At 48.1% G+C, this 57671-nt stretch carries 48 protein-coding genes (2 of these 48 cut by a window edge); 11 read left to right on the forward strand and 37 right to left on the reverse strand.

All coding sequences use genetic code 11. The annotated features are described in order from the left end of the window. From AC0YNS_RS17750 to AC0YNS_RS17765, 4 genes are all read right to left on the reverse strand, one after another. A protein-coding gene (locus tag AC0YNS_RS17750; RefSeq protein WP_475782294.1) for a GntR family transcriptional regulator crosses the window boundary here: on the reverse strand, nt 1–1120 show its 5' portion. It extends 11 nt beyond the left edge of the window; 1120 of the gene's 1131 nt are visible here — the first part of the coding sequence; it begins with the start codon at nt 1118–1120; its stop codon lies beyond the left edge, outside the window. Nucleotides 1121–1676: 556 nt separating this feature from the next. Next, nucleotides 1677–3896 carry a hypothetical protein gene (locus AC0YNS_RS17755; protein ID WP_475782295.1) on the reverse strand — a complete coding sequence of 740 codons (2220 nt, stop codon included), beginning with the start codon at nt 3894–3896 and terminating at the stop codon, nt 1677–1679. Between the two features lie 259 nt (nt 3897–4155). Continuing rightward, nucleotides 4156–5148, reverse strand: coding sequence for a 3'-5' exonuclease (locus tag AC0YNS_RS17760; RefSeq protein WP_475782296.1), 993 nt, complete (start codon nt 5146–5148; stop codon nt 4156–4158). A 118-nt stretch (nt 5149–5266) separates the two neighbouring features. After that, nucleotides 5267–6763 carry a DHA2 family efflux MFS transporter permease subunit gene (locus AC0YNS_RS17765; RefSeq protein ID WP_475782297.1) on the reverse strand — a complete coding sequence of 499 codons (1497 nt, stop codon included), beginning with the start codon at nt 6761–6763 and terminating at the stop codon, nt 5267–5269. Between the two features lie 232 nt (nt 6764–6995). Between AC0YNS_RS17765 and AC0YNS_RS17770 the strand changes: the two genes are divergently transcribed. Next, nucleotides 6996–7592 (forward strand): TetR/AcrR family transcriptional regulator, encoded by a 597-nt coding sequence (locus tag AC0YNS_RS17770; RefSeq protein ID WP_475782298.1) that lies wholly within the window; start codon nt 6996–6998, stop codon nt 7590–7592. Between the two features lie 113 nt (nt 7593–7705). Here AC0YNS_RS17770 and AC0YNS_RS17775 read toward each other — a convergent pair whose 3' ends face one another. Both AC0YNS_RS17775 and AC0YNS_RS17780 read right to left on the reverse strand, forming a co-directional pair. Next, nucleotides 7706–9037 (reverse strand): MFS transporter, encoded by a 1332-nt coding sequence (locus AC0YNS_RS17775; RefSeq protein WP_475782299.1) that lies wholly within the window; start codon nt 9035–9037, stop codon nt 7706–7708. Between the two features lie 40 nt (nt 9038–9077). Beyond that, nucleotides 9078–9698, reverse strand: a complete 621-nt coding sequence (locus AC0YNS_RS17780; protein ID WP_475782300.1) for a cysteine hydrolase family protein — start codon at nt 9696–9698, stop codon at nt 9078–9080. Nucleotides 9699–9892: 194 nt separating this feature from the next. Here AC0YNS_RS17780 and AC0YNS_RS17785 point away from each other — a divergent pair, with 194 nt between their 5' ends. Then, nucleotides 9893–10510, forward strand: a complete 618-nt coding sequence (locus AC0YNS_RS17785; protein ID WP_475782301.1) for a YjgB family protein — start codon at nt 9893–9895, stop codon at nt 10508–10510. 118 nt (nt 10511–10628) lie between these two features. Here AC0YNS_RS17785 and AC0YNS_RS17790 read toward each other — a convergent pair whose 3' ends face one another. The 3 genes from AC0YNS_RS17790 to AC0YNS_RS17800 form a co-directional block, all read right to left on the reverse strand. Then, nucleotides 10629–11684 (reverse strand): alpha/beta fold hydrolase, encoded by a 1056-nt coding sequence (locus AC0YNS_RS17790; protein WP_475782302.1) that lies wholly within the window; start codon nt 11682–11684, stop codon nt 10629–10631. Nucleotides 11685–11795: 111 nt separating this feature from the next. Further along, nucleotides 11796–12974 carry an MFS transporter gene (locus AC0YNS_RS17795; RefSeq protein WP_475782303.1) on the reverse strand — a complete coding sequence of 393 codons (1179 nt, stop codon included), beginning with the start codon at nt 12972–12974 and terminating at the stop codon, nt 11796–11798. A gap of 175 nt (nt 12975–13149) precedes the next feature. Further along, entirely contained in the window at nt 13150–13587 is a 438-nt protein-coding gene (locus tag AC0YNS_RS17800) for a MarR family winged helix-turn-helix transcriptional regulator (protein ID WP_475782304.1), read from the reverse strand. A 177-nt stretch (nt 13588–13764) separates the two neighbouring features. On the opposite strand from AC0YNS_RS17800, the gene AC0YNS_RS17805 reads away from it, so the two are divergent. From AC0YNS_RS17805 to AC0YNS_RS17815, 3 genes are read left to right on the forward strand one after another with little or no spacing between them, the layout of a single operon-like run. Beyond that, nucleotides 13765–15249 (forward strand): spore germination protein, encoded by a 1485-nt coding sequence (locus AC0YNS_RS17805; RefSeq protein ID WP_475782305.1) that lies wholly within the window; start codon nt 13765–13767, stop codon nt 15247–15249. Next, a complete protein-coding gene (locus AC0YNS_RS17810; RefSeq protein WP_475782306.1) occupies nt 15242–16330 on the forward strand; it encodes a Ger(x)C family spore germination protein in 1089 nt (362 codons plus the stop codon). Before AC0YNS_RS17805 ends, AC0YNS_RS17810 begins: the two co-directional genes overlap by 8 nt. A 20-nt stretch (nt 16331–16350) precedes the next feature. Then, nucleotides 16351–17460 carry a GerAB/ArcD/ProY family transporter gene (locus AC0YNS_RS17815; protein WP_475782307.1) on the forward strand — a complete coding sequence of 370 codons (1110 nt, stop codon included), beginning with the start codon at nt 16351–16353 and terminating at the stop codon, nt 17458–17460. A gap of 16 nt (nt 17461–17476) precedes the next feature. Here the strand turns inward: AC0YNS_RS17815 and AC0YNS_RS17820 are convergent, their stop codons facing one another. The 7 genes from AC0YNS_RS17820 to AC0YNS_RS17850 form a co-directional block, all read right to left on the reverse strand. Then, the gene (locus AC0YNS_RS17820) at nt 17477–18511 is read right to left on the reverse strand and encodes a FecCD family ABC transporter permease (protein ID WP_475782308.1); all 1035 of its coding nucleotides are present in this window, start codon (nt 18509–18511) and stop codon (nt 17477–17479) included. 2 nt (nt 18512–18513) lie between these two features. Then, on the reverse strand, nt 18514–19572 hold the full coding sequence (locus AC0YNS_RS17825; RefSeq protein ID WP_475782309.1) for a FecCD family ABC transporter permease: 1059 nt from the start codon (nt 19570–19572) through the stop codon (nt 18514–18516). A gap of 247 nt (nt 19573–19819) precedes the next feature. Then, nucleotides 19820–20299 (reverse strand): GAF domain-containing protein, encoded by a 480-nt coding sequence (locus AC0YNS_RS17830; RefSeq protein WP_475782310.1) that lies wholly within the window; start codon nt 20297–20299, stop codon nt 19820–19822. 520 nt (nt 20300–20819) lie between these two features. After that, a complete protein-coding gene (locus AC0YNS_RS17835) occupies nt 20820–22484 on the reverse strand; it encodes an extracellular solute-binding protein (RefSeq protein ID WP_475782474.1) in 1665 nt (554 codons plus the stop codon). 112 nt (nt 22485–22596) lie between these two features. Further along, nucleotides 22597–23496, reverse strand: coding sequence for a carbohydrate ABC transporter permease (locus tag AC0YNS_RS17840; RefSeq protein ID WP_475782311.1), 900 nt, complete (start codon nt 23494–23496; stop codon nt 22597–22599). A 13-nt stretch (nt 23497–23509) separates the two neighbouring features. Continuing rightward, nucleotides 23510–24484, reverse strand: a complete 975-nt coding sequence (locus tag AC0YNS_RS17845) for an ABC transporter permease (protein WP_475782312.1) — start codon at nt 24482–24484, stop codon at nt 23510–23512. A gap of 246 nt (nt 24485–24730) precedes the next feature. Further along, nucleotides 24731–26929 carry a helix-turn-helix domain-containing protein gene (locus AC0YNS_RS17850; protein ID WP_475782313.1) on the reverse strand — a complete coding sequence of 733 codons (2199 nt, stop codon included), beginning with the start codon at nt 26927–26929 and terminating at the stop codon, nt 24731–24733. Nucleotides 26930–27159: 230 nt separating this feature from the next. On the opposite strand from AC0YNS_RS17850, the gene AC0YNS_RS17855 reads away from it, so the two are divergent. Continuing rightward, on the forward strand, nt 27160–27630 hold the full coding sequence (locus AC0YNS_RS17855) for a GNAT family N-acetyltransferase (RefSeq protein ID WP_475782314.1): 471 nt from the start codon (nt 27160–27162) through the stop codon (nt 27628–27630). Between the two features lie 378 nt (nt 27631–28008). On the opposite strand, the gene AC0YNS_RS17860 is transcribed toward AC0YNS_RS17855, so the two are convergent. The 3 genes from AC0YNS_RS17860 to AC0YNS_RS17870 form a co-directional block, all read right to left on the reverse strand. Further along, nucleotides 28009–28143 carry a hypothetical protein gene (locus tag AC0YNS_RS17860; RefSeq protein ID WP_475782315.1) on the reverse strand — a complete coding sequence of 45 codons (135 nt, stop codon included), beginning with the start codon at nt 28141–28143 and terminating at the stop codon, nt 28009–28011. 343 nt (nt 28144–28486) lie between these two features. Beyond that, a complete protein-coding gene (locus AC0YNS_RS17865) occupies nt 28487–28666 on the reverse strand; it encodes a hypothetical protein (RefSeq protein ID WP_475782316.1) in 180 nt (59 codons plus the stop codon). Beyond that, nucleotides 28650–29774, reverse strand: a complete 1125-nt coding sequence (locus AC0YNS_RS17870; protein ID WP_475782317.1) for a hypothetical protein — start codon at nt 29772–29774, stop codon at nt 28650–28652. Before AC0YNS_RS17870 ends, AC0YNS_RS17865 begins: the two co-directional genes overlap by 17 nt. A gap of 231 nt (nt 29775–30005) precedes the next feature. On the opposite strand from AC0YNS_RS17870, the gene AC0YNS_RS17875 reads away from it, so the two are divergent. Beyond that, nucleotides 30006–31271, forward strand: coding sequence for a DNA polymerase IV (locus AC0YNS_RS17875; RefSeq protein ID WP_475782318.1), 1266 nt, complete (start codon nt 30006–30008; stop codon nt 31269–31271). Continuing rightward, nucleotides 31268–31732 carry a YhjD family protein gene (locus AC0YNS_RS17880; RefSeq protein WP_475782319.1) on the forward strand — a complete coding sequence of 155 codons (465 nt, stop codon included), beginning with the start codon at nt 31268–31270 and terminating at the stop codon, nt 31730–31732. Before AC0YNS_RS17875 ends, AC0YNS_RS17880 begins: the two co-directional genes overlap by 4 nt. 147 nt (nt 31733–31879) lie before the next feature. Here AC0YNS_RS17880 and AC0YNS_RS17885 read toward each other — a convergent pair whose 3' ends face one another. Beyond that, nucleotides 31880–32869 carry an SDR family NAD(P)-dependent oxidoreductase gene (locus tag AC0YNS_RS17885; protein ID WP_475782320.1) on the reverse strand — a complete coding sequence of 330 codons (990 nt, stop codon included), beginning with the start codon at nt 32867–32869 and terminating at the stop codon, nt 31880–31882. 105 nt (nt 32870–32974) lie between these two features. On the opposite strand from AC0YNS_RS17885, the gene AC0YNS_RS17890 reads away from it, so the two are divergent. After that, the gene (locus AC0YNS_RS17890) at nt 32975–33526 is read left to right on the forward strand and encodes a TetR/AcrR family transcriptional regulator (protein WP_475782321.1); all 552 of its coding nucleotides are present in this window, start codon (nt 32975–32977) and stop codon (nt 33524–33526) included. A gap of 153 nt (nt 33527–33679) precedes the next feature. Here the strand turns inward: AC0YNS_RS17890 and AC0YNS_RS17895 are convergent, their stop codons facing one another. The 6 genes from AC0YNS_RS17895 to AC0YNS_RS17920 form a co-directional block, all read right to left on the reverse strand. Further along, the gene (locus AC0YNS_RS17895; protein ID WP_475782322.1) at nt 33680–35314 is read right to left on the reverse strand and encodes an extracellular solute-binding protein; all 1635 of its coding nucleotides are present in this window, start codon (nt 35312–35314) and stop codon (nt 33680–33682) included. Between the two features lie 115 nt (nt 35315–35429). Then, nucleotides 35430–36314 carry a carbohydrate ABC transporter permease gene (locus AC0YNS_RS17900; protein WP_475782323.1) on the reverse strand — a complete coding sequence of 295 codons (885 nt, stop codon included), beginning with the start codon at nt 36312–36314 and terminating at the stop codon, nt 35430–35432. A gap of 25 nt (nt 36315–36339) precedes the next feature. Then, a complete protein-coding gene (locus AC0YNS_RS17905; protein WP_475782324.1) occupies nt 36340–37251 on the reverse strand; it encodes an ABC transporter permease in 912 nt (303 codons plus the stop codon). A 19-nt stretch (nt 37252–37270) separates the two neighbouring features. Then, nucleotides 37271–39145, reverse strand: a complete 1875-nt coding sequence (locus AC0YNS_RS17910; protein WP_475782325.1) for a glycosyl hydrolase — start codon at nt 39143–39145, stop codon at nt 37271–37273. Next, nucleotides 39142–40662, reverse strand: a complete 1521-nt coding sequence (gene xylB, locus AC0YNS_RS17915; protein WP_475782326.1) for a xylulokinase — start codon at nt 40660–40662, stop codon at nt 39142–39144. The genes AC0YNS_RS17910 and xylB overlap by 4 nt, the downstream gene beginning before the upstream one ends. A gap of 168 nt (nt 40663–40830) precedes the next feature. Beyond that, on the reverse strand, nt 40831–42024 hold the full coding sequence (locus AC0YNS_RS17920) for an ROK family protein (protein ID WP_475782327.1): 1194 nt from the start codon (nt 42022–42024) through the stop codon (nt 40831–40833). Between the two features lie 254 nt (nt 42025–42278). On the opposite strand from AC0YNS_RS17920, the gene AC0YNS_RS17925 reads away from it, so the two are divergent. Continuing rightward, nucleotides 42279–44669, forward strand: a complete 2391-nt coding sequence (locus tag AC0YNS_RS17925) for a DUF6242 domain-containing protein (RefSeq protein ID WP_475782328.1) — start codon at nt 42279–42281, stop codon at nt 44667–44669. A gap of 65 nt (nt 44670–44734) precedes the next feature. Here the strand turns inward: AC0YNS_RS17925 and AC0YNS_RS17930 are convergent, their stop codons facing one another. The 10 genes from AC0YNS_RS17930 to AC0YNS_RS17975 all read right to left on the reverse strand — a co-directional run bounded on the left by AC0YNS_RS17930 (nt 44735) and on the right by AC0YNS_RS17975 (nt 54774). Next, on the reverse strand, nt 44735–45535 hold the full coding sequence (locus AC0YNS_RS17930) for a hypothetical protein (protein ID WP_475782329.1): 801 nt from the start codon (nt 45533–45535) through the stop codon (nt 44735–44737). 16 nt (nt 45536–45551) lie between these two features. Beyond that, nucleotides 45552–46571 (reverse strand): ABC transporter substrate-binding protein, encoded by a 1020-nt coding sequence (locus tag AC0YNS_RS17935; RefSeq protein ID WP_475782330.1) that lies wholly within the window; start codon nt 46569–46571, stop codon nt 45552–45554. 129 nt (nt 46572–46700) lie between these two features. Beyond that, nucleotides 46701–48377, reverse strand: coding sequence for an AraC family transcriptional regulator (locus AC0YNS_RS17940; protein ID WP_475782331.1), 1677 nt, complete (start codon nt 48375–48377; stop codon nt 46701–46703). A gap of 86 nt (nt 48378–48463) precedes the next feature. After that, complete coding sequence (locus AC0YNS_RS17945; protein ID WP_475782332.1) at nt 48464–50161, reverse strand: extracellular solute-binding protein; 1698 nt, start codon at nt 50159–50161, stop codon at nt 48464–48466. A 69-nt stretch (nt 50162–50230) separates the two neighbouring features. After that, complete coding sequence (locus AC0YNS_RS17950; protein WP_475782333.1) at nt 50231–51145, reverse strand: carbohydrate ABC transporter permease; 915 nt, start codon at nt 51143–51145, stop codon at nt 50231–50233. 39 nt (nt 51146–51184) lie between these two features. Beyond that, nucleotides 51185–52144: an ABC transporter permease gene (locus AC0YNS_RS17955; protein ID WP_475782334.1), complete on the reverse strand. Its 960-nt coding sequence runs from the start codon at nt 52142–52144 to the stop codon at nt 51185–51187. 416 nt (nt 52145–52560) lie between these two features. Then, complete coding sequence (locus tag AC0YNS_RS17960; RefSeq protein ID WP_475782335.1) at nt 52561–53214, reverse strand: FMN-dependent NADH-azoreductase; 654 nt, start codon at nt 53212–53214, stop codon at nt 52561–52563. Between the two features lie 44 nt (nt 53215–53258). Continuing rightward, complete coding sequence (locus tag AC0YNS_RS17965; protein WP_475782336.1) at nt 53259–53717, reverse strand: cupin domain-containing protein; 459 nt, start codon at nt 53715–53717, stop codon at nt 53259–53261. A 57-nt stretch (nt 53718–53774) separates the two neighbouring features. After that, nucleotides 53775–54263, reverse strand: a complete 489-nt coding sequence (locus AC0YNS_RS17970) for a cupin domain-containing protein (protein WP_475782337.1) — start codon at nt 54261–54263, stop codon at nt 53775–53777. A 16-nt stretch (nt 54264–54279) separates the two neighbouring features. Next, a complete protein-coding gene (locus AC0YNS_RS17975; protein WP_475782338.1) occupies nt 54280–54774 on the reverse strand; it encodes a cupin domain-containing protein in 495 nt (164 codons plus the stop codon). Nucleotides 54775–54997: 223 nt separating this feature from the next. On the opposite strand from AC0YNS_RS17975, the gene AC0YNS_RS17980 reads away from it, so the two are divergent. Then, nucleotides 54998–55504: an RrF2 family transcriptional regulator gene (locus tag AC0YNS_RS17980; RefSeq protein ID WP_475782339.1), complete on the forward strand. Its 507-nt coding sequence runs from the start codon at nt 54998–55000 to the stop codon at nt 55502–55504. A 96-nt stretch (nt 55505–55600) separates the two neighbouring features. Here the strand turns inward: AC0YNS_RS17980 and AC0YNS_RS17985 are convergent, their stop codons facing one another. Beyond that, a protein-coding gene (locus tag AC0YNS_RS17985; RefSeq protein WP_475782340.1) for a glycoside hydrolase family 43 protein crosses the window boundary here: on the reverse strand, nt 55601–57671 show its 3' portion. Its footprint extends 20 nt past the window's final position; only the last 2071 of its 2091 coding nucleotides appear in the window; the start codon falls outside the window, past its right edge; the stop codon is at nt 55601–55603.

Consider the following 57671-nt stretch of genomic DNA (forward strand, 5'->3'; position numbering starts at 1 on the left):
CGGAGTAATGCGTGGTACTGCTGCGAACCAGCAGCTTCGGTACGATCTCTTCTTTTACAAACGACTCTTCAATCGCCTTCTCGCTCCATGGCTTCAGCAGCAGTTCCACTGCACGCTTGCCCATACGCTCCGTATTCTGATTGACAGTTGTGAGTGCCGGCGACGTGTAGCGGCTTTGGATAACATCGTCATAGCCGACAATGCTGAGCTCAACCGGAATGCGCAGCCCAAGCTCTTTGCCCGCTCGAATCGCGCCGAAGGCCTTGTAATCGCTCGTTGCGAAGATAGCCGATGGCTTATTTTCCAGTGCCAGCAGCTGTTTGGCCCCTTCGTAACCCATCTCTTCCAGCTCTTCGTTGGCCTCCATCACCGATACAAGAGACTCATCGAATGCGATTCCGTGCTGGGAGAGCGCCAGCTTGTAGCCTTGCAGACGAAGGGAGAATTCTTGGTTGATATCCATTAGCGAGTGTCCCGTGACAATGATGCCGATCCGCTTATGACCAAGGGAGATCAGATGCTCCGTGGCCAGATATCCGCCCGTCAGATTATCGACGATGACATACGGAATTTGAAGCTGCGGGAAATAAAAGTGAGCCAGCACCATGCGCAGATCGGCTTCTTTCCACGCCTTTAGTTGGGCGATGAGAATATTCTGCGCACCGGGTGCACCTGGCAGCACGATGGCTCCGACCAGCGGATTCGACTCGATTCCATCGCTTTCGCTGACGTCCAGCAGTTGAAAACGAATGGCATGTTCCTCGCACGCCGCATGAATGCCGCTAATGAAATTGGCATAAAACGGATGGTTGAACAGATGCGGCGAGGCGGACGGATGGATCAGCACAATCTGTTCGAGCGCGATTTTGCCGCTTTCCGGTGAGTCGGCATGTTGCAGGTCGCGCAGCTGAATGAATGTCCCTTTGCCACGAATGCGGACAACGAGCCCTTCATTCACCAGCTCGCTGAGCGCGCGGCGCGACGTAATCTCGCTCGTCTCGTACAACTTGGCCAGCTCGATCTGCGTCGGTATCGAATCGCCGTCCTTCAGTTGACCGCTGCCGATCTTCGCTTTAATGTCTTCCACAATAAACTTGTAAAGCGGCATTGTCTCTCTCATCACCATACACCCCTTCTGCCGGTTCCTACCCGATGCGCGGACAGTTACATTATACTTATAAATCTATAACTTGATTATATAGTATACTTTATCAAAAAACCAACCAAAAGTTAGCGGTGATGCCTCGTGGACAACACAAGATAAGCTACCTTCTCCCATTCCCCCGAATTTCGGCTTATGTAGACACCTGGATAAGCTACTTGTCTATCGAGCCACATCGGCGGAGGATTGCTGCTTTAAATTTCGGCGGTACAGTGTAACTCCCAGCTCCCTTCAACTCAGCCAAAACAAAAAAAGTGGGCGAGCAGGACCAACTTCTCCTGCCCAGCCACCTTGGATAGATTTGCTACATCGCACTTCCACCTAAATTTGCTTCACCTTCAACGCCGTGCCACTAGCCCTGCTGCTGCTAGCCGTGCCACTTCTAACCACGCCACTGTCGCTTTGCCTATATCTCTCTGCCACTGTCCCTTTGCCTATATCTCTCTGCCACTGTCCCTTTGCCTATATCTCTCTGCCACTTCGCTTCGCCGACAAGCTCCTCGCCACATGTCCTCTACGGCGTGTTCGTCAGCCACATATAATCGACGTTCATCGTGCCTGTGGTCGAGAAGGGGTCGAAGCGCAAGGACTTAATCGTCCCGCTCCAGCCGGCAACGGTTCCCATATCGATTGTGTATTCGGTGTAGCTGCCCATATTCGCTGCTGTCGTGAATGTCTTGGATTTGGCTTCATTCCAGGTCGAATCCGCATTCGTGATGAAGAAGAATTTCGCTCCGGTATCGGACGTATTGTTCTTCAGTCGAATCTTTAGATAGCGATAAGAAGACGCGATGCCAAGGTTAGTCGGACCAACGGAATACGGGTCTCCGCCGCTTGAAGTGAGCGTCCAAATTCCGCCGGACACGCTGCTGCTCATTTGATTCGTATTCGCCCAGCCCTCCGTGCTTCCGGCCGTTGCAAAATCCCACTGCGCCGCAATACTTGAAGCCGTGTAAGCGACTGCCGGTGACCAGCTTACATTATCGTACTGGTTACTGCCCGCTGCGCCGCTCGTAATTTCGAAGCGAATCTCATCTCCCGCCGCGACCGTTACGCCATCAAGGTTGCTTTCATAGCCGAAGCGATCATTGTAAGCCACCGCTTGATCGGCGCCAGCCGGCCAAATCCGTGTCCCATTCTTCGTGATGCGAGCAACGACGCCGTCCCCGCCGGCAATGACGGATTTCAGCACGCGGCCGCGAATACTCACCGTACCGCTTGTCGGCGCCGTCCATGCGCGGGCAACGATTTTGCCAACTCCGGTGTCGGGGTGCATTTCAAATTGCGATACCTGCGGCACGTTCGACACCGAGGATGCCTGCCAAATGTTACTTGCTGTATCATAGTAGCCCAGGTTACTCCACGAGGAACCGTTAAACGCTTTATAAGACCAATTGCTGCTTCCTTGTGTGGAACTGAATTGCTTAGCCGCATGATAGATATTGCTGCCGTTCGTAATTTGAAGGTTGTTGGTGAGCGTAAATCCGCTGTAATTGGCGCCGTCTTGGTACAAGAAATTGTTTGGTTCCGCATACAGATTGTCGCGAATCGTTCCGCTCGGAGTATCCGAGTTGCCCGCACGGCGGAACGAGCCGCTGCCGTTGTTAATGAAGACATTGCCTCCTGCCACGCTGTTTGTCTCCAAACCGAGCCCCGGATGGATCGCCAAATACGAAATACCGGCGCCTGCGTTACCGGCAATGTAGTTATTGTTGATTTGCAGGTTATCCGTGCAGCACTCATAGTCGAAAGCAACCATATCCGGCGAGGACGTGTTCGGCACGTTCGTGAACATGCTGTTCAGAATATACGAGTCGCTTACAAAAGCAATATAGATCGCAGCCGTTCCCGTATCCGAGTGACAGCCTCCTTCACCGTCGAGCTTCGAGTTAATCATGGTCAAATACCGAACCGATGTCAGCCGCATCCCGTCATCGCAACCGGTGCCGCCGCCCGCATTATCGCCGTGCATATTGAGATTGTTCATCAATACATGCTCTGCTGCCTTGTGGCCCGTTGCATTCATGTAGCCGGAATTATACCAATCGATCGAAATCGTATCGAGGTTTCGTGTGCCTTCAATCGTATCGAAAGTGACGTTGTCTACAATATAGGTGCTTGCGGGGTTGGAGGCGTTGAAGGTTTTGGAGGTGAACTCAATCCCTGCCGAGTTCCAGATGGCATCCCCGGTTGAATCATTGCCGCTGCCTGATCCTTGATGAATGCCGTAAATATCATGAAAATATAAATTCGTGAAGGACAAATCATTATGGCCTGCTGTCGAGAACGTAACCAGAATGCCCGTTCCGGCGCTGCCTACCTCCAGATTGTTGATTTTCCAATAGCTAGGGTTGGTCAGCTTAATACCGCGATCTGCTTGATTGCCGTTGCGGATGATTTTCGCTTTAGGGGTGCCGCCGTAGGAATCAATCGTAATATAGTTTGTCGAGGTCCCTTGCCCGGTCACCGTCATTTGCTGATTACAGGTGACGCCGCTCTTGAGCAGAATACGATCCCCGGCGCTCATCGTACCGATGCTGTTAATCGTGTTAAAGCTGTTGTATGGCGATATCTGCGTGCCTGATCCATTGCTTCCGGCAGAGCAATCCACGTAATAATCCGCTGCATTCGCCTTCGCGTTCCATACAAAGAAGCAGCAGCCCACAACAAGTGCAAACAGCATCGCCTTCAGCCATTTCGATCCGAAAGTCATCCTTATCGACAGAGCCATCATTTCTCCCTCTTCCCTTTTCGAATAGTCGCCTCACATCTGTGGAGTAAACATTTCCAAAACAGAATCAGAATCACAACCGTGTATTAATGACCTCCTTTCATTAGTCAGTTATTTAAGTATACTAATTAATCCTTATTAACTGACTATTAATACCTTAACACGTCGATACCCAACAATAAATATACTTTAATCAGCGGAGGCAAAAAAAACCTCAGCGCCTTCATCTCGGCACCGAGGTTTCGCTGAAATATATTCCTCACTAAACGAGGTGAGATTGATAAATGCACTTCATGAGCTCAAATGTCGCTTTCGTATCGGCCCATGCGCGATGCGGTCGTTCATTAATGATGTCAAATCGTTCGCAAAGGGTGGATAAATCATAGCTCGCAATGGGCAGCTTTAATTGCCTCGCCTGCTTGATCGTACAGAGCAGCTTGCCTGTCCAGACTCGAATATTAGCTCGGTCACAGATCGCCTTCAACACGCGATAGTCATATTGCACGTTATGACCGACGAGCACCGGTGTGCCCGCAAGGAATTTGTTTAATTGTTTCACAGCTTGAAACGATGTCGGCATACCAGCTACATCTTGATCTGTAATGCCCGTGAGCTCTCTGATTTGTTTGGAAATCTTCAGTTTTGGATTAACCAGCGTTTGAAATTGATCAATGACTTGGCCGTTTCTAAATTTCAATGCGCTGATTTCAATAATCTTAGCGTACTCCACGATGGGGGAAGTGGTCTCAAAGTCCAGCACAACACCTTCACTCGGCATCTTTAGCTCACTGTAGTAGTCATACTTCTTGGCTTTCTCCTTCACAACGACAGGAGGATTCAACTGTGCAGCATTTACCGTTTCAAGCGGATAACCGTTGAGCACGCCTGGCTGTATCTGATCGACAATGCTAATGTCATTGAGCAGATCAAGCCGCTCCGTATAGGGATCGCAAGTTGTTTGCGCATACGAAACAAACTCGTTCAGCAGACCAGAGACCTGATCTTTATCCGCTAAGCCGTGCAGCGAAAGAGCAGACTTGGAAACGGCAAGCTGAATTCCGTAGCTTCGGTAGGTGCGATGCAGCAAACCGACGACCTTGCGCAGCCCGCTCCAGAATCCATAATCCGCCCTGCCTTGCCCTACGTTGAGCGCCATGTAGCCCTCTTTCACTTCGGGAATGCAGCAATAAAACATCAATCTTGTTTCGGATTGATGTTCATAGAGCTTCGCAGCCAGAATGATGGTCCTGTTCATCACAATCACCTGCCGATTCATATATTGGTTCCGCTGCCCTTATTATAAGGCAAAAAAGAAGCAGTCTCCTCCTTTTTTTGAGGAAACTGCTTCTTATCATCGATGATCGTCTTCTTTGTTATCTGTTTGTCAGACTAACCGGTTGGGGTTCTAATTTGATTCCCGCTGCTGCTTTCTCCTCGACCTGCCCCGTACGTTTGATGAAGAAAGAAAGCAACAGACCGACAACACCAATGCCAATAATGACTAGATAGGCATCATTAATCCCTTGAATCGTCGACTCCATGATCATATGCTCCTGTGTAGCATTACCACCGGATGCCATCATATCCTGAAGATGACTCTTCGTTCGGGTCGTCATAACCGTTACCAGCAAGGAGGTGCCAATTGCACCGGCCACTTGCTTAATCGTGTTGGAGATGGCTGTACCATGCGCATTGAGTCTCGCAGGCAGTTGATTCAACCCCGCTGTCGTAATTGGCATGAGGAACATCGCCATCCCGAAACGTCTTCCTGTGGACATCAGAACTAGGTACGTATAGCTGGTGGAATCCGTTAGATTCACGAAGCCGATTGTAGTTGCAATCGTAATGGCCATCCCAATAATGGACAACCACTTCGCGCCAAACTTATCGAACAGTCTGCCCGTGATCGGCATCATAACGCCCATCAGAAGCGCTCCGGGCAACATCAGTAAACCAGACTCCAGCGCCGTGTAGCCACGTGCATTTTGCAAGTATAGAGGCAGCAGCATCATATCCGCATACATCACCATCGTAACCGCAATATTAATAATGGTCGTCAGAGAGAACATACTATATTTGAACGTTCTAAGCTCCAGAAGCGGCTCTTTGGAAGCCAATTGCTTCCATGTGAAGAGGATCAAGGAAATCACACCGACAACGATGGAAATGATGACTTCCGCGCTTGACCACCCTTTACTACCGGCGCTGCTGAAACCGTAAAGTACGGCACCAAATCCAATCGTTGAGAGGAGTACACTCCATAGGTCAATTTTCGGGAATTGTCGTTCCGCTACATTTCTTAGGAAGACAAAAGCGACTCCAATAACGATGACGGCAATCGGAATCATGCCATAGAACATCGTCCGCCAAGCGTAGTGCTCCATTACATATCCGGCTAGAGCAGGTCCAATTGCAGGTGCGAAAATAATCGCGAATCCGACCATACCCATTGCTGCTCCTCGTTTGTCAGGAGGGAATACAGTTAGAATGACAGTCATTAGCAGCGGCATAATGATACCTGCTCCGGCAGCTTGGATCAGTCGACCGGCCAATAAAACATCAAAGTTAGGTGCTATTGCCGAAACAATCGTGCCCCCGAGAAAAATAATCATGGCGGTCTGGAACAGCTCACGTGTCGTAAACCGCTGCATGAGATAAGCTGTAATCGGAATTAATACACCGTTTACGAGCATATATCCGGTAGTCAGCCATTGGGCCGTAGATGCCACGATGTCAAAGTCAATCATAAGCTCCGGAAGCGCAACGCTCATAATCGTCTGATTCAAAACCGCGATGAACGCCCCCAGAATCATAACAAACATCAAAGGACCTTTCTTAATACTGCTGATTTCAAGGCCTGAAGTACTCATAGTATTGCTCAACCCCTTCTAAATTCTTCGATGAACTAATTTACACTATGTTGTATAATGTACCTAATGTAAGATTATAGTCACCGCACTACCCGATCACAAGCAACAGCTTTTCGCGATATGTAAATTAATTAACGCATCCGTCGATTGTGTCGTCTAAACGAAACATCTTTTACGAAGTGATTTAGAAGTGTCGTCCTGAAAGAGTGGTAAAGAAAGGGGCTTAGCTCTTATGTCGGTAAAATCACCACGGACCGATCCGCGTGTCCTTCGAACCCGTCAATTGATTCGAGATGCTTTCATCGATCTTCTGCAGGAACATGAGCTTGAGAAAATAACGGTTAATCGCATTGCCGAACGCTCCACAATCAGTCGCGTCACCTTCTATCTTCATTACCGGGATATTCCGGATCTAATGGAGCGGATGGCGGATGACATGATTAATGAAATTCACTCGATCTTGAAAGAAATGCCGGACCAGCCACAAACAGAGGTAGATTGGACCATTCTGCTCCGAATTCTCGAACATATCGCGGACAATTCGAAGTTTTACACGGTGCTTCTCGCTTCCAAACGAGTATCTGTTTTCACCGAACGCCTTATGAACCTAATGGTTGAACTCATTACCAAGCGAGCAGAGAGCCGAATCGCTTCCTCAACTACTCCGGCTGTGAACGTTCCACACGACATCGCCATCTGGTATGGCTCCTCCGCATTCATCGGTACGATCGTATGCTGGCTTCGTAATGATATGCCGTACACGCCGCTTTATCTGGCTAAGCAGCTTTCTCTGTTGTTCCGTCTACATCAAACTCCTCCCTCTACATAATGTCATTCCGTAGAAAAAGCGGCGGACAAGGTTGCAGCAACCTTGTCCGCCGCTTCTTTGCGGCATCGCTATACTAGAACTGTTTGATCCTGTTCACTGACCACATAGAACAACTACCCGCGGGAAGCCTGAGCTTGTCGCTTATCGGATAGCGAGTACCAGAACAGCATGCACAATGAGCATATGCTCACGGCAATCAATACACCGTATACATATTCGTACGCATGCATCAACGAATATTTCTTATGGAATTCAAGCAGCATACCGCACACCGCAACGGACAATGAGCCGCCGAAAAACTGGATGAGCTGCATAAATCCCATGCCTGAACCGATCAGCTCGGCTGGTAGAATCCGTGACGTTTCATTGTTTAACGATGCCAGTGTCGCGGAGGCAGCCGGTGAGAAGAACAAGTAACCGATCAAGATGACAAGCGGTGATGCGCCGAGCTCTAACCTAAAGAGGATCAGTACGGATGCTAGAAGACCGTGACCGAGAATGAGGAATCGCAAGTTGCCATATTGATCAATCCATCGTCCAAAGAAGCGTGTCAGAAAAGCAGATAACACCGCACCCGGTGCAATCATGAAGCCAATGACCAATGGTGTTTTGTCGAATAGATTCGCAAGGGCCAGCGGCATTAGGAACAGGTTGCCGAGATTCATGACCAAGATGCTGAAACCGACAAGAAGCAGCTTTAAGTACGTAGGTTTGGACAAGAGCTGCGGATTAATAAACGTTTCTTTCGCATGTTTGAGATGCCAGGCATGAACGATGATGGATAGTAAGCCGGCAATCAGCCAGATGACCGACCGATGCGTAACGGCAATCAGAAGTGCCGCGGCATTCACGACGGTAAGGATGGCACCGATTAAATCGAACCGAAACGGCTTTGGTTCTTCCTTAGGGAGCAGTCGCAGCAGAATCGGAAGCAGGATAAGCACAATGCAAGTAACGGCGAATAATCCGTTCCAGCCGATGTACTCGCTAATCAGCCCGCCGACAATCGGCCCAAGTCCGAATGCCATAGCTGAGCCCGCCGATATCATCGATATCGTTCTTCCGCGCCGTTCATAAGGGATATAACGGCTGGCGAGAACAAGACCAAGTCCAGCCATCGCACCGGAGCCCGCAGACTGTGCGATGCGAGCGAGCAGCAGCGTTTGGAAGTTGGTCGCCAGAATCCCGATAACAGAGGAAAGCCCTAGTATCAGGAGTCCGACTGCGACCAACCTTCGAATCGGCAGCACGTCGGAGAGTCTGCTGTAAATAACCGTCGATAGGGCGTACCCGATGGAGTAGCTTGAAACGATCCACGATCCAAGCACCGCCGATACGCCAATGTCTTGAATGATACTCGGAATGGATACGTTAAACATCGTCGTATTCATCACGACGATAAACAAGCCGAACGTCCAGACCGGCATTACGATTTTGTCATTCATGTGGATACCTTCCTAATCTTAAGCTTTCCGTGCATGCTGCTTACAAGTCTAATGAAGCAAGCAGTTCTTCCGTTGTTACAATGGCATGCGCGAAAGTCGGCCCGTTAATGACATGCGCCGCATGCATCGCTTCTTTACTGAAAGCCGATGTGGCGTCTTTCACAAGGGTCACATGGTAACCAAGCTCCATGCCGAAACGTCCGGTCGATTCAATGCACGTGTTGGCTATCATACCGATTAGAATGATCTTTTGTAAACCGTGCATTTTCAGCTGATGATCCAGATCCGTGTTCGCAAACCCGCTGCTGCCCCAATGCTCCTTGATAATCACATCACCATGCTGCGGTTGAAAATCCGCATGAAATTCCCCGCCCCAAGTGCCCTTTGCAAACGACTGTCTTTCTTTGGCTCCGAGCTGATAGGGAGTCGGATGGTTCCACGTTTCGTAATCATCAGGTTCCGCTCTATGATGAGGCACGAAAAAAACACGAATATCAGCCTTCCGAGCCGCTGCAACAATTTCTCTGAGATGTTGGAGCAAGTTCACGGAATCGCTTATTTCCTTCGTTCGCGGATAAATCTTGCCTTCCGGTGCCAAGAAATCATTATAAGGATCCACCAGAAGAAGTCCTGTCGTCGTACTGTCGTAAGTTTTGATCATTATCATCACACACCTTTCCATTGGTTCAGTTTCCCCATAAAAGGCGATATGAATCGTAACTTTGTTGTTACTTTTTCGTTACCTTTCTGTCATTCTTTCAGCAGCTAAACTAGTTAATATGTAGTTGTAAGGCAAGACAAGTTATCAACCGTCAACCGTCCTAGTCCAAAATAATAAGAAGAGGTGTATATAGAATGTTGAAGAATACAAAAGCAAAATCGTCGGTAAAATTAGGAGCGAAATTGGCCCTGGCCGGTTTCATTGCAGTAAGCTCGATGGCAGTCATCTCGCACTCGAATGTTAATGCGGCGGCGGCCAAACCGGATACCAGCAGCATTAAAGCACAGCAAGGCAGCACATATATCAAGACCATCTATAGTCTTGCAAAAGAAGGTAAAATTCCCGGACTGAACGCAATCGCAGGCAAAACGCCAATCTCCGCCGTCCATTACAAATGGGGCGAACCTGAAGTAGGCGGCGACTTAAAGGGCAACCATTACGAAATGTACAATTTCGGCATGGGACAAGGCGCTTACGGCTTCGGTATCAACAAATCCGGCGTCATCTACGACCTGCGCAATTTCGGACAGTCGATCGATCAGACGGTAGGCGTTAAGTCATTGACGTTCACGTCCGTTATCAAAACGCTGGGTATGCCCAAAGAAGTGCGCTACTCCGGCACGGACAAAATCTACGTCTACCATCCTTCAGCGAAGTACGAACTGAAATTCGTCGGCCCGAGCAAGGTCGTTAAAGGCAAAGTTGCGCATATCGATCACATCAACGTTTACGCTGGTAAAGCGAATCTATAATAACCGGCAGCGCGGATAATACGAAATAGAAATCGCCCCTACCTGGCCTTCTCGGCCAAGCAGGGGCGATTGTTTCGTTCAGTACTCTGGGGTGCTTATCGTTCCGCCATACTATTATCTAAGTACCGAAGAACTCAGTTAGCAGCTTTACGGTTTCTTGCGGGCTCTGCTCCGCGATCCAGTGTCCCGCTTTATTTATTTTGACCATTTTCATGTCAGCAGCATTTTGCTTCAGAAACTCTTCAAGCGTATGACCAGTGGAATCCCAGCCAGCAATACCAAGTGCAGGCACGGACAGCTTCTTATAGGTTTTCAGATCATCGATATCTTGTCTAAACGTTTTGTACCAACCATTACTTGCGCGAATCGCATCCGCACTGGAATATGCCGCATAGTAGATATCTTTGGTCTCTTGCGTCATCGGCGGTTTGCCATAAGCCAAGTAATTAAAGAGCCAATCTTGAAAAATACTCATTTGTTTTCCTTGCAGCAGCTGTTCGGGCAGATCCGGTACGGAATTGAGCGCAAACCACCATGGGTAAATCGGCCGTTCATTAGGGCTCATGTCGTACACGCCCGGCGGCGCCACGAGTGGAATGTTCAGAAAACCTTCGAAGGGATGCGGAACATCCATCATCACTAGTTTTGTCGTAGCCTCTGGGTATTGAGCTGCATAAGCATAAGCAACCTGTGCCCCGATATCGTGTCCTGCCATATGAACCTTGTCATAACCAAGCTCTTTGACCAATGCATGAATATCAGAAGACATGGTCTTCTTATCGTATCCGGTCGGCGGCTTATCGGAGCTCCCCATTCCACGATATTCAACGACGTACACATGATAGTTTTTCGCAAGTTCCGGCATGATTTTGTGATACGCATACCAGTTCTGCGGCCAGCCGGGAAGCAGGAAGAGCGGTTTCCCCTTACCTCCTTCAACATAGTGAAGCGTGACTCCATTTACTTTCTTGTATCCGTTCTTGAATCCGGGAACCTTCTTAATGAGCTCCTTATCAGAGAACTTCTTGATGTCGATATCGGGGTCGGCAGGATGCTGGATGACCGAAAGCGTTGCTTCACTCCGATTATCGTAACCTGTGAAAGCAGATAGAAACAGCCCCAATATCAACGACATCGCCAACAAGCCGAACAGTCTTGCCTTTCTACTTCCCATTACAATTCCTCCGCATAAGCGCATCTGTAGATGGCTATTATTATATTCACGCCATTATTATGGACAGATGCGCTGCGGTTATTACATGGGGCTCGACTTCCGTCGCTCCTACTATTGTGAATTTAATTTGGTGAAATATCGATTAAACGTAAAGGAATAGATCAGCACATAGATGACGATTAGTGCTGCAAACAGATTGAAAATAACCAACGACAAGTTCAAATTGAAAAATTGAGTCAGTACGCCGACAGCAACCGGAGGGACGATAAACCCGAAATACGCGCATAGATAAAATGCCGATATGACGCGAGGACGTTCTTCCGGCTTCGGAAGCTGCCCGGCAAACCGCAAAGCAACCTGAAACGTCCATCCGGCGCCTATTCCTTGAATGAAGATGCCTGCCCATAATAGAAACAAGCTCTCTGCTTGACCGGAGAAAACGATGCTCCACGATCCAATGGCCAGAGACAAAATTGCAATCCGCATCCGTGTAACGGGATTACGCGGCCAAGGAAAGAACTGCATCAGCGCTCCGATGCCTAGAAGCACGAAGATTAACAATCCCGAAATAGACAGATTGTTCGTGTGAATGACATGCTTGACGAAGGATGGAATTAGCGAGAGCACAACGCCGCCTAAAGTAAAGACGGTAAAGATCGGAAGTCCGATAAATGACCAGAAATGCGCACTAATATTGTCAGGTACACCAAGCGAAATCTTAGCTTTGGCTTGCTTCTTCGCTTCCAAGTCCTCCTGTTTGGGCAGCATCTCCAGCACAAGCAGGGAACTGAACAACATGACGAGCAAGATCCAAAACGGTAAACGAAGCGGCTGAACATGCAAGTATTGTACGATTAAACCAGAAGTAGCCGGGCCTAAGCCAAAACCGATGTTCACCACTGCCCCCGATAACTTGAGTGCTGTGCCCACTTTCTCTTTAGCGCTTTGCTTGATTAGAAACGCACTGGCCGCACCTGTAAAAGCACCATACGCGACGCCTTCCAAAATCCTTGCAGCATACAGCATCCAAGTGTCCGTACTAATGCTAAACAGCAGTGTTGACGCGATTGATATCCAAATACTGTAACGAAGTACTCGTTTCAATCCCCAAACATTCGCTCTCGCTCCTACGACAAGCAGCGTTGGCAGCAGGACAGCAGCATAAACGGCAAACAAAATCGTGATTTCCAGACTGCTGAGCTGATAGTGCTCCCCATACAAAGGGAATAACGAAGATATATAAGTGGCTCCACAGGACATGATTAATACAACCCAAAGCATCTTCTTCATGTAATTTCTCTTCTCCTCACAGGTTCAGTAATTTTAGTGTGCTACAGGTTGACTTGATTATTACAAACATCTCAAACTAATTAGTCTCATATGCCCCTATTTAATGTACACCCATACATCGAATCGACGATAATAACAAATGCTACAATTACCGTCGATTTCCGCAGTCCATCTGTCACGCCTGAAGGTTGATACCAACAACTTCATCCATCATGTTTCTCATCGAGCTAGCATGCTCAGCGCCATATTTCTCTTCGAATTCAACCTGAGCTCGTTCCCAGCCCACTCTTCCGATCTCCATTCGGTGCAAGCCTTCATCTGTAATAGACACGATTCTTGCACGCCGATCATGTTCGCTTACCTCAATACGAACCAAACCGTCTCGCTCCAGCGGCCTTAGATTATGTCCAATTGTTGCCCGATCCATCGTCATAAGCTCAGCGAGTTCATTCATCGTCTGCGCCCCGCGGTTCTTCAGATAACCTAAGATGGCGTATTGCGTAGCTCGCAGCCCCGATCCCGACTCTGCTAAGCAGCTATCATAGAACCGCGTAATATGTCGTGCTGCACGTCTCAACTTGGTACAGTTGCAGAGTTCCATGTTGGTCATCATTATTCAAACACCTCCAATCCGTCATTGCCAAATCGCATAAACTGATTTTAGTCTCATATTCCCCTAATTGCAAGTGGTTGAAGTTGGTCAGCTTCAACTTGTCACCTTGTATAGAAATGGGTATCACGTAACATAATGGTGTTAATTCATACTACAGGCTTAGGCAAGGAGCATACGATGAAGCGGCATAATGCACCGAAAACGATCTCCGAGGTTTTTGAGCTGGCACTGAAATCCGGTGATTTTCATCAATTCTCTCCGGTTGAAGGCGACTTTCCTGTTCGCATTCAAATCAGTTATTATGAAACACTCGTGGATTGCACCAAAGTAAATCGATTCGTCGTAGCCGAAATTCAGAAAAACATCGAACACATTCATAACCTGGAAGATCTTAAGAATATCATCCCTTTTGTAGATGTGAAAGTGACCCATGATCCAGCGGATGTCGAGAACAAGCTGATCAAAGGTTATGTACTCATACAGCTAAACGATGCGGAGCATGCATTTATCTTAGTCAACGTGAATCAAGCGGCTCTTGGTCATCGCATGAGCAATGAAAGCGAGAATGAATTCAGCGTCGTCGGGCCTAAAGTCGGCTTTGTGGAAAATATCGAAATGAACATCCACCTTCTTCGGCAGCAAATTTCCGTGCCGGAACTCGTGTTTGAAGAAATAACGGTCGGGTCCATGTCCAACACAAAGGTAATGATCGTTTATATCGAAGGAGTGACGAACGATCAACATGTACAAACGGCTCGGCAGCGGCTTACTGAAGCAGATGCAGATATTATATTCGATAGCTCCATTCTGGATCAAGTCATCTCGGATCACACGAATACACCTTTTCCCTTGTTTCTATCTACGGAGAGAGTGGATCGTGTGACCTATGCTCTTGTTTCCGGCCAAGTTGCCATTCTCGCGGACGGATCGCCTTATGTCATCACGGGACCATCTGCTTTTTTGGATTTTTTCATGTCGCCTGAGGATTATTATGTGCCCTGGATCGTCGGATCGTTTTTTCGAATTATTCGCATCATGAGCGTTGTCTTCTCTATATTCGCCACTCCTTTATATGTTGCCGTATTAACCTATCACTTTGCCGTGCTGCCGGAAACGCTGCTTGAGCCGCTAATCATCTCACGCAGCCATGTTCCCTTTCCACCAGTAGTAGAAGCGATCTTTCTGGAAATCACAATCGAGCTGCTGCGGGAGGCGGGCGCGAGGCTGCCTGCAAAAATCGGACAAACCTTAGGTATCGTTGGTGGTATCGTAATTGGGCAGGCAACGGTTCATGCGGCGCTGACTAGCAATATTTTGTTGATTATCGTTGCGTTAACGGCGCTTGCCTCGTTTACGACGCCTATTTTCAGAATGGCGAATACGATCCGACTATTACGATTTCCCTTTATCCTGCTCGCAGCTTTATGGGGAGGGTTAGGAATTGCTGCCGGGTTCCTATTACTTGCAGGACACTTACTGCGCCTGAAATCATTAGGAGTACCTTATCTGGCGCCGATATTCCCGTTTCGTACCGGTAACTTCTCAGACAGCTTCATCCGCGCTCCGCTTTCCTATATGACGGACAGAAGTAAGCATCTAAAGCCGAAATCGATTCAACGTTATCAGCCTAAGGAAGACAAAGAGGATATCAGCAATGAGTAGCTTCAGAGTTCTGCTATGGATTCCTGTTATCGTCTTGGTCGTTGTTCTTGCCGGCTGCGGCAATGCAGTCGTAGTCGACCAAATCCGCAGCTTGACCGTACTCGGTTTCGATAAGCATAATTCGGGATATAAGGCATCGGCGCTTTATGCTGATTATGCGGATAAAGGAAGAATCAAGGTACTTCGAGGAGATTCCAATCGAACACGAACTATGATCAAAGAGATGGACTTCCAATCCGCACAGCCCATTCGAATAGAGAAACTGAAAATGCTAGCCTTTAGCAAGGAAGTAGCTGCTGACGGAGTCAAAACCTTTATTAAAACATTTTGCAGAGATCCGATCATCAGCTTCTATACCATCTTGGCCGTCGTGGACGATTCCGTGGCATCCTTATCCGAAAGTTTGTTAGGCAAAGATAGCCAGGAGTTTCCTTATCACTTACTCGAGCAGAGTATGAAACAAGAAATGATCCCGCACTCGACTGTAGCAACCGTGTTATTCGATTATTACGGACTAGGGCGGGACATTTCCGTACCTTATCTCAAATTAAACGCCAATAAGGAAATTGAAATAGCCGGATACGGGATCTTTAAAGATGATCGTTTGAAGTTGGTCTTGAACCATGATGAAATGGTGTATTATAAATTGCTGCAAGGTCAAGCACTTCGCGGAGATATCCCGTTTGTAATTAGGAAAAACGCGAAGCAGTCGCCGGCTGTATTTAATACGACTTCCGGCAAGATGAAGAGGAAAATATCCACTAGCGACAATAAGACCAAATTCACTTATTCCTTTGTGTTAGAAGGCATGGTGACAGAATATCCGGATTGGTTTTCTTTAGGTGAGGAAGAAAATACGAAGTCTCTGGCTGAACAGTTGGAAAAGCAGCTTCAAAGCCATCTTCTTGACTTGCTGCACAAGTTTGTGAAGGAAGGAGTTGACCCGCTTGGAATCGGCGATTTGACGAGGTCTCGCCAAAGAGGCTGGACAGAGGAGAAATTCTATGCAACCGACTATGAGCAAATTAAATTCGATGTTCAAATTCATATCCGTTTAACCAAAGCGGGAATCGCAGAATAAATTCGTGAGGGGGTACCTGGATGGGAACGCATGTAAAGGAAAGCTTAACCCTATCACCTTATTTCCTGTGGATTCTAATACACGGTACCCAAATGCGCAGTACCTTGTTAATTTTCCAAAACCGTATCATTCAAGGGGCTGAAATGGATGCCTGGCTATCTTTTGCCATCGTCGGCGTAAGCTTTCATCTCCTTATTGTCATGATGTTCTATCTGCTAAAGCATGCAGCAGAGGGCGATATCATATCCCTGCACAATCAGTTATTCGGTAAGTGGCTCGGGAACCTGCTAACTTTCGTGTTCTATGGCTATATCCTTCTGTTTATCGTAAATGAGTTAAGATCCTACATCGAAGTCATCCATGTTTGGGTTTTTCCAAATTCGCCGCAGTGGAGCTTGTCGCTCTTGCTGCTCCTGATCTCCGCTTACATCGTTTCGGGCGGCTTAAGGGTCATAACAGGTATTACTCTTCTCTGTGTCCTCATTCCGTCTCTGCTGATTCCGTCTCTTTATTTCCCGCTGAAGCATGCGCATTGGACGAACTTTCTCCCGCTGTTCGACCATACCGGGTATCAGTATGCGGAGTCGGCCTACCATTCGTTAAGCACATTTCTAGGCGCCGAATTTCTGCTGCTCTTGTACCCTTTCATCAAAAATCAGGAAAAGTCCAAGAAATGGGCTCATCTGGCGGTTGCCCATTCTACATTCATTTCATTATTGATCGCCTTGGTTACTTTCGCATTCTTAAATCTTCAAGAGCTGAAGCATATCATCTGGCCTACGCTAATTTTGTCCAAAATCATTCGTTTTCCGGTTCTGGAACGATTTGATTATGTGTATATTTTCTTTTGGTTTTTCGTGATCATTTCTCCTTGCTGCGTCGGCTTGTGGGGATGTACTCGAATTCTCAAGAAAACTACCGGATTGAAAGCAAGGCCCGCTTTATGGATCACCATCGGTATTGTGTTTATCATCATGCTTCCCATGAAAAGTCCCTTAATGATCAATAAACTGGACTCCGCATTGTCCATGTCAGGGTGGATTCTAATGTATGGCTATATTCCGCTGCTATGTATATGGGTAGGCCTGAGAAATAGGTTTTCAAACATGAAAAGGGCAGCCTCCTCTTGAGGCTGCCCTGAGCTCACTACGCTTTCGATCGTACCAGTAAGAAAAGAAAATACGGAGAACCAATTACAGCGACGACGATGCCCGTCGGAATTTCTGACGGCATGAACGCCCACCTGGCGATCGTATCTGCCGTAATAATGAGCAGCCCGCCTACAAGTGCGGTCACCGGCAGCATGGCTTGATGCCTTGAACCGACCAGCCTTCGAGCAAGATGTGGAGCAATTAATCCAACGAAACCGATGCTTCCGCTTACCGCGACACATGAGCCTGCGAGTCCGACAGCCGCTGCCAGCAAGAGGATCTGCTCCCGGGAGACGAACGCCCCTAGACCGGTCGCCATGGAATCACCCAAGTTGAGTATGTTTAACGTTCTCGCTTTGTAGAATACGTACGGCAAGAGGATCGCGATGAATGGCAGCAAGGCGAGCACGAACTGCCAGTCTTTCCCCCAGATGCTTCCCGCAAGCCATGTTTGGATAAACATAAACTTTTCTTTGGAAATTCGCAGCGACAGCACAATCGTCACTGCGGATATGCCCGCCGTCACCGCGATGCCCGATAGAAGCAGCCGTGTCGACGATATCCCTGTGTTGCGGCGGTAGGCTAGAGCGAAGACAATTGCGGCGGTTAATGCCGACCCGATCCAAGCCAGCACCGGCAATAGAAATACAGGAGCATTGGCGGCTACCGGGAAGTACACGACAAACAAGAGAACCGCTAGTCCTGCTCCCGAATTCACGCCGAGTATACCGGGGTCTGCCAGCCCGTTGCGCGATATGGCTTGCATGATGGATCCGGATACCGCCAAACCCGTACCCACGAGAATCGATAGGACTATACGAGGCAATCGAAAATCAAATAATATCAATTCTTGCTGTGCCGTCCCATTCCCTAGGATGGTGTGAATCAATTCCATCGGGGTAAGCCGGATAAAGCCAGTGTTCATGCTTAGAATAAACACGAAGATGATCCCAAGGCCGAATGAACCTATTACGATAAGATTACGCTTATGCATGCGTTTCTCAGCGGAAGATAACACGATTTCTCTCATACTTACAGCTCCCTCCTTTCTTTACGTGCCAAATAAAGAAAGAAAGGTACGCCAATAATGGCAATCAGCGCGCCGATCGGTGTCTCTTCCGGCGCATTAACCGTTCTGGCCGCTAGATCGGCCAGGACAACGAGGAATGCCCCCAGAATAGCCGAGCAAGGGATAATCCAGCGGTAATCGACGCCGACCAGCTTGCGAGTCACATGCGGCACTAACAGTCCGATGAACGCGACCGCACCGGCGACAGATACGGCTGCACCGGCAAGCACGAGCACGACGAGCATCGCCAGAAATTTGATCAGCCCCGTTCTAAGGCCCAGTCCTTTGGCAACGTCATCCCCGAGGCTTAGCATCGTAATTGCCGGGGACAGCATGATCGCCGCAGCCACGGCAACCGCGAACCAGGGAGACATAATTTCGAGCTGCGACCATCTCACACCGGCCACCCCGCCAGCATAGAAGAAAGCCAGGTCTTGTCCGATCCGGTATTGAATGGCGATGCCTTCGCTGAGTGCCGTCAGCATCGCTGACAACGTAGCGCCGACGAGCACCAGTCGAACCGGCGTCAGTCCTCCCCTTGATGCTGCTCCAAGCCCAAATACGATCAACGCACCGAGTCCGGCGCCGGCGAACGAATACAACATCAAGTAGGTATAGGGCAACCCCGGGAAGAAAGCAAAGCATACCGCCAGCGCGAATCCCGACCCGGAGTTGAGGCCGAGAAGGCCTGAATCAGCGAGCGGATTGCGGGTCATCCCTTGCATAATCGCCCCCGAAATAGCGAAGCTGGCGCCGACAAGCGCGGCCCCCAGTACCCGCGGCAATCGAAGCTCTTGAATGATCTGGTGCGAAACAAGATCCGATTGATAATGAAAAATAGCTCCCCACACTTCAGCAAACTTAATATCGGCTGCTCCGAAGGAAACGGATAAAGCAATCGACAGCGCAAGCCCGATTAGCCCGCCGATCATAATGAAAGTCGCGGTCCATGGCCTCGCATGAACGCGTACTCGATTGTCCGGTTGCTGCACCGGGTTTTGCGTTTTCGTGAATGATAACAATGTAAACTACTCCAGTCTATTGGACCATTATTGTCAGCTACTTCTCGCCCGCAGCGTACTTCCCTGTTTTGATTTTATTGATAATTATTCTCAACGTCAACGCTAAGATTTTCCAGTCGCTCTGAATAACGCAGCAAAACCACAGCTCGCCCACAGCCAAGTGTCCGATCACCCCCGCTTATCTGAATATCCAACGGTGAAGCACAAAAAAGCCCGCGTTCATTCACGCGGACTTCATTCGGACCATTTACAAATGGGACACTAACGCATCTACAAACTTCTCTAAGTATTGCTGATCGATCTCGTCGAAACGCTCCAGAATCGGACTATCGATATCAAGTACACCTAACAGCTCGCCGTTCTTGATGATGGGAATGACAATCTCCGATTGGGACGCCGCATCACAGGCGATATGCCCGGGAAACTCATGAACATTGGCTACACGAACCGTCGCCTTGTCGCTGGCTGCCTTGCCGCACACCCCGCGAGATAACGGGATTCGCACACAAGCAGGCAGGCCTTGGAATGGACCTAACACCAGCTCATCGCCCTTGTATAGATAAAATCCTACCCAGTTGATGGTATCCAAAAACTGATTGAGCAACGACGAAGCGTTGGATAAGTTAGCGATGCTATCACTTTCTCCGTCAAGCAACGCGTGCAATTGGCGGATTAACATGTCATAATTATCTGCTCGTGAGCCTTTGTATTCTTCGGTATGAAACATCACTTTACTCCTTTATCGCTGCGGACTGTTCAGCAACAGTGCGGGCTATTCGGCTATACTGCACTCAGTATACCATCGCCGTGTTTATACATTAAGTCATAATTATTGACAGGTCAAACTGGTCTGGATTTATACAATCTATCTTTTCCGCAATGAGGTGACATATACGATAACGGAGAATATGGCCACTATTAAACCAATTCCCGAGATTAATGTATACAAGAAAAGCGGTACAGGACTTGGGTCAGCATAGAAGTTATCCAGATCTGCGATTTTATTAAAATAATAGAGTCCTCCCAGAATTGCTCCGCCTATCCAGAGTAATACCCCCATTATGGCGACTGGCAAAATTTTGTTCGTCACTGCTTTCATCTCCTTATACATCCATCATCAGGTATGGATTTAACTGGTGCTTGATACAGCATAACGATTGTTATAAATTTCCACAACCCCAAAAAGAAGGCCATGCTGCCAGGAGTGAACGCACTCCCAGCCGCACAGCCTTATACGCTTCTGCCTATTACTTCTTGCTATCGTACGCTTTTTGATAGATATCCAGATAGTGAGCCAGATTCAAGCCCTCAAAGCCCTTCACGTAGCTATCCCACTCCGAATCCGTCAGCTGCTTCGAGCCTGTCACAAACTGCGCCATATTGGAGCGAATGTACTCGTTGATCTGCGTGCGCAGCATAATCGTTTCTTTCGCGTCGTTCTCATCCATGAAGATGGTGAGCGGGAACGTCTCTTCCGGCTGCTTGTTCTCGTAATTATTCGCCGTTTCGGTGAAGAGACGGAATTCATAACCCTGCTGGGAGAACATATCAGCCGGTGCTGTCCAGGATTCACGGATTTCACGCGTCCGTCTCGTGATGCCCATCTGATCCCATGTATCGTTGGATGTCGTCGTAATATCCCAATATTTCGGCTTCAAGCTGTACTTGGCCGGATTGCCGTGCACATCCTTCTCGCCATCCGGTGCTTTCTCCCAGAAGTTGCCTTCAAGTCCGTACTCGTTCATAATCGCATGCTCTTCGGAATACATGTAATCCGCCATTTTGATCGCTGCGATGGCCTCTTCCTCCGTAGCCTTATTCGTAATGGCGAACTGACCGTTACCGTAGGCCTTATAGTAGCCGGCATAAGCAACTCCGCCCGGACCTGTAAGCGGCGGTACCGTTACATATTCCTTATGACGGTTCTGCCCTTCGGCCAAACTGAAGGCCATGCCGATGTGGCCCGCGGTCACGCTGCCGATAACATTGTCGCCTTCTTTATTGCCCACTTGCGCCATTTGGTCGATATTCTGTGTGAACGATTCTTTGTCGATCAACCCTTCACCGAAGAGCTTGTTAATGTAGGCCAAGCCTTCGCGCCACTCCGGCTGATTGGCTGCCAGCTGCACTTTACCGTCCTTCAAGTAGAAGAAATCCTCATCATTATCATAAATAAAGCCATTCATCAAGAAGTTGGACGGAATGGCATGCCAAGTATTGAATGCACCGGACAGCGGAACTTCGTCCGCTTTGCCGTTACCGTTCGGGTCCTGCGTTTTGAACGCCTTCAGCACCTCGAAATATTCGTCGGTTGTTGTCGGCATCTTCAGGCCCAGCTTATCCAGCCACGTCTTGTTAATCCACAGCTTCTGCGAATACCAGCAGTGGAAACAGTCGTTAATGTGCGGCAGCGAATAGATGTTGCCGTCCGGAGCCGTAATCGCGTCCTTCAGATCCTTGTCCTCTGTGAACGCGCGCTTGATTTCATCGCCATATTTGTCAATCAGGTCATTCAGTGGTACGAGAATGCCCTGCTTACCATAGTCGATTTGCTCTGCTTGCGTGAAGTCACCGGAGAGGAACACGGCCGGATAATCGCCGCTCGCCAGAATCAGCTTCTTCTTGTCCTTCGCGTTAGCACTTGGCGTTGCATCGAACTTGAACTTGATATTGAGCTTCTTCTCCATATACGTCGTTACTGCATTCGTAGTAATGTCCTCAATCTTAGGCGAAACGCTGATGAACGTATTCAGCGTGACCGTTTTACCGGTATCTACTGTATCGCCTGATCCGTTGTCTGTTCCCCCGCTGCTGTTAGCGTTATTAGCGTTATTGCCGTTATTGCTGCTGCAGGCCGTGATGATTAACGCGATCATGACTAGTAAAGCTAGCATTTTCGAGCTTCTCTTCATCTTCAAGACAGACGCCTCCTCGATAATTTCAATATTATCATGCTTCTCTCTTCCCGCACATGCCCCGCTGCAGCTAACTTCCGGTATCACCTCCAGGACGGAATAAGCCCGATTATCCTTTCAGAGAGCCGATCAGAATGCCTTGTACAAAATACTTCTGAACAAACGGATAAATCGCGAGCACCGGTACCGTAGCGACGACGATAAGCGAGAATTTCAACAAATCTCGCAGCCCCTGCATCGCGGACATTTTGTTCGCGTCTACCATCATGCTCGAGTCGATCGAATTGAGGATTAGAATATTACGCAGCACGATTTGAAGCGGAAACAGCTTCTGCGATTTCAGGAAAATAAGCGCTTCAAAGTAGGCATTCCAATGTCCCACCGCATACATGAGCACCAGTACAGCCAAGATCGGCTTGGAGAGCGGCAATACGACCCGCAATAAGAAGCCTAAGTCCGAGCACCCATCGAGCTCTGCGGCTTCGCCAAGCTCCTTGGGGATACTGGACTGGAAGAAGGTTCGGGCAATGATAACCTGCCAGACCGCCATCGCGCCAGGTAGGAGCATGGCCCATCTTGTGTCCAGGATGCCGATATTCTTCACCGTCAAGTAATACGGAATCAGACCGCCGCTGAACATCATCGTAATGACTAAGATCACCATGATGGCATGCCTGCCGTAGAATGTTGATTTGGAGAGTGGATAGGCCAGCATGACGGTCAAGGTTACGTTGATTAAGACCCCGAATCCCGTGTAGAAGAGCGAGTTGCCATACCCCGTCATAATCATCGGGTTGGAGAAGATCGCCTTGTATCCGGCTAGGCTGAAGTCCACCGGAAACAACCATACTCTCCCGCTGATTACGGCCTGAGGCGAGCTGAAGGACGAGCTTACGATATACAGGAGCGGATAAAGCACGGCCAGCAGGATGATCGTCAAGAAGGCATAAACCACCGTCAGAAACAGCTTGTCTCCGAACGATTCTCGAATTGCGTTAGTACGCGCCACCTGTGAACACCCCCTACCATAAGCTGCTGTCTGATAGGCGTCTTGCGAAATAGTTGACGCTTAACAGCAGAATGAGATTGATGACCGAATTGAATAAATCGACGGCGGCTGAGAAGCTGAAGTTCGCGCCGAGCAGACCGATTTTATAAACGTAAGTCGAGATCACCTCGGAGGTGCTCGTATTGAGCGGATTTTGCATGAGATAGATTTTTTCAAAACCCACGTTCATGATTTGCCCGACATTCAAGATGAGCAAAATAATCGCAGCAGGCATGATGCCGGGGATATCGATATGCCATACTTTCTGGATACGCGAAGCCCCGTCCACTCGGGCAGCTTCATACAAATCGGTATTAATGCCGGCCAACGCTGCCAGATAAATAACCGCTCCGTACCCGATGCCCTGCCACACGTTCGACCATACGAAGATGCTGCTGAAATAGCTTGGAATACCCATGTAGTTTACGGCTTCCATGCCAAACAAACGCAGAATATGATCGATAAAGCCGAGTCTGGGCGACAGGAACAGAATGATCATGGAAACCATGACGATCGTCGAGATGAAATAAGGCGCGAACGTCACCATTTGGACGATTCGTTTGAAGCGCATGCTTCGTACCTCATTCAGTGCAAGGGCCAATATAATCGGTGCGGGAAACCCGATGAGCAGCGAGTAAATACTGATCACGAGCGTGTTCTTGATCAGCATCCAGAAGTTCGGCGACTTGAAGAAGGTGGTGAAATTCGTTAAACCGACCCATTCGCTTCCAAGGAAGCCGCGTACCGGACTGAAATCCCGAAAGGCGATTTGAGCCCCGTACATGGGGATATATTTGAAAATAAACAAATACCCGAGCGGCAGCAGAACAAGCAGATAGAGCTGCCAATGCCGCTTCACCCGTTTACCCCGATCCCTCAGCAGGAGCGCGGTGCCGTTGACGCGAACTTCCGATTTCTCCCTTTCGATGACTCCTGTCGATGCAGGCATATTGTCTCATCACATCCCCTATTGAAGTGTTGGCCTTGATTGCTTTTTACGATAATGGATGCCATGCAAAGCCCGCAACAACCACTAATCCACCGGATGTGCATTTTTCCAAAGCCGCGCCGTTACTGGATATTCCCCCTCGATCGCTCAACTTTCCGTAAGCGCTCAACTTTCCGATTGGAGCCTAAGAACAACAATAGAGGCCGCCCACGAGCAGTGCTTCTGCTCATGGACAGCCTCTATCATTTACATTGCATGGCGCTTACGGAAATCGACTGGCGATATGCCTTCCACTTTACGAAAGACGCGCCTGAACGTTGCCGCATTCAAGTAACCGACGTGCTCGCCGACTTCCTGGATGGAATCCCGCTCCTCGAGCAGCCGTTTCTTCGCTTCGGCAATGCGCAGCTGGGACAGGTAATCGAGGAAGTTCTCGCCGAACTCTTCTTTAAAGAGCTGACTGATATATTTGGCGCTGATGCCGAATTTATCGCCGAGATATTCGAGCGATAAATCCGGATTGGCATAGTGTTGTCCGATGTAATCTCGAATGTTCTGCAGAAGCTGATGATGCAGGCGACCGCTGTACATATGCCCCATCTTGCCCGCGAAGGATTGCAGCGTCACGCTGAACAGGCTTTGCAGCTCGTCAAGCGTATCGAACTCGTCGATGATTTGGCGTAAGGAAACCGCTGCTTCGGACATCCATACCTCATAATAATCCTTCGAAGCTTGAGAAAGCTGAAGATCCATATGTGCGACAAAATAGCGGCAAAGCTCGTCGATCTCACTCTTCGGCAGACAGCAGCTTCTCATCCCGCTGAACAGGGCGTCGAAACTTCCCCTCCAGCCCTCCTCGTGAAGGCGAAATTGCTGGATAAGCCGATGAATTGCCTGCAGATGCTTGTTGGTTGCTTTCGCCGTCGATCCCTGCTGCGTTTCGCTGTAGTAGATAACCCGGTTGTGACCAAGCGCAGCCTTGAAGGTCAGCGCCTCCAGTGCTTGTTTATTGGAAGCTCCCGCTCCTTCAGCGTTCGCCTCCCCAAGTCCGATGGTCACCGAAAAGGCCAGATGCTGATGGATCCACGCGGTTATGTGCTCACAGATCGATTCTGCCTTTTCATTTGAAGAGTCTGAAATGAACAGAATGCCCGTCATTTGCAGCGGAGTTGTCCACTCCAACCAAATCGGAATATCGTGCTGCGTGTATAATTCATGGGCCGCACTGCTAATGACGAATTTGAACAGGGATTGATCGCGGCTTTTATACTGATTAAACACTTGCTCCGGATGATCAATTTCAATCACGAACACCCGCTGCTTCTCATGCTGCGGCAGCGCGGACAGGTCACTGGCTTCCGCCTGCTCGCCCCGCTCAAATTGCAGCAGCTCCCTGAAGGTGGCTTTCTGCTTTCGAGCAGCCGCTGCCTCGGCTTCTTTGCGAAACAGTTTGGTCTGCTCGGCAAAGTTGTTAATCGCCGTCTCGATGAATGTAAACTCATCCACCGCGAGCCTCCCCAGCGTTGGCTTCCCTGAGCCGAATTGATCTTGAATACGGAAGACGAGCTCTTCGATTGGCTTGTAGCTTTTGCGCGTGATATACACTATCGAGACGCCGCCAGCCAGGAAAATAATCAATCCGAGCACGAGCCAGATGCTCGAGAGGTTCGACATGACGGACACGATCTTCCCGTTCACGATGCCGCTCTCTACCGTCCAGCCGGAATACGGCGATGTCAGACTCGCCAGTACCTTCCCGGTTTCGGGCCCCTCATCCTTCTTAATCAGCGGCGCTCCATCGTGATCGTACAACTGGACGAATGCTTGCTCCGGATCGTACATTTCTTTAATGATGTTCCGCAGAGATGCCGCGCTGACATTCACGACTACTAGTCCGTCCGCGCCGTTGCCGACGGAGACCTTGTGTACGAGACTGATGACATTCTTGGGCTTCTGGGCGACCAGCTCTCGATAAGGCCGAATTGAGCTCCAGGATGAGGAATTACTCTCCTTGCTGTAGCGCTGGCTGCGAATAAAGCCGTTGTCTTCAAATTCGTTCAACTTGCTTGTCATCCCGCTGAAGACGATGCCATCCTTATATCGGACCAAATAATAGGAGTCGATGATCGACATTTCGTGCTGTAATTGCAGCATCCGATTCACAACCTGATAGTTTAGAAAGACGTTGTCGCTGCCCTTCTCCAGGAAGAAATCGTTCAGCAGCTTGCTCGATACCAGCTCGCGGATCATCATCGTGTCCAGCGTCTTTAAGCTGACATCGACGGTTTGGAGCAGCTGACCTGCGAACACTTTACTGGATTCTTTGGTATTGCGATTGCTCTGCTCGACGAGCGTTTGGAAGAATACGAAGAAGAGAAAGGAGAACATGATGAAGAATATCGGGAGGTAAGACCATATCATCTTTCGCAGCCATGTACGGGTCAATGTACCATCATTCCTTTATAAGGAAGTTTGCGCATATTTGTAGGAAACCCTCGATGTAACCGCATTCATGCATTACTTCTCATTATACCGATAGGTGTATTCATCGTCTATGTTGCGGATGATAGGAAACTGACTTCATTTCCAAATTATTGATGGCGTGCGCGTGCATCGCGAATCGGTTAGTCATCCTCATTTACGCTATAATACAAATAGGAATGGAGGTTATTTCATTGCTCATTAGGGAAATAGAGTCGCAAGATAATGCAGCCATAGAACAAATCATTCGGGCATGTCTGATTGAATTCGGAGGCAATCGTGAAGGATTGGCGTGGGAGGATGAGAGCTTAAGCCGGCTTGCCGATTATTATCGGCCTGAGGGACGGGGATATTGGGTCGTGGTACAGGATGGCGAAGTGGTCGGCGGCTGCGGCATCGCTCCTTTTGCCGATTCTGACGACGTTTGCGAGCTGCAAAAGATGTATATGCTGCCTCACGCGAGAGGTACAGGCGCTGCGGCTTCATTACTGGATACCGCTCTATCGTTTGCCCGTAAGCATTACAAGCAGTGCTATCTGGAAACGTTATCGAATATGCACGCAGCCAATCGTTTCTACGCGAAGCATGGCTTCGCGCAGCTTGATGCCCCCCTTGCCGGATCGGAGCACTTTGCGTGCGACGCTTGGTATATCAAGCGGCTGTGAGAAACTGAAAGCCAGCGCGCCCTTAGGCGATGGCCCTTGGGCGCTGGCCTTTAGGCTGCCCGAGATAATCTCGGGCAGCCACTTTTTTGTCTGTACAACATGGATCCACGTGTAACGGTTGTCAGCGTGGCTATTTCATGAAAATATGCCATTTTGAAATTCTAACGGTTGCGACAGGCGTTATTTGCAGCACATTGGTCGATTCCTAGTGGAAAACGATCAAATAAGCTCGCTGGCAACCGTTAGAAAATAAAAAGGGTACATTTAGGCCAAATAGCCACTGTCACAACCGTTAGAGTTGGAAGCGATAAAGCAAAAAGCCAGCGTCCTTGGGGCGCTGGCCATTTTAAATGCGTTCAAGCAGAACAGGCGCGCTTCCTACTCCTCCTCATCGGTAATACCGGTCTCGATCCGGTTAGACGGTACGCTTCTCGGCGCGAGCACCAAGCCCGGGATCTCAGGTGTAAAGACGGCCGTTGCTTGGTTGAAGATATTAGCTTGATCTCTCTGCAAGCTCCGCGGCTCCATCCCTCGTCCAATGAAACAACAAATGCCCGATGATCCATTGTTGGATCATCGGGCATTTGTACGATCACCGAAATGATGGTTTTATTAGAAACGTCTTACTTCGTTTTCCGTCTTAATTTCTCGAGTTCGGCCTCTCTCTTAGCTCGGCGATTGTCTAGAATCTCTTCTTGGGTTCGGTCTTTGACAGGAGAGGGCTTCGGACAAAATGGCACAATCTTCTTCTTGCTCATACTATTCACCCTTCTTGAGAGAATAGTAGTCAGTGTTGCCAAGGAATCGCTCTATTAAACAGAAAAGGCCTCTTGGTCTCTACCAAAAGGCCTTACGATTATCGGGTTAATTGATAAAGTCGTTCAATGGTTTGCTCTGTCGTGGAAGTCAGCTGACCGATCCGTTTCAGCAGCTGTTCACGCTGTTCTCGGCGCTTCTGAATAATCGATTGTTGAGAAACATCCTCTACTACTCGAATCGTACTGGCATAATCAGCCCGATTATTGTGCTCCGGCATCCAAGTCAACCTCCTTCTGAGAAAGCATTCGTTTCTGGATCGTGAGACAGAACGCATGGATAACTCTACGAATCTGTCTTGACTCTATGATATCATTATCCAAAATCAGAGACAAGGCATGCTCATCATCGTCATCAAAATGAAAACACCATACCCACGTTTCCTCTTCCAGCATGTCCATGCGAAACGAAACAACATGTCTTCCCGGATACGGATTATTCGAGTAGGCTTGTCCCATCTGGTCTTTAGCGGCGGCTACAGCTGCAAAATCATGATCGTTATCCAGATCAAGGTCTCTTTTCTTCCCAGTGGTCCCCTTGTCCATAATGAGTTTAAGGGTATTCCCTTCCCGGCGATATAAAGAAAAGCCCGATACGAAATCCAGATCGGTAAAGGCGAGCGCATCATTCACGTATCGATATTGATTCTCCGTTATGGCCTTAACAACCTTCGTTAACGTGTAAACCGCACTATCCGACTCTACCAATTCATCCTTCAGCATAGCGATTGCCGCTTCCTGCTCGGTTATCGTGGACTTCAGCTCAGCAATGCTGGACTGCATGAAGTCATGCTGGCTTTGCGAGTAGGCGACCACGTAAGCGACGCCGGAGGAATCTTGATCATTCTGGCTGAATACGGCATTTACAAGCGTATATAAACCATCAAAGGTAAAGTCATCCTTCTTCACAAAAGGTGCCCATACCTGTTCGTACTCGCGCGGACGTTTGGCTTTGAAAGCTTCTACATGAAACTCAGGCTGTCCGATTGCAGCCATCTTATTGATGTAGGCTTGGACGAGAAAATAGTAGATGACGAGAATGAGCACTATTGCGGACAATATACCGATCCAGAGCGGAAGCTGCGCGTAGTTCCCTGCTGAAACTCCGGCCGCGATAGGTCCGATTATGGGCAGCGTGGTCCAGGAGATCCCTTTAATCAGTTTAGCCTGCTTGAAATAACCGCTAACCGTTTTCACCGGCCCCTTCCAAGCCTTGCCGCGCCATCTCTCTCCATTTTGGTTTCTCATTGTTTTGATGATCGGGTCCATATCGCCCTTTATCTCGCTTAGGTAGCTATGATAATTGGTCTGAATCGATTTGATGACCATTCCTGATTAATCACCTCAATTCATGATACAACAATCATTCGGAACAAGCATACATCGATTTGTAAAATTCTCCATTCACATTCACCCATTGCATAACGAACGCATATTCGTATATATTATAAGAACAAACGTTCGTAATCGAGGTGACAATAATGCCAACTACAACACTCCGTAAGTATGTCGGCAAGACGGTCGTGATTATATACGAAGCTGTAGACCCGGTGATCCGACATGCGGGGTAAAGATCGGGTAATCATGCTCGCGGACTGCCAGAGCTTCTATGCCAGCGTAGAGAAGGCCACACATACGCAATATGCAGATAAGCCCGTAGTTGTGGCGGCAGACCCTGATCGGCGCAGCGGTATCGTCCTCGCTGCCTGTCCGATCGCGAAGGCGCAAGGTGTTTCTACCGCTATGCGTTTAGGTGAGGCGGTTAATAAATGTCCACAAATCGTTGTCATACGTCCTCGAATGCAGATGTATATCACGGTTTCGCTCTTGATATCGCAGATTTATAAAGAATTCACGGACTTGGTCGAACCCTTCAGTATTGACGAGCAATTTATAGATATTACGGGTTCCATGAATTTGTTTGGCTCTCCCATTGAGATCGCGCATCAAATGCAGTCCAGCGTCCTCCTCTCTACCGGCGTATGGACTCGTGTAGGCATTGGTCCGACCAAGATACTCGCGAAGATGGCTACGGATAATTTTGCCAAGAAGAATCCTGACGGTATTTTCACATTATCGAATGACAATATCAGCTCTGATTTATGGCCGCTTACGATAGACAAGATGTTCATGGTTGCCGGCAAAATGACGACTCACTTTGCTCGAATGGGAATCTACACAATCGGCGATCTCGCAAAGCTTGAATTGCACGAAGTAAAGCAGCGCATGCGCATCCGGATGGGGAAACAAAGTGACATTAAAGCAACCTACTACTGGCAGACGGCAAGAGGCATAGATCCTAGTCCCGTAGTTACCAAAGCCTTCGGAACGCCAAAGTCAGTCACCCGAGGTCGAGCGCTGCCTTGGAGGAGGTATCAATCGTTAGAAGACATCGAGCCGCTGCTGCTGGAGCTTGTCATCGAGGTATGCCGAACGAGCCGGCACTATAAGTATCAGGGACGTACCATTACGGTAAGTGCCGGGACGACGAACGGCGTTTCATCCAGCGGTTTCAGCCGGCAAACTACACTCGACGACCCCAGCTGCTTAGAGCATCAGATTATTAAGACTGCACATTCCTTGTTCCTGAAATACTGGGATGGCAACCCACTGACACATCTCGCCGTTGATCTGTCACAGTTAAGCGACAACAGCGTCTACCAGCTCGATTTATTTGAAGACCTGCCGCGCAAACGTAACCTGGCTGCAGCAAAGGACATGATTAAAGATCGCTACGGCGAGGCTGCACTATTAAGCGCCTCTTCTTTACTTGAATCAGGTCAGGCGCGCGAGCGAGCTCAGAAGATTGGAGGGCACTACAAATGAGCAAGTTTCTGTCTGGCAATGGACGCTGGGAAACGAAGTTCGTATCACCGGAACACCGAGAGCAGTACAATGAGCAAATAGATGCCAACAAAACACCTGCGCAGCAGTTGTCTCAAGAAACCTTGAAGCTTGTACGGGAGTCTGTCCTGCTGCCCATCTTAATGAGTGTCATTGAGAAGAATCGTCAAGAAATCGAGCGATCGAAACATTCCCTCAAAGGTTTATATATGGCTTCAGCAAACGCATTACTGGATGTGATCCATGCGGATTTGGTTAAAGTGAGAAGAGAATTACGGGAGCAGCAAATTAAAGTCATTGAAGAAGATCGTATCGATGATGCCATGCATTATAGATTTATTTGTCGTGGCTATGAACATAAATTTTCGTTGATGAGATTTGTTGTGCTTTCAGAAATCAACGCCAGATTAGGCAGGTATATTGAACAATTGTTTAGGAAATAGAAGATAAACGTCCTACCTAAAAGTAAAGAAATGGCGTCACAGGTCTCATAACTGTGGCGCCATTTCTCGTCTTCGATCATCTGCGGCTTTTCCAGAAGTTAGCAATATTACCGGAGTTATAAATAATTAGTTTTATTCCTACAATAATCAAACACGACTCCTAGGAATCGTCCCGTGTGGAATGTGCAGCAGTTCTTCGCCGATTGTCCAAAGCTTCTCAGCCGACACCGGATCAATAGCCCAAGGCCGGACTCCGCGTTGGAGTTGGCTGTCTGCCGGTACAACCTCAGCGATATCTCCATCTTCGCAATAGACGCCTCCCATGTCATTCAGCATTGGACTGACTGCGCACCAAACTGCTGTGGCGGCGCCTTGCTCGGCGGATTTGAAGCCTCCGGAGGATGTATAAGTGCCGTCTTCGTTCCGAGTCACACCCCAAGCAGCCAACTCCTCATTGCTCATGTTTCGGGTTAAACCCGACAGGATTGCACCGGGATGAACCGCAAATGCACGTATTCCGTGCTCTCGGCCTCGTTTATCCAGCTCAACAGCAAACAACGAGCATGCGATCTTCGATTCGCCGTAGGAGACGAACTTGTTGTACGGCCTCTTGGTAAAATGAAGATCCTCGAAATCGATCGGTCCAGTCATATGGCCAACGGACGAATAGGAGACAACCCTAGCGTTCCCGGATTGCTTCAAAGCATCCCATAAACCTACAGTTAGTTGAAAATGTCCTAGCGAATTCGTTGCAAAATGGGCATCGAAACCTCGGTCGTCATGAGTCACTGCAGGGAAACAAACACCAGCGTTCAGAATCAGAAGGTCGAGCGTACGATTGGAACTACGGAATACCGCGGCGAACTCGTCTATAGAAGTGGGATTCGCAAGATCGAGCTTAATGACCTCGACATTCTTAAGCGAAGCAAGAACTTCTTGTGCTTTATTCACATCACGGGCACCAACTATGACAGTGGCGCCTGCGCCTGCAAGCGCACGCGTTGTTTCCAGACCGATGCCTCCATGTCCGCCTGTCACGATTGCCAACTTTCCACTGAGGTCATGTCCAGCCAAAACTTCTATAGCGGTCGTTTCGGGACCGAATCCCGAATGTAACGGTTTTTGTTCAGTCGTCATATGTGATTTGCTCCTTCGAATGTGATATTAGACAAAAAACTTAAAATGTCTATACGTCTATACTATACAAGTAGACAAATCATGTAAAGTGTATAAAATGGAAATATGGATGATAAAAAGAAACAGCATATTGTCGCGACGGCGTTAGAGGTGTTCTTTAAGTACGGTTACAAACGGGTATCCATGAATGAAATTGCAGAGGCAGCGGGCATTTCACGCGCAGGTCTCTATTTACACTTCAAGAACAAGGAGGAAATGTTTAACGCCGCGATTGTTTACCATGGCGACCTCCTCATCGAGGAGATCAAAGAAGGGTTGTCTACCCCTAGAACGACGGAAGAAAACATTTTATATGCCATTGATGTATGGGCAATCCGTAACTTCGACGATTCGCTGCACTCGCCGGAACACAAGGAAATAACGGACAGCTCGTACCAGTTCGCCCGGCAGGCGCTTGACGCCAGCTATGGGAAATTAGAAATACTACTGGCTGACTTGCTGGAGAAAAACGTTAGCATTGCTAGAGGAATTACTTCCATGAGATTGGCGCACCTAGTCATAAGTGCATTACGTGGCTATAAAACGGTAGCCAAGAGCTCGGAAGAGCTTCGCCTCATGATTCAAGATTTGCTCCGAATCGTCTTTCACTTCGAGTGAGCAACCTCTCCGCCTTCCAGCGGAAAATCACTTCTTTAAAAACATCAAGAAAATAAAAAAACCGCGTAAACACGGATTTTTCAGAATGTCGAGAAACCCAACGTTTTTTAAACGTTGGGTTTCTTTTTGGTTTTGGGGGATGGTTTGTGGGATTTATTGATTTTCAAGATAACGCGTGTAAGCTTCTTGCACGTAACCGATTAATTCGTTCCAGCCTGCTTTTTCAAGATCCTTTAAGTATTTATCCCAAGCTTCATCGATGCCGCCATCTGTTATCCACTTGCGCCGATTGTTGTCCATTAACTGATAAACTTGGGCGGAGAGAAGTGCCATCTTATCCGCAACTTCCGGCTCGTAGAATATAGTGTGCGGAATGTAAGGATCTTTCAGATGCTTATCAATGAATCCAACAGCCTTCATGTCATCCAACAGGCGCTTCGCATCCTGCGGATATTCGACGACTGTATCGTAGTACTCCGTCAATACGGCGACAGGTGTCCCACCACCAATCGTATTCCGGTTGCGCATTTCACTGTACGTCTTCAGTCCATCCTTCAAATCGTCAAATACCATCACGCCTGCGTCATTCTTCTTATACTGATAGCCCAGCGGGCCCCAGTTGGTTTGAACGGACCAGCTTGGATCGTATAAACCGTCAGCCCATTTTAGAATTCTCGCAGGATCTTTGGCTTCCTTCGTGAGTACGAAAGCGACCGGATTATGCATTTCAACAAGGTTCTCTCGGGTGCCGAATTCCCCGCCTGGTCCTGTTAGATAAGGTACAGCTACATAATCCTTGGAGCGTTCCTTATCCACGACATCGCTTATTGAGAAGGTTAATACGCTTCCAACAATAACATCCGGATTTCTCAATTTAGCTTGAAGCTTCGGACTGTCGGTAATCAGATATTCCGGATCAATCAAGTCATCCTTGTACATGTCGTGCAAATATTTGATACCGGTCTTGTACGCATCGGTGGTCGATGTGCTGAAGATTTTGCCGTTCTCGTCTACGCCAAGGCTATCGTTACGGTCTGCCTGACCCCATAGTCCGAAAAACTGGCCGAAGTCGTTTGCGTTACGCCAATGCCCGATGCCCGAGGTTACATCTTTATTAGCCAGCGCCAATCCGATTTCATCCTTCTTACCGTTGCCGTTCATATCCGATTCCACGAATTTCTTAAGCGTATCGCGGTACTCGTCAATCGTCTTCGGGATCGGCAATCCGAGCTGATCCAGCCAAGGTTTATAAATATGAAGAATGCCTTGATTACTGATTAAGCCGTACATCTCTTCAATATAAGGAAGTCCGTAAATATGGCCATCCGGCGCTGTGATCAGCGCTTTGTATTCCGGGCGCATCTCCAATACTTTGGAGAAATTCGGCATATCCTTTATGTAATCTTCAATAGGAAGGAAGATGCCTTGATCCACATTCTTCATGATCATGCTTGTATTCAGCGATTGCAGGAACGCCTCCGGCAGATCTCCTGTAGAGAGCATCAGATTCACTTTCTCCGAAGCAGACTCCGACGGAATTTCTTCCCAATCGATATCGATGCCGGATACTTCTGTATAGTTTTTATACCAGATCATTTCATTAACAGGAAGGTTTTGCGGATTTTTAGGCCGGACGATATGGATCGGAGCACCGGAATTTCCCTTCGTCGTTGCGGATTCCGCTGCCTTATTATTCCCCGAAGGCTCATTGTTGCTGTTCGATGAGCAGCCTGCGAGAATCCCCGGCAGCATTATTGCCGTACAGAGAATAGCAATCATCTTCTTCATTGTACTTGTCTCTCCTCTTCATTTGAATTGAGTCGACTCCCCTAATGCGATCATTCAACCGATACCGAGCTCACAATCACCTCCTTTTCAAATTTGGATCCGTAAGCCATTTGCATTAGCCTTTAATCGAACCGATCATAACCCCTTGCGTAAAATACTTTTGCAGGAATGGATACACGGTCAGAAGCGGAAGACAGGAGGCTACGATGACGCCATACTTCAGTTGCTCGGCAATGCGTTGTCGCTCGGCCATGGACATCGCGTCCGACAGCATTTCGTTTCCGACTTCGTTCGTAATCAGTAGGTTACGTAGAATAACCTGCAGCGGAAATTTGTCTTCGCTCGTTATATAGATCAATGGTTCGAAGAACGAGTTCCAATGTCCAATTCCGTAGAATAGTGCCATCACCGCCACGATAACCTTCGATAAAGGGAGGACAATAGACAAGAAAAATTTGAAGTCCGAGCATCCATCCATAACAGCCGCTTCCAGCAGTTCATCCGGAAGCGTACTTTGAAAGAAGGTACGCGTGATGATGATATTCCAAACGGATACGGAAGCCGGCAGGATCAACGCCCACATGGTGTCCATAATGCCTAGCTTGTTAATAAGAAGATAGCTGGGAATAAGTCCACCGCTGAAGAACATCGTAAAGATGAACAGCATCATAATCGGCTTGCGGCCAACTAAATCTTTTCTTGAGAGCGCGTAAGCACCCGTAAGCGTAAAGACCAGGTTAACGAAGGTGCCGCACGATGTGTAGAGAATAGAGTTCAGGTAACCGGTCCAAAGCGGCTTATAGTCGAGAATCTTCGCATACCCTTCCGTATACAACCGCTCAGGTATAAGAAGGATTCCTCCGCGATTAACGATGTTGGGATCGGAGAACGAAGCCACGACGATGAAATAGAGCGGATAAAGGATGCATAGCGTTATCACTGCCATAAGCGTGTAATTCATGACAGTGAAAATTCTGTCGCTCAGGGACAAGGATTTCATTCGTCTTGATTCCTCCATTCGGAAGCTACCATAAGCTGTTTCCGGACATTTTTCTGGATACATAGTTCGTCATAATAAGAAGCGTGAAGTTGATAATGGAATTAAATAGACCTATCGCCGTCGCAAAGCTGTACTGTGCATTCAGCAGGCCAACCTTGTATACATAAGTAGAGATGATCTCTGATATCGGCAAGTTCATGCCTTGCTGCATCAAGAACGCCTTCTCCCAGCCTACTGACATGATACTGCCTATTCCAAGGATGAAGAGGATCGTAATCGTCGGACGAATCGACGGCAGATCGACATGCCAAATCCGCCTCAGCTTGGTTGCCCCGTCGACCGTCGCCGCTTCATGCAGCTCTGGATTGACGCCGCTTAGTGCCGCAAGATAGATGATGGCGCTGAAGCCCATCGTCTGCCAAATTCCCGAGGAGATATAGACCGTACGAAACCATTCTTCCCGGGCCATGAAATTGACTGCATCACCGCCGAAGAGCGTAATGAAGTTATTAATGATCCCCGTGCTCGGCGCTAAAAACACGTTCAACATCGACACTAATACGACGGTTGAGATAAAATACGGCGCATAAGTAACCGTTTGCACGAATCGCTGAGCGAACCGATTCCGAATCTGATTCAGCAGCAGGGCGAATAGAATCGGAATCGGAAACCCGATTGCGAGCGAGAACACACTTAGCTTGATTGTGTTCGTCACGACCATGTCGAATACGAAGGAATCGAAGAAAGCACTGAAATGCTTCATTCCAACCCAGGGACTTCCAAGGATCCCCCTGCTGGACTTGAAATCTTTAAAGCCAATGACGATCCCATACATGGGGACGTAATGGAATAGCAGGATGTAGAGTAAAGACGGGAGCAGAAGCACATACAGTTGCCATCGCCTCAGCATATTAGCCAGCATCCCTTTGCTTTGCATGGTGAACAACTCCTCCTTGTTACCTCTTCGGAACGGATCGAATCGTGATGTTATGGAAACTTACGGTTCCGAATTGTGCAAAGAATCGCAGATAAGCAATCTCTCTGTTTATTCGGCTGATGGATGTTCGTTTGCCGTTGATACAAATGTCGATGAAACCTGCCTTGACGACAGCCTCAACGCGGACACGTCCTTCCAACCCTTTCACATGATAGATGGACGAAACCTCATCCTCTTGGAAACCGACGCAGATCGTATCATGTACGCCGAGCTTATTGTTGGAAGGCTCGAATCGAATATCGTTGCCTTGCTTGAAATCGGAATCCGCGGCTACAGAAAATCCATAGAACATCGTCGGATGTTCGGGAACGGCTTCGAAGGTCAGCTCATATTCGCCTTCCACTTTTCCAACGAACTGCTCAGAGAATCCATTCAAATTTGTAAGGGATAAGAGCTCTTCTTGCTGTGTAACAACATGGTTTGATAAACCGTCAAATTCGGCTGGGATCTTGAGTCCAAGCGATCCATCCTCTTCCTGGACAAGCTCACGGATAACCAGTTCGCCTCCGTAACGACCCGGTCCGGATAAGAAGCCTGTAACCATTCTCCTTCCTTCAGGGAAGGCAGCTGTCTTCGGCACCCGTAACTGGACACTATCAATCGTATCCATTGCCGGACGCAGCCAAGGACCAAACGGTTCTTTGGAATAACGGTAACGAGCAAGCCCGTCATTGCTGAATATCAAGTAATACAAGCCGTTCCATTCAAAGTAATCCGAGCACTCCGGCTCGCCATGGTAACCAGGAACTATGAATGGCTCTTCCTCTTGCCAGTTCTGCAGATCGGTTGATATTAGATGGGCGAGGCACCCCTCGTACTTGGCTCCGTCTACAAGACTTGTCGTAATCAGCATATGATAGACGCCTTCCGCGTCCTTAAATACATGCGGATCCCTTACAGAGGAGAGCAAATATTGGTTTGAGATATTTATGTAGGTCTCGGACTTGGTGAATTGAATACCATCTCCACTAACCGCATAGGTCAATTGAGCAGGTGACCCGTCCACCGCACGAACCGCGTAGAATGCATAATAAACGTTGTTCTCCTTAATAACGGATCCTGTACAGATTGACCCCTCCCATTCCTGCGTAACGGCGACAGCCATGGGATGATGTGTCCAGTTTGCCAGATCCTTCGTAGAAATATGGGCCCATTGATGCGCACCTAATCCCCATTTGCTGGCATGGCCGCGACGATCGAACAAATAATAGATGTGGAACGTTTCCCCATCGAAATAAGGCATGCAATCACCGACCCCGGTATTGAACCCTCTCGGCTTCCAATACTGAATGGAGCTCGGCTCAGTCCCCAGGTACAGCGTCTTTCGACTCTCCAGATCTTGCTTATCTCGAATGAGGTTCTCCCGTTCTGCCTCCGTCAAGGCATAAGGCCAGAGTTGTGCTTCCAGTGCCCCATCATAGACTTGTACTCCAGCATTCTCCAATAGAACGGAGCCCATCGGCCAATCCTCGTCGACTAACACGCCGTCGACGAATAACTCGACTAGATGTCCGCTATAGCGAAGCAGGAGGTCGTGTTCTCCCGCGCCGATTGCTTGCCAGGGAACGGATAATGTTAATGGCGTATCCTTGGCATCCGTATAAAGGTCAACCAGAAGCAACAATTGATTAACCTCTGTCCGCTCTACGGAATGGATGCGGATTGCCGGGGTTCCGTTATCGCCTTGAAGACAGAGCAGTTCCTCGCTTTGTTCTCCACTCCTCACATTTGCTCCAATCGTTAATGCTTTGAGCGCTCCAAGGTTCAAGGATTGTTCAGCCCCCTTATTCTTAAGCTCCATAAAGTTACCGCCGCCAGTTGCATTCAGCATCATTTCAACACTCCATTCTCATTCGTAATGGTATTCAGCATGGGAAAGAGTTCCCGGTTATGTTCATAAAGCTTGTTATAGACGGCATATTGCCGGTCATAGACCGCGCGGTTGCCAGGGTTCGGCCGAACCGGATTCTCGTGCAGCTTGACGACTGACTTACAAGCCTGCTCGACGGAGTCATACAGCTTCACACCTATACCTGCCATGATCGATGCTCCCACGCATGCTTGCTCCTCCGTGGTGCTTACATAAACATCCCGATTCAGAATATCGGCAAGAATCTGGCTCCACAGCGGACTCTTCGCGCCGCCTCCTGATATAATGATTCTCTTCTGATCAATCCCCAGCGAGCGGATAATCTCTACTCCATCGCGTAAGGAATAACAGACCCCTTCAAGCACTGCTCTGATCAGATGCGCATCATTGTGGTTCAGCTTGAGCCCGATGAACATCCCGCTTGCGTGCGGATCCATATGCGGAGTACGATCACCGGTCAAATAGGGCAGGAACAGCAATCCATCACTTCCCGCGGGAACCTCTTTCGCCTTCATGTCAAGCGCCTTATAATCGAGATTCTTCAACACTTGTGATGACAACCATTTTAACGACAGCCCCGCGCTCATCGTCGCCCCGAGCAGATACCACCGTTCTGGAACCGCATGAACATACGTATGCGTCCTAAGCTTCTTGTCATAGACAGGCTGATCGACGGTAGTGAACAACTGTCCTCCGGTTCCGATCGTAACCGATAAGTCACCGGATTCGATGATACCGTTTCCAACTGCTTGCATCGCTTGGTCGGCCCCTCCATATACAACCGGAGTTCCTGCTTTGAAGCAGCTTTCCAATTCGGCTTGTTTCGTAACACTGCCTGCTATCTCCCATGGTTTTCCTACAGGCGGGAACAGATTGCTATCGATTCCCACCCAGCTAATCAATGGATCCGACCAGTGAAGAGAGGCTGTATCATAGGCCGATGTACCGGAGGCATCCGTTGTGTCCGTTCCCATTTCACCGGTCAAACGGTACCTTACATAATCCTTGGGCAGCATGACCCGGTCGATTCGGCTGTAGAGATCAGGTTCATTCTCCTTCATCCACATTAACGATAGGATAAGGAACCCGGTTGATACGGAGTTCTTAACCATATTGCCAAGCATTTCTGTCGTAATTTGGGATTCCAATACAACCTTCTGAGGAATCGCTCGCTGATCGCACCATATGATGGACGGGCGAAGCACCTGACCTTCTTTATCGAGTGCCACCAATCCGTGCATTTGACCGGAGAAACCGATCCCCGCTAATGCCCCTCCATCTATACCCGCTTTCATTATTGCTTGAGCGCTTGTCTTCTTGACCAACTCCCACCATTCATCCGGATTCTGTTCGGCGTAACCTGAGACAGGAATATTGATGTCATACTCCATTTGCGCGAATCCCAGCACTTGTCCTGAAGTATCCATGACCATGGATTTCACGCTTGAGGTTCCGATATCAATCCCCATCAGTAATGACATGCTGCGACCTCCATTAATTCAATTAATATTTTATTTGATTATTTCTATTGTTACTATAAATTAATTAATTGATTTAATCAAGTAATAAATATACTGTTTTTTTCCTTCTTTCCATGCATAAGAAAAAGCCCAGCCAGAAATTTCTGGCTGGGCTGAAACGTTTTCACTTTAGATATGCAGGTTCAAATAACTGGATGGCTGGTCCAATATGCTCTCGATCGCTACGATTGCAGAGCCGACCAGCATGGTATCCATGTCGTCAGAAGCAAGTTCTAGGGTCAATTTACTCGATACATCGGGCAGCACGTGCTCGTTAATGACCGATTTCACCGTATCGTGAAGCAATGCCCCCGCTTCGGCCAGTTCATCGCCTAGGATGATCCGATCCGGATTAAAGGTGTTTATGATGTTGACAAGACCGAAACCAAGAAACCATGCTGCTTGTCTGACAGCGTCTTTCGTTTCGCTATTCTTATCCTCTTCTAATTCTTTCCAGACCGACTTGAGCGAAGCATGTTCCTTGTTTAAGGTTTTCAGCAGCGCTGAGGTAGAGCAATATAGCTCCAGACATCCTCTATTGCCGCATTCACACTGCGGACCTTTGAAATCGATGCTCATATGTCCGATTTCGCCTGCCATGCCGAGTGAACCTCGGAAGACCTTACCGTCTACGACGATTCCTGCTCCAACGCCTTGGCCTGCGGCCACATAGATCATAACACCTTGGTCCTGATCGGATTTTCCGAACCACCAATGCGCCAGAGCCCCTGCTTTAGCATCATGCTCGATATAAACGGGGAGGGCGAAATCATTCATTAATTCTTCCTGAATGTTTATTTTCTCCCATCCGGGAAAATTAGTCATGAGACCGATTCTACCCTCATCGCGAAACAGCGGGCCAGGCGTAACCACCCCCATCGCTACGACGTTGCCGACCGAATTGGATTGGATCATATCCCGAATCAGCTCCTTCATCCGATTGAAGGCATTAGCTGATCCATCCGCCATATCAATAGGAATCTGCTGCTTCCTGTACTCGATTCCTTCCAGATCGTACAAGGCGACCGTGATCGATTTCCTTGCAAGGCGGATCCCAATGATCTTATAAGACTCGCTATTTAATTTAATCCCGATGGAACGACGCCCTTTCTTGCCATCGATAACCCCCGTCTCTACCACAATTCCCCAACTGATCAACTCATTTATGATATTCGTGATCGTGGATTGATTGAGTCCAGAGGCTTGAGTTAATTCCGCTCTTGAGCATACCGACCTCCTTCGCATGAGGCGAATGACCAATGAACGATTCATTTCCTGTACATCTTCAAGATTAGTCCCTCGCTTCGTCTTCGTTACAATCACTGTATATCCCCCGCTATATTATATTATTCATTCAATTATTAGACTTAATAAAAATAGTATACCATTTTCAAAAAAATGACGACAAGTTGTGACTTCTATTTGACTTAGAGTTGTATGCGACCAAGCATGCGCTCATTGCACGTTTCTATGAAACCTGTTCAATATTTACATATTTTGATATACTTTGCGAATGCTAGGTTGTATTATTTTGGAATTTAACGCGTCACTATCAACTAGAAGGAGGCCCGCAGGCAATGCCGAGAAACACGTTTAACAGAATCATTCTGCTCACAATTCTGAGCCTATTCGCACTACTGTCAGCTCTCCCATCTCCACCTGTCCACGCTGAAGGGAAGGCGACGATGGAGGTTTTGCAGACGGACTGGTCGTATTTATACGGGAATGATGCACCCATTGAACCGCAATACTATGCCTATGGGAACGGAATTTACGTCAGCACAAGTCAGTATACCTCAAAGGACGGCGTCCATTGGGCTAACAAGACGACAGCCGAGAATGAGAGAGATCTCAGCACAATCGTTTTTGGCAAAGGGCAGTTCATTGGATTTAACGATGAGGGCTCCGAGAAAGGTACTTCTGTCTGGACCTCCACAGACGGGATGAGTTGGTCGGAAACACCCTCTTACCTCCCGATGGGCAATGTTGTGGATGCCGTATTTACGGGCAAGCGCTTCGTCGCGGTTGCTTCAGGCAGATCCTATATGAAGCAATTTAAGAGCGTGCTCGCGACTTCCGATGACGGCGTGACATGGACGGCGCATCCGGGGCAGCTCGAAACCGATATCAATGAGCTTGCATGGAATGGGAAGGTCATGCTCGCCAGAACTGCCGAGTCTCTCTTCTATTCGACCGACGGGTTGGCATGGAAGAAAGTATCCGTTCCTGTTAAAGGCACTTATGGCGATCTGGAGTATAGGAATGGAACCTTCTATCTCGCGGCAGACAGCGCCATGCTTGTCTCGCAGGACGGAATCAAGTGGTCGGTTACTGCTACACCGAATAAAAACTGGTCGCAAATTAAATGTTTGCCGAAGAGATGCTTCGTATTTGGAAAGACTAAGCAGGATAACCGTGTCTATATGACCAGCAGCAATGGCACGACATGGTCAACGTCCAAAGTCCCAAGCGATGACTTCTATATCGATGGCATTGTCTATGAGAAATCGAAGTATGTGCTCAATCGCTATGATGTGATCTATGAATCTGTAGACGGTATTAACTGGGTAACCAAACCCAAGAAATCGATTCCTCCTGTATTTCTAACCGGTGCAGCCGCAGCAAACGGCAAGCTCGTGACCGTCGGCGGCACAACACCTACGTTAGAAGATGCTAATGAACCTCTGAATTGGCGTGGTTCTATGGTGGTAGGCGTAAACGACAGCCATCAATATAGTAGCGTGAAGGGAAAGTTTCCGCTCTATGATGTCATCTGGACGGGGAAAAGTTTCTTCGCAGTCGGTCAAAGAGGTCTGATGATGACGTCAACCGATGGACTGAAGTGGACGAAGCTGGCTTCACCTACGCAGCAGACGCTCATTCAAGCCGTAATGGCGGGAGATACCTGCTACGTCGTTGGTGAAGGCGGCATTATTTTATCATCGAAGGACTTGAAGACTTGGCGTAAATACGTGGCCAATCCCTATCTTAATTTCCGCGGCATTGCATGGAATGGCAAGACGCTGCTCGCTGTAGGCGAGAAAGGCATGGCGGTTCGTTCGGACGACGGCCGAAATTGGACGAAGGCGACGCCATGGCCGGGGAATAAAAATGATTATGATTATTCCGGTGTGGCATGGGGCAATGGCTCGTTCGTAGTCATTACGGATATGATGTACGCTAATTCCGACGTTGTACAGCTATTCCGGTCGGAGGATGCCAAGACCTGGAGCTACCATGTGCGCTACAACAGCGGTATCGAAGCAGGTGGACCGCATACCGGGTTACACGATATCCAGTATACGGGAGGGATGTTCGTCGCTGTCGGCTGGGATGGCATCATCCTAGTCTCAAGAGACGGCATCATCTGGTCACGGCTATCCACTTCGTTCAGCTATAACATCTTGTCGGCGGAGTATTACAACGGTCAGCTCTACGTGTTTACTCCTGTCTCTGCCGTGCTGAGAACGAAGCTGGATCCCGCGCTTCTTAAGTCCGAGACCCAGACCGAGCCTATCAAGAATGAGCCTGTCCAGCCAGATGCCAAGGCAGCCCGTCTCGAATCCGCAACTCAATATTTGAAAACAAAGGACTACACGATAAAAGCGAAAACGGTCCGAGTGGATTATACGCTGTATGAAATAAGTCAGGCTAATAAGGTCTTGTTTTCATACGGCGATCATCCAAAAGGAGCTGAATACACGGATTATGACAGCTTCGTGCAGATTGAGAGCTTGCCTGACCAGAACGAGGATGTGATCGCTGTTGCACAAGGCTTCATTGAGCGTGTAACGGGCCATTCGCTCACAGGTTTGACCGATTCCATTGCGCAAACCGCACGAGACAACAACTATAAGTATGACAGGATCAATGATACGGATATGATGTTTAATGATTATCGCGTCAATTATAGTTTTCTCGACCGTGGAGAGGGCAACCAGACGACGAACATCTTGTTTAATTATTAAACCCAAAGGCATGAATTGGGCAAAATAAAACGCTGTTGCAACCGCAACAGCGTTTATTCATTCCATCAGTACTGACCATTCGCTTTCATTAGCACACGCTCTTTCTCTTTCAGACGCGGGCACGTATAACAATAGATAAATTCCTTACTCTGGCGAAAAGGTATACGATAAGCTAGGCAGCAAGCCGTCTTCAATGCCAACCTATGATTCGGATTCTCAGGATGCTCAATATACCTGCGTTTCGTTGCAAAAGGATTTTTCAGAAGTCCGAATGCGTTGGCATCGATATCGATAAGACGTGTCTGAAAGTGATAAAGGATTGCCTGCCTTCGTTCCTCGTCCGTGACTTCGTCCAGCTCCTCCTCCAGTTGATCATAAGCGGCATCCACAATTTGCCCCCATAATAGAATGGGATTCATTCGAGCCGCACGCGCTAGCACTTGAATCAAAGGCGTTACTTGTTCCCTGTAGAAGGAATCCAGCTCCTTCTTCATCCAAGCGCCGCGGCCTTCAACTGGAATCTCTCTGTATAGGTTATTGTTAATTTGAAATAGAAACTCAGGATAGGATGCTCCGTTAACTAATTGAACGGTCAAATTAGAGAATGATACTTCTAGGACAGTGTCATTCCAGTGAAACAACATATGATGCAACGCTGCGCACACGCACGCATACCAGCTGATGAAGATCGCTGCCACTTCAGGCCGTTCTTTTGCTTGGATCAGCGGACTGTATATATTCATTAAATGCAGCAGTTTGTCTTCATGTAATAAATCTACCGCGGGCATGATGAGCACGGGTTTCTCTGGCACTCTCGATGTCAGAAAAAACATCTCCTCGAGTCGCCCCAAGTCATTCGTACTCATGGCATACCCTCCTTTATTATTGTTTTCCTTCAAATGCATGAACTACATCGTCAATGGCACTGCTATCGGCAAGAGGAGACATGCCAAGGTTAAACCATTCCTTGCTTCCCATGAGATAAACGTGGTTGTTCTTCACCGCCGTCATATTCTTCCATAAAGAGCTGCCCAGCATTTCTTTATACCGATCTTGCACGGCTTGGTTCGCATCGTCGCTCATTTGCAAAATGATATGATCCGGGTTGTATTCAGGGATTTTCTCCAGTGAAATCGAGAGGCTATTCTCGCTCTGCGGGAAATTTTTAATGGCGCTCAGGCCAAGCCCTTTATGAATAAACTTACCGCGATCGCTGTTTTCACCGTATATGAAGATTTCCTTATCCATAATCTCCATATAGAGCACGGTCTCATCGCCGGCTAATTGATCGAGCTTCTTCTTGGCTTCCTCTTCCTTGGCTTGCAAATTAGTAATGACCGTCTCGGCCTGTTCTTTCTTACCGAGGACTTCTCCGATATCGCGTAATTCGTCGCGCCAATCACCCCGCTCCGGCAGAAGAACAGTAGGGGCGATTTTGGAAAGCTGTCCGTAATCCTTATCAGACCACCATGTCGGTGCAATAATCAAATCCGGCTTAGACGCTAAGATAGCTTCAAAATCAGGAGTTCTTGCAATGCCCATTTTGAGCGTATCTTTAAAGGAATCCTTCAAATAAGCAGGAAATTCCAAGTGATAGTTTTGAACGGCTATCGGTGTTACGCCAAGCGCGTACAGAAACTCCGGATAAACGACGGATAGGCCAATGATCTGTTTAGGGTCGGCCGGAATGCTGACGTCGCCTTTCAAGGTTGTCACCATGCGCTGTTGATTTGTTTCCTCTGCAGGTGCATTACCTGCATTACTTGTGTTGCTCGTGTTACTTGCATTCTCCGCTGCTGTATCGGACTTATTCGTCGATGAGTTAGCCGCTCCGCATGCCGTGCTAACCATAATGAGTAATACGATAACTAATCCCCTGACCCAACGTACGTTTCGTTTCATTTCTCCGGTGCTCCTCCTGAAAAACTATTTTCGACAGGATAATCTCTAAATAGAATTGATTATCATTATCATCTATTAGGAGTATAAATGAATTTTCAATTTCGGAATATTGATAATAACGACATAAACTTATGCACGATTCCGCCAAATCTTAAGCGCTTCTTCAAGTACGAACTCATGCGTGAACGCCGTGTATTCAATCCAAGGATAAGCCGGGATGAACGCTATGCGATTGCCCGCAACCGCCTTCAGCCTGTTCCAATCTTCGGAATTTGCTATTGTCTTCCACGTGAATTGGGATAGAGAATCCTCGTCCACGACGAGTAGGATTCGGTCTGCCTCAAATGCCGCCAGCTGTACCGGATCCACTTGTTGATCTGGTTTCATGCGATCTACGCCATGTGCGGGCATCAGCTGCAAATCATCGTAAAATACCGTAGCCAGACTTCGGTCGGCCAACACGGTGCAATGCTCACCTGTAATTCTCAGGATGAGAAGACGATCATCTTTCACCGTGTCCCGGACCGTTTCTCTTACGAAACGAGCTTTACGATCATAATTATCCAGCCAAACTTCCGCGGCGGCAGACATATCAAGAAACTGGGCGATTAATCGCAAATGCATGCGCCAGTCATTCTCCATCCACGGCACGAAATAAGCCGGTGCGATTGCCTTCATCTCGTTCTGTTCCTCGACTGAAGCATGGATGTCGACCCCGATTATAAAGTCAGGGGCGGCAAGCACAATTTCCTCTTTCTTGTCCCGTTCAATCGAGCTGAGCGGTATTACAGCATCCGTCTCATATTTTCTTCTATAATAATCGGTCCAAGGATGTTCAGCCGGCGCTGCGCAAGGCGTGATTTGAAGGGCGATCAACTGCCCGATATTCGCGTTATGATAAGCGATGATCTTCTTCCTGCTGTTCTTCATAAATGCCGCAGGCGGTATACCTGTGACCTGTCTGAATTTACGCCGGAAATAAATATCATCCTGATAGCCGACATGCCTTGCAATATCTCGGAGCCGATCTTGTCCGCCTGCTCGAATGAGCTGCTGCGCTTGCTTAATGCGGAACAACGTCAAATAATCAATCGCGCCGGTGCCATACCTCTTCTTGAACAATCGCATAAAATGACGCGGACTGATGCCTACTAATTTGGCCAAATGTTCGATCGTCAGTTCCTGCCGATAGTGCTGCTCGATATAACCTTTTGCAAATTCCAAAGCGGCTTCCAAGCCGATTTCTTGGACGAGAAGCGCCTCCTCCAGAATGGTTTCTATTAATTCTTGGAACAGAATTTGACTTCGGAAGCGTTTTAAAGGTTCTCCGCTCTTCATGTTTTCGTCAATTGTCCGGCATGCAATGTGAATAGATACCGGCGATGAAACGTTTACCTCCCCTTGCACCGGAAACGGGCTGTTCCGTATAACCTTATGAAGCGATTCCGAAGACGCCGGTTCATCACTGAAAACATCGAATCCCAATTCATAGAACCCCCGTTCATCAAGCGAATGAACGGTGGCTTCAATGAGTTGGCCCGGCTTTAGTACATACACGCTGCCTTGTCGAAGTTCTGTGAAATGTCCATCTATATGAAGACGGCCTTTACCGCTGGCCATAACGAGCATCATATGTTTCTCGATAAATTGAAGCTTAAGCTCCCAATCATTCCTGTGCTGTTTACTTTGTGCGATATCTCGAAGCTTACATACCAAGCCTTCCAGCGAGGCATATACGTTGTGCTCATCCTTCTTATTTCTACCATCCAAAGCAAGATCACCACCCTTGTACGATCTATAATCCATTATAAGTAGTCTCCCAAACATAAAACAGACCAAACCGCACTAACATGCGATTTGGTCTATTTTACTAATCCCCAATCAACCTCGTATTACCAGCCGATATCGTCACGCGATGCAGCTTTGTCACCGACATACGCAGCCATTTCCTCTACGCCGGCAGATTTAAACTTGTCTTGAATGCCGTGCAGCATCTTCAGCGCTTCGTCATCGGATTTCGCGTAGCAGGCTTTGCGGAATTCTTCGTCAAAGTTCAAGCTTGCCGTTTTATCCCTGAACTCTTGGTATTTAGGCCAATCTCTTACCAGATAAGTCGCGCTGACCTTGTCGATAATTTGGATCGGCAGTCTCTTCGAGTAGCTTGCCTCGAGCTTCTCCCATTGCGTCTTCTGGTCATCCGGAATCGGCCAAGTGACTTCGGAGGAGAACGCGCCCATGAAGCTGCCGGAGAGATAGTTGAGACCTTCGTCGCGCTTCACATCCGGATTGTCGTCGAACTGCTTCTTCACGTCCGCAACCCATTGCGGCTTGCCATCTGCCAGCGTATAGTCTTTGCCTTCGATGCCCCAGTAAGCGAGCAGTCGGCCTTCGTCGCTGTTCAAGTAATCGATCAGACGCAGCGCTGCATCCGGATCCTTGATCTTCGCGCTCAAGAAGATAACAGGGAATCCGGAACGGCCCGGCTTCTCTACTTGCGTCACGATGTTTCCGCTCTTGTTCTTCATTGGTCCAAGCAGCTCGTACTGCATTTCCGGATTCGTTTTATAGAGCGTTTTTTGCAAATCGCCGATCATGCTTTGAGCGCCGAATACAGCCAGCTTGCCCGTAGCGAGCTTTTCTTTTGCTGTCGTATCCGTGTTGCTGAATGCCTCAGGGTCAAAGAGACCGCCTGTGATCAGCTTTCTCATATACAGCAGGCGAGCTTCTTGGTCCTTGGATTGTGTCCAGTGGATCAGCTTGCCGTCTTCCTGACGGAAGTCCGAAATGTTGTAATCGGACCAGCCGGATAGGAATTGGCTATAGTCCCAGCCATTATGCATCGTTCCGGAAGGAATAACCGGCTTGCCGCTAATATCTTTGAAGCCGCCGTTCTTGATTTGAGTCAACAGATCCGCGAGCTTGTCTTCCGTGTCGATATCTGCACCATTTACACCCAGCGCCTTCAGGATATCTCCACGGGCATAGAGACCGTAGTTCCAGTTATGAATGCTCTCCGGCGTGCCGTCCGGCGTCTGCATAGGAATGACATATTGCTTGCCTTCCAGATCAGGACTATTCAGGTCGAATTCTGCAAAGTCTTTCGCTACGCCTTGCGTCATCAGTTTCTTCACGTTCGGATATTTATCGAGATAAGGGGTTAAATCGAGAAGCTGACCTTCCAGAGCCGCTTTCTTGATGACTTGTCCTTCCCCGCCTGTCGTCGACCAGTACGGCGCATTTACGATATCCGGAACCGTATCCGAAGCAAAGATCGTGTTCAGTTTCTCAACTTCGCTTGTTGTGATGGATTCCAGCTTTAACGTTACGCCTGTTTTTTCTCTAACTGCTTTGGCAACCGGATTGTTTTCCTGATCCTGCGGAAACCCTCCACCGCCGCCGTTCCATGCGCTTAAGAAGGATAGAGTTGCCTCCTTAGGTGCATTGGATCCGTTTTCCCCCGAGTTCTCCGAAGTTGTGGAATTCGTGTTGCCCGAATCATTGTTGTTTCCTCCACATGCCGTTACGGATAATGCAATCATCGGGATGGCAAGCATCAAGCTAAGAGAACTTTTTAGTCTGGTCTTACGCATTAGACAAGCCCCTTTCTGTTGCTAATTTTTTTTATATAAAAGGCAATGCCTTCTATACTCGATAATCGACTATTCCTTGAGCGAACCTACCAGTACGCCTTTAACAAAATACTTCTGAAGGAATGGATACACGCAGATAATCGGTGCCGTAATAATGATAACGAAGGTCATCCTGAGTGCTTCAGGCGTTACGCCTCGCAGCGCCATCTGGTTTTCGTTCATGTTCTTAATGGACGATCCGCTGCTCGAACCCGTCATGGACTGGAACGACGCTTCACTGATCATTTTGTTCAGGAACGTAGCCGCAGGTTGAAGATCTTCCTTCTGGATGAAGAACTGCCCGGTAAACCAGTCGTTCCAGACGCCTACTCCGACGAACAGGGCTATGGTAGCCATTACCGGCATCGAAAGCGGGAGAATAATTCGCCAAAATACGCTTAACTCGCTTGCGCCGTCGATTCGCGCCGATTCCGATAGACCTAACGGGATCCCGTCGAAGAACGTCTTCATAATGATCGCATTGAAGAAGCTATACAGCGACGGTAGAACAAGCACCCAGTACGTGTTCAGAATATGCAGCTCACGGTACAGAATGAAGGTCGGAATAAGACCTCCGCTGAACAGGGTTGTGAAGAAGAAGAAGAAGACGATATACTTTCTGCCCGGCAAGCCTTTCCGCGAAAGCCCATAGGCCAGTAAGGCCGTCAGCAGTGTAGAACCCACGGTTACGATAACCGTTCGGGAAATGGAGATCCAAAAGGAATTGAGAATTTGAGGGTTGTTGAATGCTTTGCTATAGTTCTCAAACGTACCGACCCTCGGGAAGAAGTAGATTCCGCCCTTCATGGCGTCATAGCCGTCATTGAAGGATAGCGCCAAGAAATAGATAAAGGGATAGAGTGCCGTCAGGCTGAATATGAGCAGCAGCGTATAGTTCACTGTGGTATAGAATTTATCAGCTGCCGACAGTTTTGCCACACCCATACCTGCACCTCCTTAGGTTCATTGAATAATGTTGTCTGATTACCATAGCGATACATCGCTTACTTTTTTGGAAACCTTATTAACGGCCACAATGAGAAGCAGCGAAATCAGTGACTTGAACAACCCGATGGCCGTGGAGTAAGCAAATTGCCCCTGCTGAATACCTGTTTTCAACACATAAGTGTCTAATATTTCCGAGACGCTGAGTGTAGCAGGTGTCTGCATTAACCAGATTTGGTCAAAGCCGGCGTTCAGAACGCCGCTGAGAGAGAAGATCAGCAAGATCCCGATCGTAGGCGTCAGTGATGGCAGCGTAATTCTAAACAGCTTGCTCCACCGACCTGCCCCGTCCATTTCCGCAGCTTCGTACAAATGTGGATCTATATTGGTCAAAGCGGCCAAATAAATGATCGAGCCCCATCCTACGCCCTTCCAAATATCCGAAATGACGACCAGCGGATAAAATAAGGACGGCATCCCCATAAAGAAGATCGGCTCATACCCCATATGATCCCTGATGTCATTGACAAGTCCCACGTTAGGAGAAAGAATCTTTTGCATCAGCGTCACAACAACGACCCAGGATACAAAGTGCGGCAGATAGGAAATCGTTTGGAAAATTCTCTTTAGTTTGCTATGCATAACGCCATTGAGCATTAATGCAAGGATGAGCGGCGCCGGGAATCCAAGCAACAGCTTCAGGAAGCTAATGGATAACGTATTGTAGAGCACCGAATAGAAACTGGAATCGCCCAAGAATTGTTTGAAATACCGAAGGCCTTCCCAAGGACTGTGCAGAATTCCCAAGTTGTATTTGAAATCTTTGAACGCAATCAGAATGCCGTACATCGGATAATAGCAAAAAACGACATACCAGATAAAAGCGGGGAGCATAAATAAGTAGATAGATCTGAAACTCCATACTTTAGCCCATGCACTGTTCTTGTTTAACCGCGCCACTTCGGGCATGACTTCAACTCTTGCATCTTTTGCAATCATTACTCCTCCCACCTTCTACAGGATATGGTCAAACGACGCGCTTTCAAATCTCTGAAATCGTTTTCATTAACCTTATACAAACATAATATATTTAATATATTTAATCAAGCCTTATCAGGAGATATACTTTCCAACAGCATTCGACAAACCGTACTTCTTCAGAATGAAGCTCTCTTTTGTTCGATCAGGGCAAAATACCCAGATTTCCGAACTGTCAATACGATTTATCCAAAAATATAACATATTTAATATGTTTTAAATTCGACAATATATTAATTAACCATGAAGAACAATCAAGGCGATGATGTCTTTGCATAAACTTCAAAAAAAAAACCACATTGGATTCATACCAATGTGGTTGCTTATTGTTATTTATATAGAAGATTGCGTGATGCACGATTGTGCCAGTGATGCTATCAGTGCCTCATTTCAGGAACTTTGGCTAAATAGGACGCGGCTCTCTCAGCCTCTTTATAAGCTTTCTCCAATATTTCATTCCGATCTAATACAGCTGTTCCTTGAACCCTGACGATCTGATAATCTTCAATGCCCAGGAAATGAAACATGGACTTGAGATATTTGTGAGAAAATTCAACTTCCGTATACCAGTCATTATTGGTGTACACGGCACCGCTGGCTTGGATAACAAGAAGGCTTCGACCGTCATTTAACAGCCCTACCGAACCATTCTCCGTATATTTGAATGTCTCGCGAGGAATCAGGATGTTATCCATATAATCTTTAAGCTTGGAGGAAATATTAAAGTTATGAAGCGGCATTGCGATGACGTATTTATTGGCGCTTTTAAATTGCTGCAGAACTTCAGCCATTCGCGACGTCACTTTCTGTTCTTCGGCAGTAATCTGCTCACCTTTCGCCAGCTTGTCCCATGCACTTAGTACCGTTTGGTCGACTGCCGGTACTTCTTCGCTGTACAGATTAATTTGTTCAATGGTCTCACTTGGATTCAATTCCTTATAGGTCGTCACAAAATGATGAAGAACATTCGAACTGCAAGAAGCTGCCGATTCTACTTTCGGGTGGGCATTAATGATAAGCATTTTATTCATGAGTCTCTCTCCTTTATGAAACGAATATCCTGCGTTCGGCAGTGTTAGCCAAGCGAGATACCGATTGACGCATTGTCCTCAGGGGTACCAAGCCAATAACCATAAGCCAGTGCTACTGTAACGAAATGCATTAACACTTCCGGCGCAGGAGGACCTGGTGGTACAGTATCAGCCGGTCGCCCAATTTCATTGAAGAATTCGCCCATTTTTGCCGTCGATGCGACTAACAAGGTTACGGTTTCGTTAGAAGAATTTCTCCAAGCGTGCTTTACGTTTCCCGGAATATCAACCGTCTCACCGGCGGTAACAGCTCTCCAACTGTCGTTTGTGAAAGCTTCGAGTTCACCTGAAAGAACAACGAAGGTTTCACGATCATCATGACTATGAACAGGAACAATAACACCCGGCGGAACTTCAGCCTTCATCAGGGAGTAATCCCTATTTTCCGACAAATCCGTTAAGAGTTGAATACGTGGTCCCATGACATCCAATACTGCTGACATACTAGTAGCCTCCAATAAGTGCTTTTATTTTATGAAAGTGACAGTTCGATTGTTAAGTTATTTATTTAGTGGCGGCCCCACTATATCTACGTGATATGTTTTGCATACTTTTTCCATTTCATCTAACGGCATCCCGTTTATTTGCTGCCAGAAAGCTTCTTCTCCACCTGGAATAAACATGATCTGCAAATGCAGACGAGAGTCGCCAAAATTCGCGAAAGCATGAGGGGTACCTTTGGGAACGTTGACGATATCGCCTACTCCTGCATCGAACTCTTCTCCATCTACATGAAATCGAGCTTGTCCTTCCAAGATACGGAATATTTCGTCGGTTCTCTGGTGAATGTGAAGCATCGGTCCATACGGCGGTTCATCCTTCGGGTCCATCATGACTTCAATAAAGGAGTATGTTCCATTGGTATCTTCGCTTTTAATGCGGATTCTATACCTTTCTCCGGGGGTGTGGATCAAGTCGATCCACTCTGCTTCCTCATTTTGTCGGAAAATGGCATGTCGTTCTTTGTCAGGTTGTTCATGATGTGTCACGATGTTATGCCCTCATTTATTGTTCAAGTGGCGGCCCTGTGAAGATGACCTGATATTTGGTTCTGGACAGTTCAATAATTTCTTCGATTGTCTTGCCGACACAATCCTGGAATGCAAGCTCATCGCCCGCGGGAGTAAACGTAATCTGAAGATGCAGTGGAGTGTTAAGGTCAAAATTAGCGAAAGTATGCGCCGTCCCTTTGGGAACGACAACGATATCGCCCGCTTCCGCATCGATCTCCTTGCCGTCTAAATAGAATCGAGCTTTTCCTTCAATGACACGGAAAATCTCGTCGGTTCTTTCATGAACATGAATGGGCGGGCCAAATGATGAACCATATGAAGAATCCTTAACTAGATCCAAGATGGAGTATGCGCCATTCGTATCTTCGCCTGTTACGCGAATACAGATTCGTTCTCCCGGTACGTGTTCCACTTGTTGCCACTCGATCTCTTCATTCCGGTGGGAAATAGCTTTGCGTTCCTTTGCTTCCTCGTGATGATTGTTCATGCAGTCTAACCTCCGATAATTCTGTTCTCTTTCTTGCTCAATAATTGTCGACAACGTTTATCGTCTATAAACATTGTCTATAATATAGCGATTAACTTCGAGGTTGTCAATTGAAAGGGAGCGCATTTCAACTTGCAAATTACGCCAACCCTCAATTGACAAGGGGTATTAATCCCCCTAAGATGTTAGTATTACGTTTCACGTCCAGAAAGCAGGTGTTTGCATGCAGTACAGTATAGGTGTTGAATATGCGCTGCATTGCTTGGTATATTTAATCGATATTCCGTCTGATGCGACTATAGGGATTAAAGAGCTCTCAGCGTTTCAAGGCATTTCAGAGACCTATTTGTCTAAAATTTTCGGAAAATTAACGAAAGCCGGCATCGTCAAATCCGTTCCCGGGGTAAAAGGCGGCTATAGACTAGCCAAGCCTCCTGCGGAAATCTCGTTTTGGGATGTCGTAGAAGCCGTTGAAGGCCAAACGCCTATTTTTCAATGCAAAAATATTAAGGATAACAGTTATCTGTGCCGGGTCGACGAGGAGTTTGCGGCATGCACCAGGGCCACTCCCTGCGTCATTAACTTAACGATGCGCGATGCCGAGGAATCCATGCGTAATCAACTTCGCACAAAATCGTTGACATGGCTGAACGAAGAGCTCGATCGCGTATTAAATCCTAAGGCTCGCCAAGATACGCGTGACTATTTCGCTCAGGGCAATAGTGGTTGATCTCTCTCTTCTCGAGGTTACGACTCAACCAGACACAAAAAATCACAGCCGCATGCGGCTGTGATTTTTGTTGTTTATGATAATGCTGCACAAGTATTATGCGAGCTCGGTAATCTCGATTCCTGAGAGCTGTGCATGGACTGAGAATCCGAAGCCCAGCATCTTTCCGCCGCATCTCGCCCCTTGATAGATCAGATATTCGTCCAACAGAATAACGCAATTGTTCCGGGTCTGACGCAGTTGAAGCGTATGCACGTCTCTAAAGTCAAAGTACGCAGGCAGCTCTGCCTGCATTACAACCTGACCGTTCGTGCCCTCCACCTTCACTTCATGTTTCTCGCGGCCCAGCGTCAATGTACACTCAAGGTTCGACAAACGGTCTGGCGTCTCTGACAGACACAGCTGGAACATGCCTGCCGAACCCGAAGCGCCTTGCTCGAATTGGAGGTCAACACGGAACTGAAACTGCTTGCCGAGCAGCTCTTCTTTCATCCATAACAGCGATGGTTTATTGAAGGCTGTACAATACAAAACGTCTTCTTTGACTTGCCACGTCGCGGCATGATCATCTTCTTCGTCAACCTGAAGCATGCCGATGAAAGCTTCCGCGGTCTTCGCATTCAATTGCGCATGCGGCGTGACGGCAACTCCGGCGAACTTTGCTCGGGTGTAATGAGTAACCAGCCCTATACGTCCGGACGATACAGGGAATCGTCCTTCCAGTGAGGAGACATCATCCACAAGCACCTCAATTAGCTGCCCAACCTTGCTGATCGTCAGCTTATGGAACACCGAGTAGCACAATGCCTGATCCAGCTTGACCCGCACAGGTTCACTCTTCAAACCGTTCATTACAGAGAAAACAATCAGTTGCTTCTTTCCCACATCAAGCAGCACTTGTGTATGATTGCGCATATCGGAATAACCGATATACGCCCCATACAATCCGCCCATATGGTTTGGCTCCCACTTGACGTTCAGCTCATATACGAAGTGAGTGAACGACTCCGTTGACAGCGCCGACCCAATACCTACGAGACTATTCTGCAATGCTTCGTATCCGCCTGCCGACCAGGCTCCCGAATCGATGCTCCATCGCGGGGACAAGCTCTCCACTTCTGCAACTTCGAACAGATCGCGGAATACAGGCATCGCCGGCGCATCCTGCATAGTATGCGAAGGACCAGGCACCCACATCCTATCGCCCTTCCAAAGAAGCGGATCAATCCGCATCTGGCGCTGCTCCTTGTGGGGGATGAGCTGTTGATGGTTGTCCCGTCCGTGGTAGACGATCCAGTCATCCACATTATTCGGGGCTTTGACCACGGAATGGTGACCGACGCCTTCAACATCATCATTGCGACGCATCAGAGGTTCGTACACGTGCTCACTCGGAACCTTCTTCCACTCTCTCTCGGCAATACCGCTGCCTCTGTCAACGGTCATGGAATAACCGATGAAATAATAGGGTTTGGTAAAAGCATTCCCGCTGTACATGACGTACCCTAATCCCCGCCGATTCAGATAGCATGCACCTTCGATCGTATGCCAATTGCGGCCATCGCCAAACCGATTCTCTTCATAGATTTCCTCATCAAGCGTCGGTTTGACGACAAGCTGAGGTTTGCCCTCAGGCGTAATAGGATCAAGCAAGCGATCAACGAGAATAACAGTCCCCGGACGGTCTTTGTCGATGCCCATCGTATTGTTGTCCGAGTAGAATAGGAACAAGCGTCCTTGCTCATCCTTTACGACATGCGCATCGATGGTAAAGGTGTCGTATAACGTCTTCACATAGGAATAAGGCCCTTCCGGACGATCAGATGTCGCAACGAGCAAATATTCGTAATGAGGATCGGTTTCGCCGAGGGCAACGGAGGATACATACATATAGAAGATTCCGTTGAGGTAAATGACAGCAGGCGCCCAGTAGCTCTCGCGATCAGGCATGGAGAATGCATACCCCATCGGCTCCCAGTCGACGAGATTGGAGGAACGCATAACCGGTACACCAGCTCCTCCGGTAGCAAAACAATAGTACAATCCGTTGTGCTTCAATACATATGGATCGGGATGAACCGAGGAATAAGCTCCGGTCGATTCGGCACCTTTATACAGCGGATTCTCGTAAACTCCGGCATGCTTGGACAACGGAAGTCCCGTTGTC

This window comes from Paenibacillus sp. J22FR21, assembly GCF_056269135.1.

What these genes read in the sequence shown, in the direction of transcription:
- AC0YNS_RS17940 (WP_475782331.1), bottom strand. Translation starts at nt 48,377, where the DNA reads ATGGATTATAGATCGTACAAGGGTGGTGATCTTGCTTTGGATGGTAGA.
- AC0YNS_RS17820 (WP_475782308.1), bottom strand. Translation starts at nt 18,511, where the DNA reads ATGAGAGAAATCGTGTTATCTTCCGCTGAGAAACGCATGCATAAGCGT.
- AC0YNS_RS17935 (WP_475782330.1), bottom strand. Translation starts at nt 46,571, where the DNA reads ATGAAACGAAACGTACGTTGGGTCAGGGGATTAGTTATCGTATTACTC.
- AC0YNS_RS17775 (WP_475782299.1), bottom strand. Translation starts at nt 9,037, where the DNA reads ATGAATGACAAAATCGTAATGCCGGTCTGGACGTTCGGCTTGTTTATC.
- AC0YNS_RS17960 (WP_475782335.1), bottom strand. Translation starts at nt 53,214, where the DNA reads ATGAATAAAATGCTTATCATTAATGCCCACCCGAAAGTAGAATCGGCA.
- AC0YNS_RS17875 (WP_475782318.1), top strand. Translation starts at nt 30,006, where the DNA reads ATGCGGGGTAAAGATCGGGTAATCATGCTCGCGGACTGCCAGAGCTTC.
- AC0YNS_RS17880 (WP_475782319.1), top strand. Translation starts at nt 31,268, where the DNA reads ATGAGCAAGTTTCTGTCTGGCAATGGACGCTGGGAAACGAAGTTCGTA.
- AC0YNS_RS17815 (WP_475782307.1), top strand. Translation starts at nt 16,351, where the DNA reads ATGGGAACGCATGTAAAGGAAAGCTTAACCCTATCACCTTATTTCCTG.
- AC0YNS_RS17975 (WP_475782338.1), bottom strand. Translation starts at nt 54,774, where the DNA reads ATGAACAATCATCACGAGGAAGCAAAGGAACGCAAAGCTATTTCCCAC.
- AC0YNS_RS17925 (WP_475782328.1), top strand. Translation starts at nt 42,279, where the DNA reads ATGCCGAGAAACACGTTTAACAGAATCATTCTGCTCACAATTCTGAGC.
- AC0YNS_RS17810 (WP_475782306.1), top strand. Translation starts at nt 15,242, where the DNA reads ATGAGTAGCTTCAGAGTTCTGCTATGGATTCCTGTTATCGTCTTGGTC.
- AC0YNS_RS17895 (WP_475782322.1), bottom strand. Translation starts at nt 35,314, where the DNA reads ATGAAGAAGATGATTGCTATTCTCTGTACGGCAATAATGCTGCCGGGG.
- AC0YNS_RS17805 (WP_475782305.1), top strand. Translation starts at nt 13,765, where the DNA reads ATGAAGCGGCATAATGCACCGAAAACGATCTCCGAGGTTTTTGAGCTG.
- AC0YNS_RS17835 (WP_475782474.1), bottom strand. Translation starts at nt 22,484, where the DNA reads ATGAAGAGAAGCTCGAAAATGCTAGCTTTACTAGTCATGATCGCGTTA.
- AC0YNS_RS17965 (WP_475782336.1), bottom strand. Translation starts at nt 53,717, where the DNA reads ATGTCAGCAGTATTGGATGTCATGGGACCACGTATTCAACTCTTAACG.
- AC0YNS_RS17795 (WP_475782303.1), bottom strand. Translation starts at nt 12,974, where the DNA reads ATGAAGAAGATGCTTTGGGTTGTATTAATCATGTCCTGTGGAGCCACT.
- AC0YNS_RS17800 (WP_475782304.1), bottom strand. Translation starts at nt 13,587, where the DNA reads ATGATGACCAACATGGAACTCTGCAACTGTACCAAGTTGAGACGTGCA.
- AC0YNS_RS17830 (WP_475782310.1), bottom strand. Translation starts at nt 20,299, where the DNA reads ATGTTTCATACCGAAGAATACAAAGGCTCACGAGCAGATAATTATGAC.
- AC0YNS_RS17955 (WP_475782334.1), bottom strand. Translation starts at nt 52,144, where the DNA reads ATGATTGCAAAAGATGCAAGAGTTGAAGTCATGCCCGAAGTGGCGCGG.
- AC0YNS_RS17790 (WP_475782302.1), bottom strand. Translation starts at nt 11,684, where the DNA reads ATGGGAAGTAGAAAGGCAAGACTGTTCGGCTTGTTGGCGATGTCGTTG.
- AC0YNS_RS17950 (WP_475782333.1), bottom strand. Translation starts at nt 51,145, where the DNA reads ATGGGTGTGGCAAAACTGTCGGCAGCTGATAAATTCTATACCACAGTG.
- AC0YNS_RS17765 (WP_475782297.1), bottom strand. Translation starts at nt 6,763, where the DNA reads ATGAGTACTTCAGGCCTTGAAATCAGCAGTATTAAGAAAGGTCCTTTG.
- AC0YNS_RS17910 (WP_475782325.1), bottom strand. Translation starts at nt 39,145, where the DNA reads ATGATGCTGAATGCAACTGGCGGCGGTAACTTTATGGAGCTTAAGAAT.
- AC0YNS_RS17930 (WP_475782329.1), bottom strand. Translation starts at nt 45,535, where the DNA reads ATGAGTACGAATGACTTGGGGCGACTCGAGGAGATGTTTTTTCTGACA.
- AC0YNS_RS17890 (WP_475782321.1), top strand. Translation starts at nt 32,975, where the DNA reads ATGGATGATAAAAAGAAACAGCATATTGTCGCGACGGCGTTAGAGGTG.
- AC0YNS_RS17755 (WP_475782295.1), bottom strand. Translation starts at nt 3,896, where the DNA reads ATGATGGCTCTGTCGATAAGGATGACTTTCGGATCGAAATGGCTGAAG.
- AC0YNS_RS17865 (WP_475782316.1), bottom strand. Translation starts at nt 28,666, where the DNA reads ATGCCGGAGCACAATAATCGGGCTGATTATGCCAGTACGATTCGAGTA.
- AC0YNS_RS17885 (WP_475782320.1), bottom strand. Translation starts at nt 32,869, where the DNA reads ATGACGACTGAACAAAAACCGTTACATTCGGGATTCGGTCCCGAAACG.
- AC0YNS_RS17945 (WP_475782332.1), bottom strand. Translation starts at nt 50,161, where the DNA reads ATGCGTAAGACCAGACTAAAAAGTTCTCTTAGCTTGATGCTTGCCATC.
- AC0YNS_RS17845 (WP_475782312.1), bottom strand. Translation starts at nt 24,484, where the DNA reads ATGCCTGCATCGACAGGAGTCATCGAAAGGGAGAAATCGGAAGTTCGC.
- AC0YNS_RS17780 (WP_475782300.1), bottom strand. Translation starts at nt 9,698, where the DNA reads ATGATCAAAACTTACGACAGTACGACGACAGGACTTCTTCTGGTGGAT.
- AC0YNS_RS17770 (WP_475782298.1), top strand. Translation starts at nt 6,996, where the DNA reads ATGTCGGTAAAATCACCACGGACCGATCCGCGTGTCCTTCGAACCCGT.
- AC0YNS_RS17980 (WP_475782339.1), top strand. Translation starts at nt 54,998, where the DNA reads ATGCAGTACAGTATAGGTGTTGAATATGCGCTGCATTGCTTGGTATAT.
- AC0YNS_RS17905 (WP_475782324.1), bottom strand. Translation starts at nt 37,251, where the DNA reads ATGCAAAGCAAAGGGATGCTGGCTAATATGCTGAGGCGATGGCAACTG.
- xylB (WP_475782326.1), bottom strand. Translation starts at nt 40,662, where the DNA reads ATGTCATTACTGATGGGGATTGATATCGGAACCTCAAGCGTGAAATCC.
- AC0YNS_RS17900 (WP_475782323.1), bottom strand. Translation starts at nt 36,314, where the DNA reads ATGAAATCCTTGTCCCTGAGCGACAGAATTTTCACTGTCATGAATTAC.
- AC0YNS_RS17785 (WP_475782301.1), top strand. Translation starts at nt 9,893, where the DNA reads ATGTTGAAGAATACAAAAGCAAAATCGTCGGTAAAATTAGGAGCGAAA.
- AC0YNS_RS17760 (WP_475782296.1), bottom strand. Translation starts at nt 5,148, where the DNA reads ATGAACAGGACCATCATTCTGGCTGCGAAGCTCTATGAACATCAATCC.
- AC0YNS_RS17870 (WP_475782317.1), bottom strand. Translation starts at nt 29,774, where the DNA reads ATGGTCATCAAATCGATTCAGACCAATTATCATAGCTACCTAAGCGAG.